General features: G+C 27.8%; 41 protein-coding genes. 39 read left to right on the top strand and 2 right to left on the bottom strand.

The window, feature by feature from the left end:
- Positions 1-122, bottom strand: a 122-nt coding sequence (locus tag HUJ77_RS04980) for a CoA transferase (protein WP_291707486.1), incomplete at its 3' end; no start/stop codon positions are given.
- A 49-nt stretch (positions 123-171) separates the two neighbouring features.
- On the opposite strand from HUJ77_RS04980, the gene HUJ77_RS04975 reads away from it, so the two are divergent.
- From HUJ77_RS04975 to HUJ77_RS04875, 21 genes are all read left to right on the top strand, one after another.
- Positions 172-1,380, top strand: a complete 1,209-nt coding sequence (locus HUJ77_RS04975; RefSeq protein WP_366032820.1) for a DUF5906 domain-containing protein — start codon at positions 172-174, stop codon at positions 1,378-1,380.
- A 110-nt stretch (positions 1,381-1,490) separates the two neighbouring features.
- On the top strand, positions 1,491-2,390 hold the full coding sequence (locus HUJ77_RS04970; RefSeq protein WP_291707479.1) for a nucleotidyltransferase domain-containing protein: 900 nt from the start codon (positions 1,491-1,493) through the stop codon (positions 2,388-2,390).
- A 15-nt stretch (positions 2,391-2,405) separates the two neighbouring features.
- On the top strand, positions 2,406-3,809 hold the full coding sequence (locus HUJ77_RS04965; RefSeq protein WP_291707478.1) for a PLP-dependent aminotransferase family protein: 1,404 nt from the start codon (positions 2,406-2,408) through the stop codon (positions 3,807-3,809).
- Positions 3,806-4,453 (top strand): YigZ family protein, encoded by a 648-nt coding sequence (locus tag HUJ77_RS04960; protein WP_291707477.1) that lies wholly within the window; start codon positions 3,806-3,808, stop codon positions 4,451-4,453. Before HUJ77_RS04965 ends, HUJ77_RS04960 begins: the two co-directional genes overlap by 4 nt.
- A gap of 78 nt (positions 4,454-4,531) precedes the next feature.
- Positions 4,532-5,269, top strand: a complete 738-nt coding sequence (locus HUJ77_RS04955) for a YebC/PmpR family DNA-binding transcriptional regulator (RefSeq protein ID WP_291707476.1) — start codon at positions 4,532-4,534, stop codon at positions 5,267-5,269.
- Positions 5,270-5,970: 701 nt separating this feature from the next.
- Complete coding sequence (locus tag HUJ77_RS04950; protein ID WP_291707475.1) at positions 5,971-7,263, top strand: potassium transporter TrkG; 1,293 nt, start codon at positions 5,971-5,973, stop codon at positions 7,261-7,263.
- A 10-nt stretch (positions 7,264-7,273) separates the two neighbouring features.
- Positions 7,274-7,948, top strand: coding sequence for a TrkA family potassium uptake protein (locus tag HUJ77_RS04945; RefSeq protein WP_291707474.1), 675 nt, complete (start codon positions 7,274-7,276; stop codon positions 7,946-7,948).
- Between the two features lie 334 nt (positions 7,949-8,282).
- Positions 8,283-8,420: a six-cysteine ranthipeptide SCIFF gene (gene scfA, locus HUJ77_RS04940; RefSeq protein ID WP_016208429.1), complete on the top strand. Its 138-nt coding sequence runs from the start codon at positions 8,283-8,285 to the stop codon at positions 8,418-8,420.
- A gap of 68 nt (positions 8,421-8,488) precedes the next feature.
- Entirely contained in the window at positions 8,489-9,844 is a 1,356-nt protein-coding gene (gene scfB, locus HUJ77_RS04935) for a thioether cross-link-forming SCIFF peptide maturase (RefSeq protein ID WP_291707473.1), read from the top strand.
- Positions 9,845-9,931: 87 nt separating this feature from the next.
- Positions 9,932-11,149 carry a pitrilysin family protein gene (locus HUJ77_RS04930; protein WP_291707472.1) on the top strand — a complete coding sequence of 406 codons (1,218 nt, stop codon included), beginning with the start codon at positions 9,932-9,934 and terminating at the stop codon, positions 11,147-11,149.
- Positions 11,150-11,186: 37 nt separating this feature from the next.
- Positions 11,187-12,599 carry an aminotransferase class I/II-fold pyridoxal phosphate-dependent enzyme gene (locus tag HUJ77_RS04925; protein WP_291707471.1) on the top strand — a complete coding sequence of 471 codons (1,413 nt, stop codon included), beginning with the start codon at positions 11,187-11,189 and terminating at the stop codon, positions 12,597-12,599.
- Between the two features lie 137 nt (positions 12,600-12,736).
- Positions 12,737-14,593, top strand: a complete 1,857-nt coding sequence (gene htpG / locus HUJ77_RS04920) for a molecular chaperone HtpG (protein WP_291707470.1) — start codon at positions 12,737-12,739, stop codon at positions 14,591-14,593.
- Between the two features lie 140 nt (positions 14,594-14,733).
- Positions 14,734-15,573 (top strand): pyridoxamine kinase, encoded by an 840-nt coding sequence (locus HUJ77_RS04915; RefSeq protein ID WP_291707469.1) that lies wholly within the window; start codon positions 14,734-14,736, stop codon positions 15,571-15,573.
- Positions 15,560-16,081 (top strand): TIGR04002 family protein, encoded by a 522-nt coding sequence (locus HUJ77_RS04910; RefSeq protein ID WP_291707468.1) that lies wholly within the window; start codon positions 15,560-15,562, stop codon positions 16,079-16,081. Before HUJ77_RS04915 ends, HUJ77_RS04910 begins: the two co-directional genes overlap by 14 nt.
- 28 nt (positions 16,082-16,109) lie before the next feature.
- On the top strand, positions 16,110-16,898 hold the full coding sequence (locus HUJ77_RS04905) for an endonuclease/exonuclease/phosphatase family protein (RefSeq protein WP_291707467.1): 789 nt from the start codon (positions 16,110-16,112) through the stop codon (positions 16,896-16,898).
- 107 nt (positions 16,899-17,005) lie between these two features.
- Positions 17,006-17,167, top strand: a complete 162-nt coding sequence (locus tag HUJ77_RS04900; protein ID WP_291707466.1) for a hypothetical protein — start codon at positions 17,006-17,008, stop codon at positions 17,165-17,167.
- Between the two features lie 19 nt (positions 17,168-17,186).
- On the top strand, positions 17,187-17,738 hold the full coding sequence (locus HUJ77_RS04895; protein WP_291707465.1) for an ECF-type riboflavin transporter substrate-binding protein: 552 nt from the start codon (positions 17,187-17,189) through the stop codon (positions 17,736-17,738).
- Between the two features lie 187 nt (positions 17,739-17,925).
- On the top strand, positions 17,926-19,632 hold the full coding sequence (locus HUJ77_RS04890) for an ABC transporter ATP-binding protein (protein ID WP_291707464.1): 1,707 nt from the start codon (positions 17,926-17,928) through the stop codon (positions 19,630-19,632).
- Complete coding sequence (locus HUJ77_RS04885) at positions 19,629-20,456, top strand: energy-coupling factor transporter transmembrane component T (protein ID WP_291707463.1); 828 nt, start codon at positions 19,629-19,631, stop codon at positions 20,454-20,456. Before HUJ77_RS04890 ends, HUJ77_RS04885 begins: the two co-directional genes overlap by 4 nt.
- A gap of 173 nt (positions 20,457-20,629) precedes the next feature.
- A complete protein-coding gene (lexA, locus tag HUJ77_RS04880; protein ID WP_291707462.1) occupies positions 20,630-22,054 on the top strand; it encodes a transcriptional repressor LexA in 1,425 nt (474 codons plus the stop codon).
- Between the two features lie 103 nt (positions 22,055-22,157).
- Positions 22,158-22,364, top strand: a complete 207-nt coding sequence (locus HUJ77_RS04875; protein WP_291707461.1) for a hypothetical protein — start codon at positions 22,158-22,160, stop codon at positions 22,362-22,364.
- Positions 22,365-22,504: 140 nt separating this feature from the next.
- On the opposite strand, the gene HUJ77_RS04870 is transcribed toward HUJ77_RS04875, so the two are convergent.
- On the bottom strand, positions 22,505-22,858 hold the full coding sequence (locus HUJ77_RS04870; protein ID WP_291707460.1) for a DUF1622 domain-containing protein: 354 nt from the start codon (positions 22,856-22,858) through the stop codon (positions 22,505-22,507).
- 145 nt (positions 22,859-23,003) lie between these two features.
- Between HUJ77_RS04870 and HUJ77_RS04865 the strand changes: the two genes are divergently transcribed.
- The 18 genes from HUJ77_RS04865 to HUJ77_RS04780 all read left to right on the top strand — a co-directional run.
- On the top strand, positions 23,004-23,615 hold the full coding sequence (locus HUJ77_RS04865; protein WP_291707459.1) for a DNA-3-methyladenine glycosylase: 612 nt from the start codon (positions 23,004-23,006) through the stop codon (positions 23,613-23,615).
- Between the two features lie 56 nt (positions 23,616-23,671).
- Entirely contained in the window at positions 23,672-24,055 is a 384-nt protein-coding gene (locus HUJ77_RS04860; protein WP_291707458.1) for a hypothetical protein, read from the top strand.
- Positions 24,056-24,100: 45 nt separating this feature from the next.
- Entirely contained in the window at positions 24,101-24,541 is a 441-nt protein-coding gene (msrB, locus tag HUJ77_RS04855) for a peptide-methionine (R)-S-oxide reductase MsrB (RefSeq protein ID WP_291707457.1), read from the top strand.
- Positions 24,542-24,708: 167 nt separating this feature from the next.
- Complete coding sequence (locus HUJ77_RS04850) at positions 24,709-26,895, top strand: stage V sporulation protein D (RefSeq protein WP_291707456.1); 2,187 nt, start codon at positions 24,709-24,711, stop codon at positions 26,893-26,895.
- A 15-nt stretch (positions 26,896-26,910) separates the two neighbouring features.
- Positions 26,911-28,074, top strand: a complete 1,164-nt coding sequence (gene spoVE / locus HUJ77_RS04845) for a stage V sporulation protein E (protein WP_291707455.1) — start codon at positions 26,911-26,913, stop codon at positions 28,072-28,074.
- A gap of 74 nt (positions 28,075-28,148) precedes the next feature.
- Positions 28,149-29,015 (top strand): DegV family protein, encoded by an 867-nt coding sequence (locus HUJ77_RS04840; RefSeq protein WP_291707454.1) that lies wholly within the window; start codon positions 28,149-28,151, stop codon positions 29,013-29,015.
- 217 nt (positions 29,016-29,232) lie between these two features.
- On the top strand, positions 29,233-29,838 hold the full coding sequence (gene ruvA, locus HUJ77_RS04835; RefSeq protein ID WP_291707453.1) for a Holliday junction branch migration protein RuvA: 606 nt from the start codon (positions 29,233-29,235) through the stop codon (positions 29,836-29,838).
- A 10-nt stretch (positions 29,839-29,848) separates the two neighbouring features.
- Positions 29,849-30,874, top strand: coding sequence for a Holliday junction branch migration DNA helicase RuvB (ruvB, locus tag HUJ77_RS04830; protein ID WP_291707452.1), 1,026 nt, complete (start codon positions 29,849-29,851; stop codon positions 30,872-30,874).
- A gap of 32 nt (positions 30,875-30,906) precedes the next feature.
- Positions 30,907-31,935, top strand: a complete 1,029-nt coding sequence (gene queA / locus HUJ77_RS04825) for a tRNA preQ1(34) S-adenosylmethionine ribosyltransferase-isomerase QueA (RefSeq protein ID WP_291707451.1) — start codon at positions 30,907-30,909, stop codon at positions 31,933-31,935.
- Between the two features lie 21 nt (positions 31,936-31,956).
- Positions 31,957-33,099, top strand: a complete 1,143-nt coding sequence (tgt, locus tag HUJ77_RS04820; RefSeq protein WP_291707450.1) for a tRNA guanosine(34) transglycosylase Tgt — start codon at positions 31,957-31,959, stop codon at positions 33,097-33,099.
- A gap of 99 nt (positions 33,100-33,198) precedes the next feature.
- The gene (gene yajC / locus HUJ77_RS04815) at positions 33,199-33,474 is read left to right on the top strand and encodes a preprotein translocase subunit YajC (RefSeq protein WP_291707449.1); all 276 of its coding nucleotides are present in this window, start codon (positions 33,199-33,201) and stop codon (positions 33,472-33,474) included.
- 51 nt (positions 33,475-33,525) lie between these two features.
- Positions 33,526-33,894, top strand: coding sequence for a TIGR04086 family membrane protein (locus HUJ77_RS04810; protein ID WP_291707448.1), 369 nt, complete (start codon positions 33,526-33,528; stop codon positions 33,892-33,894).
- A gap of 156 nt (positions 33,895-34,050) precedes the next feature.
- A complete protein-coding gene (gene secD, locus HUJ77_RS04805) occupies positions 34,051-36,180 on the top strand; it encodes a protein translocase subunit SecD (RefSeq protein ID WP_291707447.1) in 2,130 nt (709 codons plus the stop codon).
- Between the two features lie 128 nt (positions 36,181-36,308).
- Positions 36,309-37,160: a DHH family phosphoesterase gene (locus tag HUJ77_RS04800; protein WP_291707446.1), complete on the top strand. Its 852-nt coding sequence runs from the start codon at positions 36,309-36,311 to the stop codon at positions 37,158-37,160.
- A 101-nt stretch (positions 37,161-37,261) separates the two neighbouring features.
- Positions 37,262-37,780 (top strand): adenine phosphoribosyltransferase, encoded by a 519-nt coding sequence (locus HUJ77_RS04795; RefSeq protein ID WP_291707445.1) that lies wholly within the window; start codon positions 37,262-37,264, stop codon positions 37,778-37,780.
- Positions 37,781-37,880: 100 nt separating this feature from the next.
- The gene (locus HUJ77_RS04790; RefSeq protein ID WP_291707444.1) at positions 37,881-40,070 is read left to right on the top strand and encodes a bifunctional (p)ppGpp synthetase/guanosine-3',5'-bis(diphosphate) 3'-pyrophosphohydrolase; all 2,190 of its coding nucleotides are present in this window, start codon (positions 37,881-37,883) and stop codon (positions 40,068-40,070) included.
- A 12-nt stretch (positions 40,071-40,082) separates the two neighbouring features.
- On the top strand, positions 40,083-40,532 hold the full coding sequence (dtd, locus tag HUJ77_RS04785; protein WP_291707443.1) for a D-aminoacyl-tRNA deacylase: 450 nt from the start codon (positions 40,083-40,085) through the stop codon (positions 40,530-40,532).
- Between the two features lie 19 nt (positions 40,533-40,551).
- Positions 40,552-41,017: MBL fold metallo-hydrolase (locus tag HUJ77_RS04780; protein ID WP_291707442.1), on the top strand; the 466-nt coding region annotated here is incomplete at its 3' end.

Genomic DNA, 41,017 nt, shown 5'->3' with positions numbered 1-41,017 from the left:
GTGAATCTTAAAGGATCGCCTTTCGGAGACTCTACTTTAATAACTTCTGCGCCTAAGTCCGCCAGATATCTGGCACAGCACGGTCCTGCAATAAAGGTTGCAAGCTTCTTTTTTAAGAACATTGTTTATTGTTATGGGAACAAAGGGCATAATGCTATCAAGTTAATAGCAATGATGAATAGAATCAAGAGAGAGATTAAAGGTTTGAATTCTTATTATGGGAATAGAGACAATACAAGTAATCATCTCTGGTGGTTTTGGTCAAGGAAAGGAGGAATAGGCAAGACAGAACTTTTACAATCACTTCAGAGGGTTGTTGATAATTTAACTTTTGGAAATACATTTTCAAACTTATTAGGAAAGAATTTTAACGCATCAGTTTTGAACTTTGGCTTAATCTTCAGGATGGATGAAGTAGGAAGTTTTGACAAATTTACAGATTATTACGAGAAAATCAAGAATACAATCACGAATAATGAATTTATCATAGAAAGAAAAGGAGTTGATGAGCAGAAGATAGAGAACAGATTTATCTTTATTGGCAGTGCTAATGAGCCAGCGACAGCAAGAATAATAAAGAATCCAGATGAAAGAAGACTTGTTCAATTCAATATAGAGGACAGACTTTGTGAGATTTTGAATAAATATAAAACTCCAGATAAGAATAGACTGAGAAAGTTTTATGAAGATTTCTGGAAATTGCTTTATCAGGTTACTCCTACTGAATTGTTTATTCCTTACAATAATCTTGATGATATATTGAAGTCAGGCAATAGCAATTATAAGTCAAATGCACTTGTGATGTTGTCTGAATTTATCTTAGAGCATGAACATGATTTTGATGGAGAAAGATTTACAGCTTTATCTTTGAAGAAGAAAGTAAATTCAATAGGAATAGGAGCTATTTATTTTGACAGGTCTAATTCAGTTTATGAAAACTTTCTAAAAGATAATTCTATTTGTTCATCAGCTGGTGGGAATAGATATAGAATAAGAATTTCAAAGTTAAAGAAATGGTTGGAAAAATACGACAAAGAAGAAGGTAAAGATATCACAGCAACAGATAAGATTTATAATGCTGATGAACTTTTAGAAGAATTAAGAAAAGCATGTTCTGAATATGAAGTAATTGAAATTTCAGCAAAAGAAAATATAAATTTAGATGGTATTCTAGAGCTAATTGAAGAAAAACTCCCATATAAAATGAAAAAGTGTGAGTATATAATACCTTATGATAGAAGTGATATTAATTCATTCCTTCATAGAAATGGTAGAGTTTTAGAAGAAGAATACAGAGAAGATGGAAGTTATATGTTAGTTGAAGTAGATGATGAGATATATAATAAGTCTAAAGAGTTTGTAACAATCATAATTTCCTAAATTATATAAAAAATTATAAAACTGCAATGAAGTTATACTTTATTGCAGTTTTTATTCATATTCTATATAATTATTTTAATAATGAATAGTAAATAACAGGGGGACAAGTAATGGCAAAATCAATTATAGATTATCAAAATGCCTTTAAAGAAATAACAGAAACACTTAAGAAAAATGATAATGCTCTTTCTATATTTATATTTGGAAGTATGGTTAGCGGAGACCTTTGGGAAGGATCAAATATAGACTTGTTTGTAATATATAAAGAAGATTTTGATGAAATTAGAGATATTTATTCAGAAGTATTAGATATACCAATACATATAAAATTTATAAGTAAGGAATTATTTAAAAAATATTATAATGAAGCAGGAAAAAGAGAAGTAATAAAGAATTCTTTAATTTCTTCCAAAATGATATATTCAATAGATGATGAAATAAATGATTTATATCAAAAGATTATATATATGATAGATTCTGATAAAGGAAGATTAAACTTAGTATATCTGGGTAACTTTTTTAAGGAAATTGGAATTTGTAAAAAATATATAAGTAAAGGTAGTATATATACTGCCCATGAACTTTTATTAAGAGCATTAAATAATTTTTCAATGCTTTTTTTAAGTGTAAATGGATATACAGTAAGTAAGGATTCATTAACTATGGCATGTAATTTAAACGATGTATTAAATGAAAAGGTAAAAAATTTACTATCTAAAGATGTTAACCATAAAACTATTAAAGATATATTAGATTATATGGAAAATTACTTAGAATATAATATAGAAAAAGCTTCTAAGGATTTAATTGATTTTATAAAAAATGAAAATAGACCTTTAAGCTTTTATGATATTAAAATAAATCCATATTTTAAAAATTTTAAAATAAAATTTGAAGAAGTATTAAATGTATTATGTGAGAATAATATTATTCTTAAGGAAAGAAGAGAATTTAGAGATTCTAAAGGTAACTTCCTAGCTATGGAAAACGTATATAGTTATAAAAACTAATAAGCTGGAGGCTTTATGGAGGAAATATATAATATAAAATTTAAAGAGGATATTCCTAAATATATTCAAGTAGCAGGTAATATAAAAAAATTAATAGAGAGTAGACAAATAAAAGATGGAGAAAAACTACCAACTATTAGAGAACTTTCTAATACTTTAAAGGTAAATAAAGTTACAATAGTTAATGCATATAAAAAATTAAAGGTTGACGGTTATGCATATCAAAAGGTAGGCTCAGGAACTTACGCTAAAAGAAAAGAAACTATTTCATCCTTTAATAGAGAATATTCCAAGAGTTTTAAGGAATTATCTTCAAAGGATTTAAAAGATATAATAGATTTTACTGGAGAAACAAATTCAGATGTCTACTTTCCTATAGAAGATTTTAAACATGTAATTAATGAAGTTTTAGATAGAGATGGAGCTAATGCTTTAATAGCTAAGGAATCTCTTGGATATGAAAATCTAAGAAATACTATTAATAAAGCTTTTTGGAATGATGAATTAGATTTAAATAATATATTAATAGTTTCAGGAGCACAGCAAGGGATAGATATTGCTTCTAAGGCAATAGTAAATATAAATGATAATGTAGTAGTAGAAAAACCTACATATGGAGGGGCTATTTCAGTATTTAAATGGAGAAGAGCTAATATATTTGAACTTAACTTAGAAAATGATGGAGCTAACTTGCAAGAATTAGAAGAGATATTAAAAAAGAATAATATAAGCTGTTTTTATACAATGAGTTATTTTCATAACCCTACAGGGATAAGCTATAGTTTAGAGAAGAAAATAAAATTACTAGAGCTTGCAAAAAAATATGACTTTTATATTATAGAAGATGATTATTTATCAGAACTTATATATGACAATGATGTACAGCATCAACCATTAAAAAGTTTAGATAAGTATGAAAGAGTAATATATATTAAAAGTTTTTCTAAGATTTTTTTGCCTGGAATAAGACTTGGATATATGATAGCTCCATCTTCATTTAATGAAAGTATTCAAAGTTCTAAGATTAATACTGATATATCAACCTCTAGTCTAATGCAAAGAGCTTTAGAGTTATATATTAATGAAGGTCTTTGGAAAAAGAGCATAGATTATCAACAAAAGATGTATAAAGAAAAATATTTATTAATGAAAGAATTAATAAATAAAGAGCTTTCTAATAAGGTTTCATATATAGATCCAAAGGGAGGTTTATATTTTTATTTAGAAATTAAAAATAAAAGTATAAATTCAAAGGAATTATTTTATAGATTAAAAAAGAAAAATTTATTTATTACACCAGGAGCTATACTATTTAAAGATTCAAGTAATGGAGATTATTATTTTAGAATTAGTTTCTCCCAAGCAAGCAAAGAGAAAATAGTTGAAGGAATAAATTTAATAAAGGAGGAGCTTAAATGAGTTACGTTACTATAAGAGATTTTGGAGAAGATAGATTTTTAGAAAAGAAATCAGAATTTATAGGTTATGCAAAAAGATGTGAAACTGAAGAAGAAGCAAAAGCATTTGTAGCAGAAATAAAAAACATGCATAAACAAGCTACTCATAATTGTTATGCTTATGTAATTGGTGAAAATATGGGAATTCAAAGATATAGTGATGATGGAGAACCTCAAGGAACTGCTGGAATACCTATATTAGAAGTAATGAAAAAAAGTAATATTACCGATTGTGCAGTAGTAGTTACAAGATATTTTGGAGGTATACTACTTGGAGCTGGAGGTCTTACAAGAGCTTATACAAAGGGAGCCTCTGTAGCTTTAAAGGCTGGAGGTATAGTAGAGAAGGTAAAAGGAATTAGATTATTGCTTTGTATGGATTATGATATGTTGGGAAAAATACAATATAAATGTAACGAAAATAATTGGCATATCGAAGAAGTAGAGTATACAGATAAAGTAGTAGTTCATATATTAGCAGATATTGAATTATCAAAAATAATAGAAAAAACTGTAATAGAAATTTCTAATGGTAAAATAATAATAAGCAAAACTGATGAAGATATATATTTTAAGGAAGAAAATAGGTTATTTAAGGTAATTTAGAAGTTTGTCATAATAAATTAATTGTGATATAATTCCACTGTATTTATAAAATATTTATTAGTGTTGGGAGGAATAAAAATGTCAGGACATTCAAAATGGCATAATATACAAAACAAAAAAGGAAAAGCAGACGCAAAAAGAGGAAAAATCTTTACAAAATTAGGTAAAGAAATTGTTATAGCAGTTAAAAATGGTGGTCCTGTTCCCGACAATAATCCAAGATTAAGAGACGTAATTGCTAAAGCAAAGGCTGCAAATATGCCTAATGATACAATATCTAGATCAATTAAAAAAGCTTCAGGAGAACTTTCAGGAGTAGACTATGAAAAGATAGTTTATGAAGGTTATGGTCCATCAGGAGTTGCTGTAATTGTAGAAACATTAACAGATAATAAAAATAGATCAGCAGGAAACGTAAGAAGCGCCTTTACAAAAGGTGGTGGAAACATGGGAGCTACAGGATGTGTAAGCTTTATGTTCCAAGAAAAAGGTGAAATTGTTATTGAAAAAGAAGATAAAGATGAAGATGAAATAATGATGCTTGCATTAGATGCTGGAGCAGAAGATTTCCAAGCAGAAGAAGAAGTATTTATAGTAACAACTACTCCAGAAGATTTTGGAACAGTAAGAGAAGCATTAGAAGCTGAAGGAATAGAATTCTTAGAAGCAGATGTTAAGATGATACCAGACACATATACTGAAATTAACGAAGATGATGCTAAAAAATTCCAAAAGATGTTAGACTTACTTGAAGATGATGATGATGTTCAAGCAGTTTACCACAATGCTGAATTCCCTGAAGGATGGGATGAATAATACTGTTAGAAACAGTGATATCAATAGATTCAAAGAATTTAATAAGTATAATATCAGCTTATAATTTAGTGTAAAACAGCTTGATTAAGATATACATATTAATTTAGCTATTTAAAATTTAAGAGATATAAACAAGGATTAAGATATATATAACACCTCCTTGATTACTTTATATATTAGTTAATAATATCTATAAAGTAGTCAGGGAGGTGTTTTTGCTTATCTAAAAAGTTACATTAATTAATATAAATTAGAATATTTTATTTAATAAAAAAGAGCTAGTATTACTAGATCAAAAAGTTAGAAATATTTATATACACAAAACAGAGATTAGAGAGTAATAACTAAATTAAATTTATTATTACTTCACAATGTAAAATGACTAATGGCATTTATTTTAACATATTAATTAGTATATTTATAAGTATTACTATAGGTAATAGAGAATATAGTAATAGATTTATTTACTTATTGAAAATAAATAAAATTCTAATAAAAGTTAATAAAAATAGATGTATTTTGAATGTTTTATGATAAAAAGAAGTATAAATGAATTTATTTACAGTTTTCAGCTAAATTCTAGCAATTTAAATAAAAATAAGGAAATTGACAGTGTAAATTATGGAATATATAATGAGTTGAATAAAGATAAATTGTGGCATAAGACTTATTTATTTACATAACTTAAAGGAGAAAGGAATATGAACTTTTTTAAAAAATTAAGCCCTGGCAGAATAATTGTTTTGGGATTTTTTTCTGTAATTGTTATTGGAACTATATTATTAAAGTTACCTATATCAATTCGTGATGGGGTAAGTGTCTCTTGGGTTGATGCTTTATTTACATCAACTAGTGCAGTTTGTGTAACAGGATTAATTGCAATTGATACTGCTGACACCTTTACTGTTTTTGGACGAGCTATAGTAGCTTTATTAATTCAAATAGGTGGACTTGGAGTTACATCAGTAGGTGTTGGATTTATTTTGCTGATGAGAAAAAAAGTTGGAATAAAAGAAAGAGTACTAATTAAAGAATCAATGAACTTAGATACAATGAAAGGTCTTGTAAAACTAGTTAAATCTGTATTATTAGTTACTTTAAGTTTTGAAGTAATTGGAGTAATTTTAAGCTATCTAGTCTTTTCTAAGGATTACAATCCATTAGATGCATTAGGAATAAGTGTGTTCCACTCTATAGCAGCTTTTAATAACTCAGGATTTGATATTTTAGGGGGACTTCATAATTTAATACCATATCAAAATAATGTATTGTTAAATTTAACTACATGTGGACTAATTATTTTTGGTGGGTTAGGATTCTTAGTTATTAAAGAAATAATAATAATTAAAAAGTTTAAAAAATTCAGTCTACATGCAAAGGTAGTTATAACTGTAACTGCTATTCTACTTGTAGCAGGTACTTTATTATTAAAAGCAACAGAAAACATATCATGGCTTGGAGCATTTTTCTTTAGTACTTCTGCAAGAACAGCTGGATTTAGTACTTATAATCTTGGAAATTTTACAAATGCAGGATTATTTACATTAATTGTTTTAATGTTTATTGGTGCATCACCTGGTTCAACAGGGGGAGGTATAAAGACTACAACAATCTTTACTTTGGTTAAAAGTATATATAGTACATCTACAAATAAGAATTGTGTAGCATATAAAAGAAAAATACCGTCATCTGTTATATTTAAAGCATTTAATATTTTTGTACTAGCTATTATGGTAGTTTGTTTTGGAGTGTTTTTATTAAGCATATTAGAGCCTAATCGTACATTTATTCAATTGTTATTTGAGGTTACTAGTGCTTTTGGAACTGTAGGATTATCAACTGGAATTACTCCAGACCTTAGAGATTTAAGTAAAATAATAATATCTATAATTATGTTTATAGGTAGACTAGGACCAATGACTATGGCAAGTATATGGCTAGTGAAAGAGCCGTCAAATGCTTGTTATTCAGAAGAAGCAGTTATAATTGGATAGGAGGATAAATATGTTTAATCATAAAGTATCTATAGAATTTGGAATAATAGGAATAGGAAGATTTGGTTTCGCATTAGCAAAAACTTTAATTGAAGCAGGTAAGGAAGTTATAGTTATAGATAGCGATGAAGATAAGATAAAGCAAATAAGAAACTTAACTGACAATGCTTTTGTAGTAAATAATTTAGGAAAAGAAGCCCTTGAGGAAACTGGTATTCAGAATTGTGAAACAGTATTTGTATGTATTGGTGAAAAGATAGATGTTAGTATTTTAACCACATTAAATGTAATAAATATGGGGGTTAAAAGAGTTATAGCTAAAGCTAATACATATGAGCAAGGTTGTGTATTAAAGAAAATAGGTGCTGAAATTGTATATCCAGAGAACGATATGGCAATTAGAATTGCAAATAGATTATTAAACGAAGAAGCTTTCGAATTTATTGAGTTAAACAATGATATTCATATAGAAGAGCTTAGAGTTACTAAAGTAATAGATGGTAAATCAATATTGAAATCTAAAGTGCGTAATGAATTTGGATTAAATATCATAGCCTTAGAAAGAGATGATGAAACTATAATTGAATTAGATCCTAATTTTATATTAAAGGAAAATGATTTTATAGTGGTTATAGGAAAAAAGAATTCTATTAGAAAATTTGAGGAATATTTAAATCATAAATAAAAAAGAGTGATTTGCCAAAATCACTCTCCAGAATTCCTCTGTAAACTACCTTTTCACTCCACTTGGAAGATACTTAAGTATAAATATATAATAACAGAATTTAAAATTTTATCAATAAGAAATTAAAGTAATAATAGGTAATATGTACTATAAAATAGGGGGTAAAATAGTATATTTATAGAATTTATAAGATAGAATATATATTGTTTTAAGTTATATTACCTTATAATGGATTTATACTTATAATTGTGGAAAATCAGATAAATATATCTTTTATTGAGATATATTTTATGATATAATCTTTGAGTATTTTTAGTTATGGGGGAGTATAATCATGAAGCATATTAAGACAATTAATAAGACAAATATCAAAAACAGCTTAGTTAAACCAGGTTGTAAGGAATGTGCTAACTCATGTCAATCAGCTTGCAAGACATCTTGTACAGTTGCAAACTTAGAGTGTGAAAACTAATTAAAGAAAGCGGCAACAAGACAGTTGCTGCTTACTTTTTGTTTGAAAAAGCTTTTGGAGGGATGTAAATGTCTTTAATACACAAATTTAAACAAGGGGAAAATTACTTTGTATTAGATGTAAATACAGGAGCAGTTCATATAGTAGATGAGTTAGTATATGATTTAGTTCATGATAATGGAATGAAAGATAAAGATGAAACAGTTAAGCTTTTAGCTAATAAGTATGATAAGGAAACTATTATAGAAGCTTACGATGAAATATTACAACTTATAGATGATGGAATGTTATATTCTGAAGATAAGTATGAGGATATAGCTCATGGATCTATGGAAGATAGAGATTATATAAAGGCAGTTTGCTTAAATATAATTCATGGGTGTAATTTAAGATGTAAATATTGTTTTGCAGATGAAGGAGAATATAATGGCCATAAAGGTGTTATGTCTTTAGAAACTGCAAAAAAAGCAATAGATTATGTTGTAAAAAGAAGTGGTCCAAGAAGAAATATAGAAATAGATTTATTTGGTGGAGAGCCTACTATGATTATGGATACTGTAAAGGAAATAATACAGTATGCTAGAGATAATGAGAAAGAGTGGAAGAAAAACATTAGATTTACTATGACAACAAATGCTACTCTTTTAAATGATGATATGATGGATTTTATGGATAAGGAAATGGGAAACATCATATTATCACTAGATGGTAGAAAATGCATCAATGATAATGTAAGAATAAAAGTTGATGGAAGTGGATCATATGATGACATAATTCCAAATATAAAGAAAATGATTGAAAGAAGAACACCAGGTAAGATGTACTATGTTAGAGGAACATTTACAAGAGCAAATACTGACTTTTTTGAAGATGTAATGGCTATGGTAAATGAAGGCTTTGATGAAGTATCTATAGAACCTGTAGTCTTAGAAAATGGACATCCTCTTGCTTTAAGAGAAGAAGATTTACCTGAAATAATGAAAAACTATGATAAGCTATATGAAGATATGGCAAAAAGAAAAAGAGAAAAAAATGGAGAGTATAACTTCTATCACTTTAATGTAGATTTAAATGGTGGACCATGTGTTTATAAAAGAATTTCAGGTTGTGGAGCAGGTTTTGAGTATGTTGCAATTACTCCACAAGGAGATGTATACCCATGTCATCAATTTGTAGGAAAAGAAGAATTTAAACTTGGAAGCATATATGATGATACATACAATAAAGATCTTGGTAAAGAGTTTAAAAAGGCTCATATATATAATAAACCTAAATGTAGAGACTGTTGGGCAAGATTCTATTGCAGTGGAGGATGCCAAGCAAATAACTTTAGCTTTAATGGGGATATGAAAATTCCTTATGAAATTGGTTGTAAAATGCAAAAGAAGAGAATTGAATGTGCTATAGCTTTAAAAGCAGAGTAATATAAATATAAGGGTTGGTATTTGCTTATGTTCAGATACCAGCCTTTTATATTACAATAATAAGAAGAATAAGTTTTGGAGGTTAAAATGAAATTTACATTAAAAAATAAAATAAAACTTATATATAAGAAAACAACATCTAACTTAACTTCAATATCAATATCTTTAGATGCAGGAGCTTGCAGGGAAAAAGATTTATTAGGAGTTGCTCATGCCACAGAACATATGGTATATAAGGGTACAAAAAACAGAACAGAGCAGGAGATAAATAAAGATTTAAGCAAAATTTTTGGCTTTCAAAATGCTATGACTAATTTTCCTTATGTTATTTACTATGGAACTATGTTAAATGAAGATTTTGAAAGAGCAACAGAAATTTTTTGTGATATAATTTTAAACCCTACTTTCTCAAGTGAAGGCTTTCAAGAGGAAATGAAGGTTATAAGTGAAGAATTAAAGGAATGGGATGAGGAATTAGAGCAATTTTGTGAAGATAAGCTGTTTTTAAATAGTTTCAAAAAAAGAAGGATAAAATATCCTATTATAGGTACAACTAAAGATTTGCAACAAATTAATTTAGAGCATATTAAGAAATTTTATAAAGAAAATTATTTGCCCAATAAAACCTCTATTGCAGTTGTTTCCTCATTAGAGTTTGAAGAGGTTAAAGGTATAATTGAAAGGTATTTTGAAGCTTGGGAAAATTCCTCTTATGAAGGAAAAAATGAAGAAATTATTTATGATAAAGATACTTTTGGAGTATATAAAAATAATAGAGATGGAATTAATAGCTGTAAAGTTCAAATGATTTTTCCTATAGATGAATTGAATTATGAAGAAATAAAAGCATTAAGAATATTTAATGAATACTTTGGTGAAGGAGTTAATTCATTATTGTTTGATACATTAAGAACTAAAAATGGACTTGTATATGATGTTTTAACAAAGATTTCTTATGAAAAGTATATAAAGCTTTATAAAATAACCTATAGTACCTCAAAGGAGAATTTAGACAAATCCTTAGAATTAATAAACAAATGTATAAAAGAGATAGATAAGTTTGAAAATGTAGTAACTGAAGAAGATATAAGAGATTTTATAAAGTCTATGAAGCTAAGAAGATGGTTTAGAGAAGAACAAAATATAATTTTGGCAAAGGAATTATCTACATATAATACAATGTTTGGTGATTATAAATTATATTCTGAAGAGTTTAATAATCTTATAAATATGGATAAGAAGTATATTTTAGAGGTAGTTAAGAAAGTCTTTAAATATAAATCTATAGAAGTAATAAGTAATTAAAATATTAGAGCGTATTAATATGAAAAGGAAGATAGTAATGAATAAAGCACCTTTATTGGAAGAATTATTAAAATACCATAAAGAAGAGAACTTAATTTTATCAATGCCAGGAAATAAAAGTGGTAAAGGCTTTTTAAGAGATTCCTTAGGAAAAAGTTTTAAAGAAGCTTTAGGAGATTTAGATATTACAGAGGTTGGTAACCTAGATAATTTACATTGCCCAGAGGGAGTAATAAAAGATGCACAGGAGCTTTTAGCTAAGACTTATGGAGTAAAAAAAGCATACTTTCTTGTAAATGGAAGCACCAGTGGGAATTTAGCATCAATTTTTTCTGCTTTTAATGAGGGGGATGAGGTATTAGTAGAGAGAAATTGCCATAAATCAATTTATAATGCTCTTATTTTAAGAAAATTAAAAGTAGTTTATATTGAGGCTGTTATAGAGAAAGAATTAGGTATATTTTTACCTTCTAGGAAAGAAGAAATAATTAAAGCTCTTAATAAATCTAAAAATCCAAAGGGAATTATATTAACTAATCCTAATTATTTTGGTGTTTATTATGAAATAGATGAAATAATAGGAGAACTTAAGAAAAAGGGACTAAAGGTAATAATAGATAGTGCTCATGGAGCTCATTTTGGAGTAAGTAAAGAATTACCTAAATCTTTAGCTAAACTAGGTGATTATGTAGTGTTAAGTGCACATAAAACCTTGCCAAGTCTTACTCAAGGAGGATTTTTATTAGTAAATAGCGATGATAAAAACATTGACTTTTATATAAAAGCATTTATGACTACATCACCATCATATTTAATTATGGCATCATTAGATTATGGCAGATATTACTTAGATAATTATGGTGAAGAGGATTATGATAAGCTTATTGAAAGAGCGGAGTTTTGGAAGGATAGAATAAATTCTCTTAATAAAATTAATATAGTAAGTAATATTAAAATAGATGATAATTATAAAATAGATAAAAGTAGATATTTAATTACTTTAGAGGATGGATATAGTGGTCATAAGCTTTTAGATTATTTAAAAGAAAAAAAGATTCAATCAGAAATGAGCTTTTCTAAGGGATTAGTATTAATTTTATCACCTTGTAATAATAATAGTGATCTTGAAAAACTATATTGTGTAATAAAGGAACTAGATATGAATAATATAGCTTCAGTAGAAGAAATTTATATATATAAAAGTATATTACCAAATAAAGTTTTAGAACCTTTTGAAGTATTAAATTTAAACTATAATAAAGTTTCAATTAATGAGTCCATAGGTAAAATATCTAAAAGCTTTATAATACCATATCCACCAGGAATTCCAATAGTTTGTCCAGGAGAAATTATTACTATAGAAGTAAAGGCGTTAATAGAAGAATATCTAAAAAATAATTTAACTGTAATTGGAATAGAAAATGAAAATATTGAAATAATAGAGATTTAAAGCTTTACTTTAATATGTTGAAATTTGTTTATTTATTTTAAGATAAAAACTAAAATAAGGATAAAATGAATTATAGTAAATATTGACATATAATATTTATTTAAATAAAATATTTTGTTGTAAGAGGAGGGATTTTTATGGAGAGAAATAAAGGAAATATATCAATTCATACTGAAAATATTTTCCCTATTATAAAGAAATGGTTATATTCTGATAAAGATATTTTTATTAGGGAGCTTATTAGTAATGGATGTGATGCAATAAGTAAATTAAAAAGATTAAGTACCTTAGGGGAAGCAAAAGTAAATGAAGATGAGCAATATAAAATCTTAGTTTCAGTTAATAAGGAAAATGGAACATTAAAGTTTATTGACAATGGTATTGGAATGACTGAGGAAGAAGTAAAAAAATATATCAACCAAGTTGCCTTTTCTGGAGCTGAAGACTTTATAAGCAAATACAAAGATAAAATAAATGAAGATAAGGATATAATAGGACACTTTGGTTTAGGTTTTTATTCTGCTTTTATGGTAGCAAAAAGAGTTCAAATTGATACACTGTCATATTTAGAAGGAGCAGAAGCTGTAACTTGGATTTGTGATGGTGGAACTGAATATGAAATATACCCATCTGAAGATAGAAAAGTAAGAGGAACTACTATAACTCTATTTATAGATGAAGATAGTAAAGAATTTTTAGAAGTATATAAGGTTAGAGAAATTATAGAAAAATACTGTTCTTTCTTACCAACAGAAATATATTTAGAAGAAGAGGGTAAAGAGGTAAAAGAAGAGGATAGGAAACCATTAAATGATACAACACCACTTTGGATGAAATCTCCAAAGGATTGTACAGATGAGGAATACAAAGATTTTTATAAAAAAGTGTTCTTAGATTTTAATGATCCTTTATTTTGGATTCATTTAAATGTAGATTATCCATTTAATTTAAAAGGAATATTATATTTCCCTAAATTAAAGCATGAATTAGAAGCTACAGAAGGTCAAGTTAAGTTATATAATAATCAAGTTTTTGTAGCTGATAATATAAAAGAAGTTATACCAGAATTTTTACTTTTATTAAAGGGTACAATAGATTGCCCAGATTTACCTTTAAATGTTTCTAGAAGCTTCCTTCAAAAAGATAAGGATGTTATTAAAATTTCTAAACATATAGTAAAAAAAGTAGCAGATAAATTGGTAAGTCTTTATAAAAATGAAAGAGATAACTTTAATGGTTTCTGGAAGGACATCCAAATATTTGTTAAATATGGTTGCCTAAGAGATGAAAGTTTTTATGAAAAAATAAAAGATATTATTATATTTAAAAGATTAAATGGTGAATATATAACTTTAAAGGAATACCTTGAAGAAAATAAAGAAAAACATGAAAATAAAGTATTTTATGTAACTGATGAGAAGCAACAATCTCAATATATTAAAATGTTTAAAGAAGCAAACTTAGATGCTTTAGTGCTAGATTGTTCATTAGACAATCATTTTATAAGCTTTTTAGAAGCTAAGGAAACAGGGGTTACCTTTGCAAGAATAGACTCTGATATATCTGAAACATTAAAGAATAATGATACAGAAGACTTAAAGGATTTAAATGAAAAAATAAAGAATCTATTTAATGAAGTTATTTCTAATGGAGTAAAAGAAGTTAAAGTAGAAAGCTTAAAAAATACTGAAACACCAGCTATGATATTAGTTTCAGAACAGTCAAGAAGAATGATTGAAATGAGTAAGATGTTTGGTGGCATGGATATGCCAGATATGTTTAAAGAAGAAAGAACTTTAGTTATTAATAATAATAACCCAATTATTAAGAAAATAGCTTCAATTGATTTAGAAGGAAAAGAAGAAAAAGTAAATTTAATTTGTAATTATATACTTGATCTTGCTTTATTATCTAACAAAGAATTATCTTCGGAAGAAATGGATAACTTCATAGATAGAAGCAATAAATTATTGAATATAGTTATTGGATTATAAATTATATTATTTATAATATCTTGAATAAAAAAACTCCGAAAGGAGTTTTTTTAATGCTTTAATAATTGTACCGATACAATGGACAAAATGAAAATCTTGGATTATTATAAAGTAAATAACTTTTAGAAGTAGGTGCACTTATGAATGAAGTTAAAAAAGTAGCAACAATAAATGATTTATCAGGAATAGGAAGGTGCTCCTTAACAGTAGCAATACCGATTTTATCAGCATTAGGAGTGCAATGCTGTCCTTTTCCAACAGCAGTATTATCTTCTCAAACAGAATTTGAAAAATTTACTTTTCTAGATATTACTGATGAAATGATTAAATACAAAGAGACTTGGAAGGAACTAGGGTTTAATTTTGATTGTATTTATAGTGGATTTTTAGGGTCAGAAAGACAAATAGATATAGTATTAGATTTTGTTAAAGAAAAGAAAGATGCGTTAATTATTGTTGATCCCGTTATGGGTGATAATGGAAGTATATATGATACCTTTACAGAGGGAATGTGTAGAAAAATGAAAAAGTTAGTTTCTGTAGCAGACCTAGTTACACCTAATTTAACAGAAGCTTGTATTTTAACAGATGAAGTATATGATAAATATAAAACTAGCAGTGAAAAAGTAAAGAAAATAGCTAGAAAGATATCTAGTATGGGGCCTAAGCAAGTAATAATAACAGGTATTATTAGAGAAAATAAAATTTATAATTATGCTTACAATAGGGATGAAGATAAAGATTTTATTATAGAAGCAGAATTTAATAATGAATCTTATAGTGGAACTGGTGATATTTTTACTTCAATAATTACAGGTTTACTTTTAAATGGTCATGATTTAAATTATTCAGTTAAACATGCAACTGAATTTATATGTAATGCTATAAATTTTACATCTAAGTTTAATACTAATCCAAAAGAGGGAATTATGTTTGAGCTGTTTTTAAAGGAGTTGATTTTAATAAATGAACACAAGTAATAAAACAAGGAATATTGTATTAACAGCAATTTTTGCGGCAATGATATGTATAACAATTGCCTTTTTTCATATACCAACAGGTTTTAATGGTGGATACATTCATTTAGGAGATACACTTATATATTTAGCTGCAGTACTTTTACCTACACCATATGCAATGGTAGCAGCAGGACTTGGTGGTGCTCTTGCAGACACTTTAACAGGTGGTATCCTTTGGGCTATACCAACCATAATTATTAAACCTACAATGGTATTATTTTTTACATCTAAAGCAGATAATATAATTTGTAGACGAAATATTTTAGCTGTATTTATTGCAGGAATTGTAGGATGCCTTGGATATTATTTAGCAGGAGCTATTATTTCAGGAAACTTTATTGCTCCACTTATAACTTTATATTTAGAATTAATACAACCTTTAGTAAGTGGTATAATATTTGTAGTAGTTGGTTACTCTTTAAATAAGATAAAAATTAGAGAGAAAATTTCACATGTTTCTGTAAAATAAAATGCAATTATAAAAAGAGGGAATATTTATGAAGGTAATGACCTTTAATTTAAGGACAGATTTTCCATTGGACATTAATAATAGATGGAATAAGAGAAAAGAAATAGTATATGAAGTTATAAATAATAATGATTTTGATATAATTGGAGTTCAAGAATTAAATAATAAAATGTATAAAGATCTTACTTCAGAAATATCTAATTATAATTTTGTAGGAAATCCAAGAAGTGAAAAGTACTTTATAGAAAGAAATGATATTTTAGTTTCTACAAGACATAGAATTCTTGACTACAATACTTTTTGGTTATCGGATAAACCAGATAAAATAGGAAGTTCTATATGGTATTCTGTATATCCTAGAATTTGTACTACAGCTTTAATAGAATTAGAGGATGGAAATATTATTAGAGTATACAATACTCATTTAGATTTTTTATTGGCCAAAGCAAGAGAATATGGATTAAGAAAAATATGTGAGTATATGGAAAGTAAACATGAAAAAGATGATTATCCAGCCATATTAATGGGAGATTTTAATGCTAGTCCAAATAGTAAGGCTATTAAAGAGTTCTGTGAAGGCAAATATGGTGCAAAAAAATTTATAACTGTCCAAGCAAACAAGAAAGAAATTTATTCTATGTCTACTTTAAGTAAGTTTAAAGGAAATCAAAAAGGACTTCATATTGATTATATTTTTGTTACAGAAGAATTTAATGTTAAAAAAAGTGAAATAATATATTATAACAAGAAGGGGAAATATCCTTCTGATCATTATCCTGTAAGTGCTGAATTAGAAATTATAGATTCAAAAGGATAGTAAATTATCTGATTTTTATTAGATAATTTACTATCCTTTATTTATGGTTATAATAAATTGAATTAATAATAGTATAAATATAGTAATATTTACGGGTGTAAAATGTATTGACTTTATCACTATTCGAATTATATACTTTTAATGTATTTGTACTAAGGAAGAGACTAAATGAAGTAACAAAGGAAAATGATTATGTAACGGGTACAATTGATACTTTAGACATTAGATTTGGTAGCTTATGGACTAATGTCGGTAGAAAAAGCACCTAAGATATAGGGAGGAATTAAAATGAAAAAGGATTTATCTATTAAAACTATAGTTGCAATAGGAATAGGAGCAGCAGTATTTATGATATTGGGACGTTTTGGTTCTATTCCATCAGGAATACCAAATACCAATATTGAAACAAGTTATGCATTCTTAGCTTTAATGGCAGTTTTATATGGACCAATAGCAGGTTTATCTATAGGATTTATAGGTCACGCATTAAAGGATTTAGTATTCTATGGATCACCTTGGTTTAGTTGGGTTATAGCTTCTGCTGGAGTAGGTTTAATACTAGGATTAGGTTGGAATAAGCTAAAGGTTAATGATGGTGAATTTCAAAAGAAGGAAATTATTATATTTAATATTTATCAAGTAGCTGCTAACATACTTGCATGGATTATAATTGCACCTACATTAGATGTTATTATTTATGCAGAACCAATTAATAAGGTTTACTTACAAGGTATAATAGCTGCTATTTCTAATTCTATTACAGTTGGAATTCTAGGAACTTTTCTAATTAATACTTATTCAAAAACTAGAGTTAAAAAGGGAAGTTTAGATAGAGAATAAAATACAATTAAAATACTGGAGACTTTAGGTTTCTGGTATTTTTTATTTTTACATATATAAATATAATGTATTAATTATATGTAATATATATTATTTTTTTGTATACATATTGAAGGAAATATAGTAATATTTAAAGTCGGAGATAAAATCTTTAATATTATATTTAAATTGTAAAGGGAGATTTTCTATGAAAAAACCTGTTATTGAGTTCAAAAATTTTACTTTCCAATACAGAGCTCAAGCAAAGCCAACATTAAATAATATAAACTTAACTATATATGAAGGTGAAAAAGTTCTTATTGTTGGACCATCTGGATCAGGAAAAAGCACAATTTCAAATTGCATAAACGGATTAATACCATTTTCATATAAAGGAAATATCTTAGGTAGCTTAAAAATAAATGGAAAAGAAACAAAAAATATGAGTATTTTTGAATTATCTAATTCAGTTGGTACAGTTCTTCAAGATCCAGATAGTCAATTTATTGGATTAACTGTAGCAGAGGATATTGCTTTTAAGCTAGAAAATGATTGTATTGAACAAGATAAAATGAAGGAAAAAGTAAAGATAACTTCTAAAATTGTTGATATAGATAATCATTTGGACTTAGCACCCCATAGTATTTCAGGTGGACAAAAACAGCGTGTAACTTTAGCAGGAGTTATGGTTGGGGATGTGGATATTTTATTATTTGATGAGCCACTTGCAAGTTTAGATCCATCAACGGGGAAAAATGCTATTGAATTAATTGATGAAATAAAAACAAAGACAAATAAAACAATAATAATTATAGAGCATAGACTAGAAGATGTATTACATTGTGATGTAGATAGAATAATTGTTGTAGATAAAGGTGAAATAGTAGCAGATATGGCACCAAAAGAACTTTTAGCCTCAAATATACTTTCAGAGGTTGGCATTCGTGAACCTCTTTACATTACAGCTTTAAAGTATGCTAATTGTGACGTGAATTCCAATATTAATCCACAACATATAAATACATTAAATTTAGAGCAATGTAAAGATAAGTTAAAAGGTTGGTATAATGATGCTTTTGATGAAAGTACAGAAATATCAGATGAAGTTTTATTGGAATTAAAAAATGTTAAATTTGGATATGAAAAAAATAGAGAAATATTAAAAGGTATTTCTTTTAAAATTAATAAAGGTGAAATGCTTAGTATAGTTGGAAGAAATGGTGCTGGGAAATCTACAATATCAAAGCTAATTTGTGGTTTTTATAAGCCAACTGAGGGAGAGATATTATTTAATGGTAAGAACATACTTAATGAAACCATTAAAGAACGTGCTGAAAAAATTGGTATTGTACTGCAAAATCCAAACCAAATGATATCTAAAACAATGATATTTGATGAAGTTGCATTAGGTCTTAGAGTAAGAGGAATAAAGGAAGAAGAAATTAAAGAAAGAGTATTTAATACTTTAAAAATTTGTGGGTTATATGAATTCCGTAATTGGCCAATTTCAGCCCTGAGCTTTGGACAGAAAAAACGTGTAACAATAGCATCTATATTAGTATTAAATCCAGAAGTAATTATATTAGATGAGCCAACAGCAGGTCAAGATTTTAAGCATTACACTGAAATTATGGAGTTCTTAAAGGAATTAAACCAAAAAGGTGTAACAATTATAATGATTACTCATGACATGCATTTAATGCTTGAATATACTAATAGAGCAATAGTATTTTCAAATGGTTTAAAGTTAGCAGATGATATTGCTGCCAATGTTATAACAGACAAAAATGTTATATCAGAGGCTAATTTAAAAGAAACTTCTTTATATGAATTAGCTATAAAAGCTAACTTAGAAAATCCAAGAGATTTTGTTAAAAAGTTTATTAATTATGATAGGAGGATTAGAGCCATATGAGCAAAATGTTAGAGTATTCAAATATAGATTCCCCTATTCATAGATTAACTGGTGCAGCTAAGTTAATTGCTTTTATAATATGGGCAGTGGCATCAATGATTACTTATGATACTAGAGTTCTTATTTTAATGTTTATTGTAAGTATAGTAGTATTTAAAATATCAAAAGTAGAATTTAAACAAGTTTCCTTTGTACTATATTTTATATTAGTATTTTTATTACTAAATAATTTAGCAATTTTTATTTTTTCACCCTATGAAGGAGTGAAAATATATGGAAGTAGAACTGATTTATTTAAAATTGTAGGACCATATACATTAACATTAGAACAAATATTTTATCAATTTAATATAACAATAAAATATTTTTCTATAATACCAATGGCACTATTATTTATGGTAGCAACTAATCCAAGTGAATTTGCTGCCTCATTAAATAGAATTGGTGTTAATTATAAAATAGCTTATTCTGTTTCAATTGCTTTAAGATATATTCCAGATGTTCAAAGAGATTATCAAGATATATCCTTTGCACAACAAGCAAGAGGAATAGATATGTCTAAAAAAGAAAAGATAACAAAAAGAATTAAAAATTCAGCTTCAATATTAATGCCATTAATATTTTCAAGCTTAGATAGAATAGAAAGCATTAGTTCAGCTATGGAGCTAAGAGCCTTTGGAAAAAATAAAAAACGTACTTGGTATAATGGAAGAAAATTTGAAAAAGGTGATTATATTACAATAGCTTTAGCTATAGCCTTGTTAATTATAGCTATAATATCTGTTAAAGTTAACAACGGAAGATTTTATAATCCCTTTATATAAAATAAAAAATATAGACTTAATTAAACTTTAATAAGGATAGTAAAGTAGTCTATGGGTTATAGTCTAATTTACTATCCTTTAATTATAATTTGTTTTATTGTTTGACAGAAATCTAGATAAAATATATTATAAAAATACATAAATAATTGGACATGTATTAAGGCGGTGAAATCATGGAATTAACTAAAGCACAAAATAAGTTTATAAGACATAAATCATCCGGGTATCAAGTATTAAAGGGTAAGGAAGGTACAGGTAAAAGTACAGCTTCAATTTATAAAGCTTTAAACTTAGAAAATAACTATTGCCTTTATGAAGATGATAAAATACTATTTGTTACTTCTAATTATAGTAAAAATACTGATGTTTATAATCTATATAATAAAGAAAATAATCAAGAACATTTCTATTCATTATTTTCATTAGAAACCAATAGAGTAAATATAATGACTTTTGAGGAACTAATTAATACATATTATAATGCTTATATAAGAGAAAAGGGACAAGTATTTAAAATAGTAGACAAAAAAGAAGCATTAAGTATATTAGAAGGCTTAAAAGATGAAATAGAGAAGTTTTATAAAAAATCTAAGTTTATTGAAAAGGCTACATTAGATTTTTTACTAGATGAAATATTATGGATTAAAGCTAGTAATCTAACCTTAGAGGAATATTTAAGTGTAGATAGAAAGGGCAGAAAAAATAGAATTAAGAAATCATCATATACAAGAGAATCAATTTATAGTATTAAAGATATGTATAATAATAAACTATATATGAATTCACTTATTGATAAATATGATCATATTCTATTTGCTCTTGAGTATGTAAAAAAATACAATGGTATATACAGCCATGTATTTTTAGATGATATTGAAAGATTAACTAAAGCTGAAATAGATTTTATAAAGGCTATTTATAAAGAAAAGTCATATTCATCTTTTATCTTTATACTTAATAGTGAACTAAATAATAAAGAAAACTCATGGATGATAAAAGGAAGAAAATTTAATAGTCTAGGTGTTGATGTTAAAGGAAAAAGCTTTAGCTTCAAGTTAAAGTTTGAAAAGAAAAAGAAGGTAATTAATACTATAGAGAAATTCAAATATATAAATTTAAAAAATAAAGATATAGTAGAGTTTAACATAGATACAGCATCTAATGATAAAGAAATATTTGATAATGATAATACGATATATAATAAAGAGGAATTAGTAGACTTACCTATGTTTAGCAATATAGCTGCAGGTAATCCTATTGAAATGAATGATAATATAGAAGGTACATTTTATTTACCTAAGTACTGGCTTGAAAGAGGAAAGGATACCTTTATATTAAGAGTAAAGGGTGACTCCATGGTAGATAAGAATATCTGTAACGGAGATTTGGTTGTAATCAAAAAGCAAGCAAATGCAAATCATAATGATATAGTAGCTGCTAATTTAGATGGTGAAGCTACATTAAAAACATTAAATTTAAATGATGAAAATCCTAAATTGATGCCAGCCAATTCATTATACTCACCAATTGATTTAGCTAATAGAAATGTAAGTATACTAGGTGTTGCCATAGGAGTAATTAAAGAAGATATAAATTAAAAATATCTCTTCTTTAATTTATAAATGTAAATATTTCCCAGAAAATAATTAACATAATATTATATTTATAGGAATATTATAGGTTATGGAAGGGGAGATATTTATGGTTGACCATTTAATATTAAATCAAAAAAGAAAAATTTTAGATCATATTAATTATGCAAAAGAAAGGAATTTAAATAAGATTTCTGCTTTAATAGTTTGTAATAATGAAGAAATGCAAAAGGAACTTTTAACTTGGCTTATTTTTAATGGATACAAGGTATCTTTAACAAAAGATGAGGTTAGTGTTCTTGTAATAGAATGGTAAGAAATATATTTTAAAGTTATTGACAATATGACGAAAAGAGCTATAATAAACTATATAGTTTATGAGTTTAAAATATTTTATATAATAAAAGAACCATAAAGTCATTAAATAATTTAAAATAGCGAAGATATGGGAGCTTGTTAAGCTCCTTTATCTTTGCTATTTTTTTCTTTGTTTGGGTTTTCTGATTTCATTTCCCAATGGATTATTAGTGTTAAAAATCCTCTTATTAGAGTTATTGAACCTAAGATAATTAATTCATTAATATTTCGAATAATAACTGTTTTAAGAATTTCTGCTGCAAGTTTAAATTCAAGAGCTGTTGCCATTGAATTTGCATATTCCCATTTTAATGGATAATGAGTACCTTTAATTAGTGACATTATATAGTGATAAAAGGCTTTAGAAGAACCTACGCATATAACAAAAATACCTATTAGTTCTAGTATATTTATTAATGGGGGAAGAATAATCTTTATAAAGTTTTCTAACATAAGTAGCACCACCTTGTTTTTATAATATTTATTATTTCAATAAAAGAGAAAAAAATAAGTGAAATGAAAAATTAAGGAATAAATAATAAAGAAAAATAAAAAATAATATATAATTATAAATATAAAAATAGTTTGGAGAAGAAATATGATGATAGATAAGGAATTTTATCAAAAGGGAGCAATAGACATAGCTAAAAATATATTAGGTGATTTTCTTATAAGAGAAGTTAATGGCAAAAAGATTAAAACTATGATTGTTGAAACTGAAAGTTATATTGGAGCTACTGATAAGGCTTGCCATGCTTACAATTATAAAAAGACTGAAAGGACAAAACCTCTTTTTGAGGATGGAGGTATAGCTTACGTTTACTTCATTTATGGATTATATTATTGCCTTAATATTGTAACTAATAAAAAAGATGAGCCAGAAGCTGTTTTAATAAGGGCAGTTGAACCATTAGATAACTTTGATTACCTTGCTAACATTAGATTTAATAAGAATTATGAAGAACTAACTAAAGCTCAAAAAAAGAATCTTACTAATGGACCTGCAAAGCTGTGTAGTGCCCTTAGTATAACAAAAAGTGATAATTATAAAAAATTATACTTACAAGGTGATTTATATTTAGAACATAATCCAAATAAAAATTTTGAAATAATTGAGACAAAAAGAATAGGAATTGATTATGCTGAAGAAGCTAAGGATTTTTTATGGAGATTTTATATTAAAGATAATAGTTATATATCAAAAAAATGAATATTTATATAGATTTGCTTAAAACTAATAATGATTTTAATTCAAGGAGGTTTATTATGAAATTAAAAAAATCATTACTAGTAATTTGCTCATTATTAATATTTTCTTCTATACTAATTGGTGCTGCAGAGCCAGATAAAACAATAAATGCTAAAAGCCCAATTATTATTGGTGAAATATTAAACGTAGAAAAAAGTGAAGATAGTAAATCTATTAGAATAACAGTTGAAGGTTATATCAAAGATAAAGAGGTAAACAAAATAAAAGTTGTAGGTATAATTGATGATACAACTAAAGTTATGAACTCTTCAAACGATAAAAAAGAAAAGATAGAATTTCAAAAGGGGGATTTAGTTTATATGAGAGTAAGTGAAGCTATGACTAAAACTAATCCACCACAAACTATAGTAAAAAGAATATTTATCACAAAAAATAAATAAAAAATTATTGTAATAATTACATATAAATAAATGGAGGGTGAAAAAATGAATAAATATGATAAAGATGAATTAAAAAATAGATTAACAGAATTACAATATAAGGTTACTCAAGAAAATGCTACTGAAGCACCTTATTCAAATGAATATTGCGATAACTTTGAAGAAGGAATATATGTAGATATAGTTTCTTTAGAACCTTTATTTGTATCAGATGCAAAGTTTGAATCAGGATGTGGCTGGCCTGCTTTTTCAAAGCCTATAGATAGAAAGCTAATAAATGAAAAAGTAGATAGAAGCCATGGAATGGTAAGAACAGAAGTAAGAAGTAAATCTTCAGATTCTCATTTAGGACATGTTTTTTGTGATGGACCAGAGGAGTTAGGAGGACTTAGATATTGTATAAATTCAGCAGCGTTGAAATTTATACCTAAAGACAAAATGAAAGAAGAAGGCTATGAAGAATATTTAAGTTTATTTGATAAATAATATAAGGTGGTTTCCACCTTTTTTATTTTGTGAGTTTGTACAAATATAGGGTTATTAACTTAATTATTTAGGTTTAAGAGCATGTAGTAATTTACATAATTATTTAATGTTTGTTATAATAGATAATAAAACCTATGAAAATACAAGTACAACCATGGGGGTCGAGGATGAGTAAAAGTAGTAAACGTAATAAAAAAAACAATCGAGAAAGAGCTTTATATGTAATCATATGCGTTTGTTTAGTTTTCATATTATTAATTGGGAAACTAACATATATAATGGTTTATAAAAGTAAGGAATATAGACATATGGCTCAAGGACAATGGAATTCTCATGTAATAGTAAAAGCAACAAGAGGAGACATAGTTGATAGAAGTGGTGCTATTCTGGCAACATCAATAGATGTTTATACTGTGGATTTAGATTTAGAAGCCATAGATATACACATTCAAGATGAAAAGACAACAAAAGAAGAAGTAGCAAAACAATTGGCAGAGGCATCAGGTCTAAGTATAGCAGAGGTAAATAGAAAGTTAAATCCAACTAATGAAGATGGTGTAAAAATAACTACCAGTACATTAGTTAAAGGAATAGATAAGGAAACTTCTGATAGAATTAAAGCTTTAAATATATATGGTGTAGTAACATCTATTAGCCAAAAAAGATATTATCCTAATAATAATTTCTTATCTCATGTTCTAGGAAGTGTAAATTCTGACAACATAGGTCTAAATGGAATTGAATTAGAATATGATTATGAACTTACTGGAATAGCAGGAAATAAAATTTCAGAAATAGATGGAAGCTTAAGAGAATTACCTTATCAAACAGTTAAATATTCAAATCCTGTAGATGGTAAAAATATTGAATTAACTATAGATGAAAATATACAATTAATAGCTGAAAAAGCTGCAGAACAAGGATATAAAGATAATAAGGCTAAAGAAGTTACTATAATTGTTATGAATCCTCATACTGGTGAAATATTAGGAATGGTAAACAAACCAGATTTTAACCCTAATACACCTTATGAAGATTATGAAAAATTTGCTGGAGAAGATGATTTTGAAAAGCTTCAAAATATGTTCAGAGACAGTGCAATTAGTGATACCTTTGAGCCGGGATCAACATTTAAAAATATTACTATGGCGGCTACTTTAGAAGAAGGTACAGCTAGTGAAAATGATACTTTTTATTGTGATGGTGGAGTAAGATTTGGTTCTACAATAATAAAATGTTGGAATACATCAGGACATGGAACTCAAACTCTTCCTGAAATATTACAAAATTCTTGTAATGTAGGATTTATGGAATTAGGAGCAAGGCTTGGTAGTGAAAAACTTAAAGAATATATTGATAAATTTGGCTTTGGTGAAATAACTAATATAGACTTACCAGGAGAATCAGAAGGAATTGTTAAGTCAGTTAGTGATATGAGTGAAATGGACTTAGCAACTATTGCTTTTGGACAAACTAATACAGTAAATAGTGTTCAATTGTTAACTGCTTTTAATGCTATAGCTAATGGAGGAGATTTAATTCAACCTCATATAATGAAAAAAATAAGTTATGAAACTACTAGTGGAACAAAGGTAATTGATAAAGTTTTTGAACCTTCTATTAAAAAGGGAATAATATCTGAAGGAACAGCGTCTACTTTAAGAGATTATTTAGAAAGAACAATTAATCAAGGACAAGAAATTGGAAGCTTTATGGGTAAGGATAGGAGAGTAGGAGGAAAAACAGGAACTGCTCAAACTATAGATTCTATAAATGGTGGTTATTCTTCAGATAAATATATATCATCTGTATTAGCATTATATCCAGTAGAGGATCCTCAAATTACGATTTATATAAAAGTTAATGAGCCAAGTGCAGGTCAATATTATGGGGGACCAGTTACTACTCCAATATTAAAATCATTGCTTACAGAGTTATTTAATTATATGGATTCACAAGTATATAAAGAAAAATATATAGAAAAAGCACCGGTAGTAGTACCAGAAATAAGAGGGAAAAGTCTTTCAGAGGCTAAAAAGATATTAGAAGAATATAATTTATCTATGAGAATAGAGGGTTCTACTTCTAAGGTTACTAATATGGAGCCTTATCCAGGAGCATTGGTAGAAGGGGGATCAACTATTAGTGTTAATTTATCAGGGGATAAAATAGATTCAAACAAAATTATAATGCCTGATTTAAAAGGGAAAACTTTGGAAGAAGCTACTAAAATATTAAATAGTTTGAACTTGAAGTTTACAACTAATGGAGTGGGATTAGTTGCTGGACAAAATGTTATTGAAGGAAAGGTTATTGAGAAAGGAACGAAGATTTCTTTAGATTTAAAAGAATAGTTAATAGGAGATAAGATGAATAAAGTTAATAATGTAAATTCAAGAAGCAGAACTAAAAAAAGAAAATTAAAAAAAAGTAATATGAAAAGCATAGATTATGCATTATTATGTGGTTTATTATTATTACTTTTTATTGGAGTTGTAATGGTATATTCATCAAGTTCATACTATGCCTTGTATCAAAAAGATGTTTATAATACAGAATACTATTTTATAAAAGAAATAACCTGGGTATTGGTTGGTATAATTGGTATGGCTGCTACTATGTCTATAGATTATCATTTTTATAGAAAAATTACTCCTTGGTTAGTTATAATTACTATAGTGCTTTTAGTATTAGTATTATTTATTGGTGCTGATATAAATGGAGCTGTAAGATGGATAAGATTAGGACCCTTATCCTTTCAACCATCTGAGCTTGCAAAGTATGTAATGGTTCTTTATTTAGCTTTACTTATTGATAAAAGAAAGGGTAAGATTAAGAAGTTTGGCGAAGGTACAATATTTTATTTATGTATAGCAGCTGTTTTTGCAGGTCTTATATTACTTGAAAAAAATCTAAGTATTACAGCTATAATTATGATGGTTGCCTTTATAATGATTTTGGTTGGGGGAGCAAAACTTAGTCATTTACTTTCTTTAATACCAGTTGGCTTTGCAGCAGGTTTAGCTTTAATATTTTCTCAAAGCTATAGATTAGATAGACTTACAAGTTTTTTAAATCCTTGGGCAGATCCATCTGGAGATAGTTATCAATTAATTCAATCCTTTTATGCATTAGGGTCAGGTGGAATATTTGGAGTTGGTCTTGGTAATTCAAGACAAAAGGCTTTATTTATGCCAGAGCCTCATAATGACTTTATATTTTCAATTATAGGTGAGGAGCTTGGATTAATTGGATGTGTTTTTGTTATATTACTATTTGTGTTTATAGTAATTAGAGGAGCCACAATAGCTGTAAAAGCAAGAGACAACTATGGGTTTTTATTAGCTATAGGAATAATTTCAGTTATTGCATTGCAAGCTATAATTAATATAGCAGTTGTAAGTGGTTCAATGCCAGTAACAGGGGTTCCTATGCCATTTATTAGTTATGGTGGAACATCCTTGGTATTTAACTTAGGAGCAATGGGAATACTACTTAATATATCTAGACAGTGTAAAAATGAAGAAATATAATAAAAAAGGACTAAATATAAAAGAATAAAATATTATTATAATGAAGATATTTTTTGCAATATAGGAGGAATGTAATGAAGACAATACTTTTCACGGACTCTTGTTGTGATTTACCTATAAGCTTTGTTAAAGACAATAATATTCAAGTTATGTCAATACGAGTAAATATTAATGGAGAAGATATTCCAGACGATTTAGGTAAAAGTATTTCACATAAGGATTTTTATGCTCTTATAAGAAATGGTAAGTTACCTACAACATCACAAGTAAATGTTGATACTTTTGAAAAGAATTTTAGAAAGTATGTTAGTGAAGGATATTCAATAATTTATATTGGGTTTTCATCAGCTTTAAGTGGATGTGTGAACAGTGCAAGATTAGCAAAAGAACTTATAGATGAAGAAATAAAAGATGCAGATATTACTATAATAGATTCCAAAAGTGCATCTATGGGATTAGGGTTACTTGTATATTATGCAGCTAATATGCTAAGGGATGGAAGAAGTAAGGAAGATATAATTAATTGGCTTGAAGAAAATAAACTTAAATTAAATCATTGGTTTACCGTTGATGATTTAAACCATTTAAAAAGAGGCGGTAGAGTATCAAGTACAGTAGCAATAGTAGGTACAATGTTAAGCATAAAACCTATTATGCACGTTGATAATGAAGGAAGATTAATTCCAGTATCAAAGGTAAAGGGCAGAAAAAAATCTATTAAAGCTTTGTTTGACAAACTTAAAGAGAAAATTGTAGATTCTGAAAATCAAACTATATTTATTAGTCATGGAGACTGTATAGAAGAGGCAGAAAGTTTAAAGGAATTAATATTAAGTGAAATAAAAGTAAAAGAAATTATAATTAATAATATAGGACCTGCAGTAGGTAGCCATTCAGGCCCAGGTACAGTGGCATTATTTTTTGTTGGAAATAGCAGATAGTATTAAAATTTAAAATAAATCTATAAAAAACTCCGAAAGGAGTTTTTTTGTTTGATTTTAATAATACAATTTGCTATAAGCTGTAAATATTGGCAACTAGAATTATTAATGCTCTTTCTTTTGCCTTGAATTATTCTAGCTATAATGATAAAGTATAGTGTAGATTAAAAATTGAATTAAAATAATTTTAGTATTGGCATAAAGAAAGGGTAGTTGTATGTACGAATATATAATAGGTAGATATAAAGGAATAAATAAGGATTATATAATTGTTGAAAATAATGGAATAGGATATAAAATTTTTACTTCAGGAGCAACTATGTCAGCTATGCCTAAAATAGACGAAGAAGTAATGCTTTATCTTGAACAAATAGTTAGAGAAGATTTCTTGGGATTATATGGATTTGATACTAAAGAAGAACTTGAGATGTTCAAACTTTTAATTTCCATAAATGGAGTTGGTTCTAAAGCTGCATTATCATTGCTTTCTATAAGTAGAATTAATAATCTACGTTATGCAATTATGATGGGTGATGACAAACACTTATGTAAGGCACCTGGAATAGGTAAAAAAACAGCAGGTAGAATCATTTTAGAATTAAAAGATAAGATTAAGAAGGAAGACTTAGCAGAAGGTATTGAAAATATAGGAGATTTTGAAGATATAGTACCTGAAAATGCTAATAATATAGCTGAAGCATTAGGAGCACTTTTAGCATTAGGATATTCTGAAAAAGAAGCAGAATTAGCTATAAAGAAGGTAGATAAAAATGACAGCATAGAAAATATTATAAAGAATTGTTTAAAGGTTCTTATGGGTTAGGGGTGAATAAATGGAAAGAATAATAACTCCACAAGAAATTCTTGAAGATGGAAGTACTCTAAGTTTAAGACCTCAAAATTTACAAGAATATATAGGTCAAGACAAGGTTAAGGAAAGATTAAATATATTTATAAAAGCTGCACAAAACAGAAATGAGTCCTTAGATCATGTACTTTTATATGGACCACCTGGACTTGGTAAAACTACATTAGCAAATATAATAGCAAAAGAAATGAATGGTGAACTTAAGATTACATCAGGACCTGCTATAGAAAGAGCCGGTGATTTAGCAGCAATTTTAACAACTTTAAAGGATAATGATGTACTTTTCATAGATGAGATACATAGACTTAACAGAAATGTTGAAGAAATATTATATCCTGCTATGGAGGACTACGTTTTAGATATAGTTATTGGAAAGGGAGCAGCAGCAAAATCAATAAGACTTGATTTACCTAAGTTTACTTTAATAGGAGCTACAACTAGAATTGGGATGCTTACCTCTCCACTTAGAGATAGATTTGGAGTCCTTTGTGATATGCAGTATTATACTGAAGAACAATTAAAGGAAATAATTATAAGATCTGCTTTTGTTTTTAATTGTAATATAACTGAAGAGGGTGCTTATGAACTTGCAAGACGTTCAAGAGGAACTCCAAGAATAGCTAATAGATTGTTAAAGAGAGTTAGAGATTACGCTGAAGTATACTCTAATTCAGTAATAAGCTATAAGGAAGCAAGAGCAGCTTTAGAGCTATTAGAGGTTGATAGTAAGGGCTTCGATAGAGTTGATAACAAGATTTTAGAAGCTATAATTGATAACTTTAATGGTGGACCTGTGGGAATAGAAACCCTATCATACTTTATTGGAGAAGAACTTGGCACTATAGAAGATGTATATGAACCTTATCTTTTACAAACTGGGTTTATAGTTAGAACATCAAGGGGAAGAGTTGCTACAGATAAGGCTTATGAACATTTAGGAAGAAGTAAGAATAAGAGAAGCAGCACAGGGGAACAACAAAAATTATTTTAAGAAATATACAATAAAGATAAGGAGATAATAAAATGAAGGTTAGTGATTTTGACTTTGATTTACCAGAAGAATTGATAGCACAACATCCCTTAGAAAAAAGAGATGCTTCAAGATTAATGGTTTTAGATAAGAATACAGGAAATATAGAACATAGATCCTTTCATGATGTAATAGAATATTTACATGAAGGAGATACTCTAGTATTAAATAATACTAGAGTAATGCCAGCTAGATTAATAGGTGAAAAAGAGGAAACTGGTGGTAAAATTGAATTTTTACTTCTAAAAAGATTAGAAGGAGACAAGTGGGAATGTCTTGCTAAACCAGGTAAAAGAGCGAAAATAGGTCAAAGCTTTGTTTTTGGTAATGGTAAATTAAAATGTAAAGTTGTTGATATTATAGAAGAAGGTAATAGAATAATAGAGTTTTCGTATGAAGGAATATTTGAACAAGTGTTAGATGAACTTGGAGAAATGCCTCTTCCACCATATATTACAGAAAAACTTGATGATAAAGAAAGATATCAAACAGTTTATTCAAAGGAAAAGGGATCAGCAGCTGCACCAACAGCAGGTTTACATTTTACTAATGAACTATTGGAAGAAATTAAAGCTAAGGGAATTAATATTGCTTATTTAACTCTTCATGTAGGACTTGGTACATTTAGACCAGTTAAAGTTGAAGATATAAATGAGCATATAATGCATTCCGAGTTTTATCATTTAGATAAAGAAAATGCAGATTTAATTAATGAAACTAAAAAAAGAGGAAATAAGATTATAGCTGTAGGAACTACATCTACAAGAACTTTAGAAACAATTGGTGATGAAAATGGCTTTGTAAGAGAACAAAGTGGATGGACTGATATTTTCCTTTATCCAGGATATAAATATAAAGTTATAGATGAGCTTATTACAAATTTCCATTTACCAGAATCAACATTAATTATGTTAGTATCTGCCTTAGCAGGTAAGGAAAATGTAATGAATGCATATAATACAGCTGTAAAAGAAAGATATAGATTCTTCTCATTTGGAGATTCAATGCTTATCAAAGAATAACATGAAAGAGGAAGTGAAATATTGAGTACAAAAAAATATACTTTATTAAAAAAAGATGGAAAAGCTAGAAGAGGTAGATTTGAAACTATCCATGGAACCATTGAAACACCAGTATTTATGAATGTTGGAACTTTAGCAGCAATAAAAGGTGCTGTTTCATCTATGGATTTAAAAGAAATAGGATGCCAAGTTGAATTATCAAACACTTATCATCTTCATTTAAGACCATCTGATAAAGTTGTAGCCAATTTAGGTGGATTACATGAGTTTATGAATTGGGATAGACCTATATTAACTGATTCAGGTGGATTCCAAGTATTCTCTTTATCAGGAATGAGAAAGATTAAGGAAGAAGGAGTATATTTTTCTTCACATATAGATGGTAGAAAGATTTTTATGGGACCAGAAGAATCAATGCAAATACAAAGTAATCTTGGCTCTACAATTGCTATGGCTTTTGATGAATGTATCCCTAATCCATCAACTAGAGAATATGTAGAAAAGTCAGTAGCAAGAACTACTAGATGGCTTGAAAGATGTAAAGTTGAAATGGATAGATTAAATTCACTGCCAGAAACTATAAATAAAGATCAAATGCTATTTGGTATTAATCAAGGTGGTTGCTACGAAGATATAAGAATAGAACATGCTAAGACTATTACTAAAATGGATTTAGATGGATATGCTATAGGCGGTTTGGCTGTTGGTGAAACTCATGAAGAAATGTATAGAATTATAGATGCAGTTGTGCCTTATTTACCAGAAGATAAGCCAATTTACTTAATGGGTGTTGGTATTCCTAGTAATATTTTAGAAGCTGTAGATAGAGGTGTTGACTTCTTTGATTGCGTACTTCCAGCAAGAAATGGAAGACATGGTCATGTATTTACGAAAGAAGGAAAAATAAATCTAATGAATGCTAAGTTTGAGCTAGACACTAGACCAATTGATGAAGGATGTGAATGTCCAGCTTGTAAAAGCTATACGAGAGCATATATAAGACACTTGTTTAAGGCTAAAGAAATGTTAGCTATGAGACTTTGCGTTTTACATAACCTTTATTTCTATAATAAACTTATGGAAGATATAAGAGCAGCTATAGATGGAGGATACTTTAAGGAATTTAAAGAGCAAAAGCTTAAAGAGTGGAATGGAAGAGCTTAAAGTATTAAATATCTGTTAATAAGATTGACAGTACTATATAAATGTTATATATTTTTTATTATGGAACAGTAAAAAGTTTACATGGAAGGAATGAACTAAATGGAAGCTATATTATCTCTAGTAGTACCTTTTGCTTTAATGTTTGCATTAATGTACTTCTTATTAATTTTACCAGAGAAAAAGAGAACAAAGAAATATAACGAAATGGTTTCAGCTTTAGAAAAAAATGATGAAATAGTTACAAGAGGCGGAATTATGGGTAAAATCATAATAGTTGAAGATGACTATGTAGTAATTGAAACTAGTGCTGAAAGAACTAAATTAAGAATAACTAAAAACGGAATTGCAAGCAAAATAAATAAAACTGAAGAATAAGAATAATGCCCCCTAGTAAATCATAAAATGTTTACTAGGGGGTGAAATTTTATGGAGTGGATAAATTATTTTAAAAGTGTATTAAGAGGTATAGTTTGGGCACTTGTAATTACCATAATGATATCAATAATCTTCTCTTTTGTAATGAATAATATGCCTATAGGAGAAAATGTATTTAATATTATTTATGTTGTAATTTCATGCTTAGCATTAGTATTAGGTTCTATAATTGCTGTAAAATCTTATGGAAGTAAAGGCTGGATTGTTGGATTAGCTGTAGGTTGTATATTTTACATAGTACTGTATTTAATTGGGATACTATTTGGAGCAGAAGCTACTTTAACAATATATGATTTTATAAAATTTGTATTATGTCTTTTCATAGGACTTTTTTCAGGAATGCTTGGAATTAATCTTTAGCATTTAAGAGAAAGGGTGTTGTTATTACAACGCCTTTTTTATTAGTATAAATAAAAGAAAAATATGGTAATAATATACCAAATAAAGAAAAAGTTGTTGATATTACTTAACATAAGTAATATAATTTATATGAAAATGAGCTAGAGGGGGAAGAACATGAAAGGGAAAAGCAAAAGTAAGAGCAAAAGTTCAATATTATTTGTACTTTCTGTAGTTGTAATTATATTACTAGCTTTTGTTGGTTTCAAAGGATTTGAAATAGCAGGCTGGGAAGTGAAATCATTTAATAATGCAATTACAAAGGGCCTTGATCTTCAAGGTGGAGTTTCCGTTTTAATGGAGATACAAGAAGATGATGTTTCATCTGACGTACGCCAAAGAACTAAACAGTTATTAGAACTGAGAGTTAATAAGATAGGAGTAGCTGAAACAGTAGTTACTGAAGAGGGAGAAAAGAGAATAAGAATTGATGTCCCTGGAGCTTTTGACTCTAATGAAATAGTTGAAGGATTAAGTCAAACTGGTAACTTAGAATTCAAAGATTCAGAGGGAAATGTAGTCTTAACAGGAAAAGACGTAAAAGAGGCAACAGCCATTTTAGATGATACATCAATGCCTGTAGTATCATTAGAATTAAATAGTGAAGGTCAAGAAAAGTTTGCTGAAGTAACAGCAAATAATATTGGTAAAGCTATTAGCATATATATGGACGATGAGGTAGTTTCATCTCCTGTAGTTCAAAGTGCAATTACTAATGGTAAAGCAGTAATTAATGGTATGGCATCAATGGAAGAAGCAACAAAGCTATCTGGAATCATAAGCTCAGGTGCACTACCAGTTACAGTTAAGGCTGTTTCAATTACAAATATTGGAGCGCAACTAGGTTCAGAAGCCTTACCAAATGCAATGAAGGCTGGTGCTATTGGTATAGGAATAATATTCTTATTTATGATAGTTTACTATAGAGTACCAGGAATATTTGCAAGTATTGCATTAACATTATACATTACATTAGTTTTATTAGTATTTACTGAAATGAAAGTTGCGTTAACATTACCTGGAATAGCAGCATTTCTTTTAACTATTGGTATGGCAGTAGATGCAAATGTATTAATATTTGAAAGAATTAGAGAAGAATTAAATAATGGAATATCAATAAGAAGTGCAGTAAAGGCAGGATTTGAAAATGCTATGTCATCAATTGTTGATTCAAACTCAACAACATTTATTGCTGCGTTAATATTATATTTCATAGGTTCTGGATCTGTAAAAGGATTTGCAGTTACTTTAATGCTAGGTATTATTTTAAGTTTATTTACAGCTTTAATAGTTACAAAGATTTTAATGAACTTATCAATTGATATAGGATTATTAAAGAAAAAATGGCAATTTGGTAATAAGAAAGAAATTAAGCCGTTTAAAATAATTCAAAAAACTAAGCTTTGGATTGTATTATCATTAATAGTTATATTAGTGGGACTAGGTTTTACAGTTTCAAAGGGATTAAACTTTGGAATAGACTTCCTAGGTGGTACTAAAATGGTAGTAGAGCTTGGAGAAGGCTTTAATAAGCCGGAAGCTGATGAAATTGTAAAATCATTAGTACCAGATGCTGTTACTAATGAAGCAGAAGATACACAATATGAGATAAAATCAAGAGATTTAGATAGTACTAAGGTAACTGAAGTATTTAAAGCTCTACAAGATAAATATAATTTAGAAGAGGAAGCTTTATTATCTCAAGATGAAATAGGAGCTTCAGTAGGTAAGGAACTTACTAGAAATTCTGTAATTGCTTTAGTAGTAGCTTGCTTAGCAATGTTAGCTTATATCGCTATAAGATTTAAGATGGACTATGGTGTTGCTGCTATAATTGCACTTGTACATGACATATTAATTACTATAAGTGTATTTGCTATTTTTAATATACCTGTAAATACACCGTTTATTGCAGCAATATTAACTATTGTTGGTTATTCAATAAATGATACAATAGTAATATTTGATAGAATAAGAGAAAATGAAAAAAATATGAGAAGAGCTTCAGCTACGGAAATAGCTAATAAGAGCATAACTCAAACTATGTCAAGATCTATAAATACAACAATAACAACATTAATAACAATTACTGCTGTTAATATATTTGTACCTACAGTTAGGGAGTTTTCTTTCCCATTAATTATAGGAATAGCTGCTGGTGCATATTCTTCAATATTTATAGCATCACCAGTATGGGTTTTATTAAGACATAGAGAAGAAAAAAAATCTAATAAAAAATTAGTTTAATTCCAAAAATATAAAAAATAAACCTCCTAAAGTGAATGGAGGTTCATTTTTTTTAGAAAACATTTGTATTATTTATAAATATACATTATAATATATGTGTTTTCTTAAGTTTTATGGAGGAGTTTATAATGCGTAAGTTTTGGGAGAGTATTTATAGTCCAAATTATATTACTGGATATAATCCCTTTATACTTAAAAATATGAGCAAAGCTATTGAACATATGGTAGAAGCTGTTAATAATAGAAAAAAGATAGTTATATACGGGGTACCAAATGTTGATGGATTATGTGCCATATCTTCTTTACATTTAGTTTTAAAGTATTTAAATGCAGATATAGAATATGTAATCTGTGATGAGGATTCTAATTCTGGAATTACTTCTGAAGAAATAATAAATAATGTTAGTTTTTTAGGAGGACAACTGTTAATAACTCTGGGATTAGATTTAAAGTCAGATGAAGAGGAAAAGCTTTGTGGGGATCTTGGGATAGATTTGATAGTATTGGAAAATAAAGAAGTAGATAGTGGAAGAAATTATATATACATAAATCCAAATCAAAAAGGATGTAATTACAGATATAAGAATTTATCTATAAGTGGAATTACTTTTAAATTAATGCAAGCAATTGCAATATATTATAATATAAAAAGTATAAATAAATATCTAGATTTAATTCTTATAGGAGAACAGTGGGCAGAAGTTCCTTTAAAGGGTGAAAATGGTGTGATTTTAAAGGAAGGTAGAAAGTTCTTAATTAATACAAATAACTACGGTTTAAGAGCAATAATGGATTATTATGATATGGTTGAAATGGATGATGAATGCATATTAAAGATTATTAATCTTATTACACCAACTATAAATGCTGTAACCATGATGGATAACGCACGCATTATTATAGAGTTATTGACAACAACTAAAAAAGATAGGGCAGAACAAATAACAAAATATTTAAATAAATCCAAAATGACTATATAATTTTTATAAATTACTTTGGAATAAGAATATATATGGTATTTTTTTTCGAAAGTACTTATAATAATTATATGGCTATAATTATTAGTGATGGAGGAGTTATCATGGATCTAAAGGAAAGAATAAGAGTAATTGAAAATTTTCCAAAGGAAGGAATTAGTTTTAAAGACATTACTACAGTTATTGGTGATGGTGAAGCTTTAAAGTACTCAATAGACAAAATTGTGGAGCACTTAAAGGATAAAAAAATAGATGTAATAGTTGGTCCAGAAGCAAGAGGATTTATTTACGGAGTACCAGTTGCTTATGCTATGGGAATAGGATTTGTTCCTGTTAGAAAGCCAGGCAAATTACCAGGAGAAACAATATCAATAACTTATGATTTAGAATATGGTAGCGATACATTACAAATTCATAAAGATGCTATTAAAAAGGGACAGAGAGTAGCTATAGTAGATGATTTATTAGCAACTGGCGGAACAATAGAGGCTGTAGCAGAACTTGTAGAATTAGCAGGTGGAGAAGTAGTTTGTTTAGATTTTGCTATTGAACTTACAGGTCTTAATGGAAGAGATAAGCTTAAAAATTATGAAGTTATGTCATTAGTTGATTATGAGTTCTAATTTTGTTGAAATAAAAAGATAAATATTATATAATAATAGAAAATGGCTGGTTGTTAAAACCAGCCAATTATTTTAGACTAAATCAAAGGAGATTACCCATATGTATGAAAGCCTATTGCAGAAAATTAAAGAAAATTGTAATAATGTTGATATAAATATAATAAAAAAAGCGTATGATTTAGCTTGTGATGCTCATAAAAGCCAAAAAAGGGAATCAGGGGAACCTTATATAACTCACCCTATTGATGTAGCTATAATTTTGGCGGAAATGGGTATGGATACAAGTACTATTGCTGCTGGCCTTCTACATGATGTAATAGAAGATACAGATTATACTTATGATGATATTAAAAATATATTTAATCAAGAAATAGCAGACTTAGTTCAAGGGGTAACTAAACTTGGTAAAATAGAATATAAAACAAAAGAGGAGCAACAAGCTGATAATGTAAGAAAAATGCTTTTAGCAATGGCAAAGGACATTAGAGTAATAATTATAAAGCTTGCAGATAGACTTCATAATTTAAGAACATTAAAGTTTATGCCAAAGGAAAAGCAAAAACAAAAAGCTAAAGAAACTCTAGATATTTATGCACCTTTAGCTCATAGATTAGGTATTTCTAAAATAAAATGGGAACTTGAAGATTTATCTTTTAGATATTTACACGAAGAAGAATATTATGATTTAGTTAAAGAAATAGCTGAAAAGAGAGTAGAAAGAGAAACATATATATCAGAAATTAAAGGAGATTTATATAAAAAATTAGATGAATCAGAAATAGATTGCGATATTGATGGAAGACCAAAGCATTTTTATAGTATTTATAAAAAAATGGTTACTAAAAATAAGAGTATTGAACAAATATTTGATTTAACAGCAATTAGAATTCTAGTTAATACTGTAAAAGATTGTTATGGAGTATTAGGAATAGTTCATACCATATATAAGCCTATTCCAGGAAGATTTAAAGACTATATAGCTATGCCTAAGCCTAATATGTACCAATCTCTTCATACCACAGTTATAGGGCCTCAAGGGAAAACCTTTGAGATTCAAATTAGAACATTTGAAATGCATAGAACTGCTGAATATGGTATAGCAGCTCACTGGAAATATAAAGAAGGTGATACTCAAGAAGAAAGAGAAAATACCTTCGAAAATAAGTTAGCATGGCTAAGAGATATGCTAGAATGGCAAAAAGAAACATCAGATGCAGAAGAATTTATTGAAGGTTTCAAGATAGATTTATTTACTGATGAAATCTTTGTATTTACACCAAAGGGAGTAGTAATAAACTTACCAAGTAAAGCAACACCAATAGATTTTGCTTATAGAATCCATACTGATGTTGGTAATAGATGTGTTGGTGCAAAAGTAAATGGTAAGATAGTTCCTCTTGATTATAATTTAAAGACAGGGGAAATAGTAGAGGTTTTAACATCTAACAATGCAAAGGGACCTAATATAGATTGGCTAAATATTGCTAAGAGTAATCAAGCTAAGAGTAAGATTAGACAATGGTTTAAGAAAATTAAAAAAGAAGAAAATATAGATAAGGGTAAGGAAGCTTTTGAAAAGGAGCTTAAAAAGCAAGGTGTTAATTATTCAGAAATAGCAAAAGGTGATAGCTATGAAAAGGCAATTAAGAGATATAATATCCACAATATGGAGGATTTATATGCTGCTATAGGTATAGGACAAATATCAGCATCTTCATTCATTTCAAAGCTTAAAGAAGAAAATAATATTGAAAAGCATACTATAGAGAATATTAATAAAGCTATTGATGAGCATATAAATAAAACGGATAAAAATAATTCTAATTCTATACAAGCCAATTCATATGGCGTAACTGTTAAAGGTGTTAGTAATCTTATGGTTAGATTTGCTAGGTGCTGTAACCCAGTGCCAGGAGATGATATACAAGGATATATAACAAAGGGAAGAGGCGTATCTATCCATAGAAGTGATTGTAATAATTTAAAATCTTTAATAAGCTTTGATCCTAGTAAAGTAGTTGAAGTTTCTTGGGGATTATCAAAGGGAGCTGCTTATGTTGCAGAAATCCAAGTAAGAGCAGAAGACAGAGTAGGAATATTATCAGATATTATGACAGTAATAACTGAAGCTAAGCTTCCATTAAATGCTTTAAATGCTAAATCAGCTAAAGGTAATATAGCAATGATAAATATAAAAGTAAAAATAGATTCCATTGAACAATTAAAAGAACTTATGAGAAAAATAAGAAGGCTTAAGGGTGTAATGGATGTTTATAGAATGAACAATTAGTGAGGAATAATTATGCGTGTTGTAGTTCAGAAAGTAGCTTCATCCAAGGTAATTGTAAATGATATTGTTGTAGGTTCAATAGATAAAGGGCTTAATTTATTAATTGGATTTTCAAAGTCAGATACAGAGGAAGATTTATTATATTTAAAAGATAAAATAGTGAATTTAAGAATATTTCAAGATGAAAATGATAAGATGAATCTTTCGCTTTTAGATGTTAAAGGTGATATTTTAGCTATCTCTCAATTTACTCTATATGGAGATTGCAGAAAAGGGAGAAGACCTAACTTTATGGAGGCAGAAGGCGGAGATAGAGCTAATGCATTATATGAAAGATTTATTGAATTATTAAGAGAAACTAATTTAAAGGTAGAAACTGGAAAATTTGGCGCTCATATGAAGGTTGATATTCAAAATGATGGGCCAGTGACAATAATTTTAGATAGTAAAAAGAATTTTTAGTTTAAAAGGAGGAAAGTTTATGATAATAAAAACATATCCTCTTGGATCCCTTCAAACTAATTGCTATATAGCAATAGATGAAGAAACCAATAAAGCTGCTATTATAGATCCAGGAGCAAGTGCAAATTATCTTATTAAAGAAATTGAAGCTTTAGGAATTGATATAGATGTAATACTTTTAACTCATTGCCATTTTGATCATAATGGAGCAGTTGAGGAGTTAAAGGATAAATATAAAGTAGATGTATATTTAAATGAAGCTGAAGAAGAATATATGAATATAGATACAACTGGAATATTTGGTAAACTACCAAAGTTTTATAAATATTTAAATGAAGGTCAAGAAATAAAGGTAGGTAATCTAACTTTTAAAACTATTTTTACTCCAGGACATACAAAGGGTGGCACATGCTTTTTAGTAGAAGATAATATATTTACAGGTGATACCCTATTTAATACTTCTATAGGAAGAACAGATTTTCCTG

This window comes from Clostridium sp., assembly GCF_021443865.1.
In the GTDB taxonomy this organism is placed as follows: domain Bacteria; phylum Bacillota; class Clostridia; order Clostridiales; family Clostridiaceae; genus Clostridium.
This window is presented reverse-complemented; position numbering and strand designations above follow the sequence as displayed.

Excerpts from the sequence above, each read along its gene's own strand:
- HUJ77_RS04975 (WP_366032820.1), top strand. The coding sequence starts at position 172 with ATGATGAATAGAATCAAGAGAGAGATTAAAGGTTTGAATTCTTATTAT.
- HUJ77_RS04970 (WP_291707479.1), top strand. The coding sequence starts at position 1,491 with ATGGCAAAATCAATTATAGATTATCAAAATGCCTTTAAAGAAATAACA.
- HUJ77_RS04965 (WP_291707478.1), top strand. The coding sequence starts at position 2,406 with ATGGAGGAAATATATAATATAAAATTTAAAGAGGATATTCCTAAATAT.
- HUJ77_RS04960 (WP_291707477.1), top strand. The coding sequence starts at position 3,806 with ATGAGTTACGTTACTATAAGAGATTTTGGAGAAGATAGATTTTTAGAA.
- HUJ77_RS04955 (WP_291707476.1), top strand. The coding sequence starts at position 4,532 with ATGTCAGGACATTCAAAATGGCATAATATACAAAACAAAAAAGGAAAA.
- HUJ77_RS04950 (WP_291707475.1), top strand. The coding sequence starts at position 5,971 with ATGAACTTTTTTAAAAAATTAAGCCCTGGCAGAATAATTGTTTTGGGA.
- HUJ77_RS04945 (WP_291707474.1), top strand. The coding sequence starts at position 7,274 with ATGTTTAATCATAAAGTATCTATAGAATTTGGAATAATAGGAATAGGA.
- scfA (WP_016208429.1), top strand. The coding sequence starts at position 8,283 with ATGAAGCATATTAAGACAATTAATAAGACAAATATCAAAAACAGCTTA.
- scfB (WP_291707473.1), top strand. The coding sequence starts at position 8,489 with ATGTCTTTAATACACAAATTTAAACAAGGGGAAAATTACTTTGTATTA.
- HUJ77_RS04930 (WP_291707472.1), top strand. The coding sequence starts at position 9,932 with ATGAAATTTACATTAAAAAATAAAATAAAACTTATATATAAGAAAACA.
- HUJ77_RS04925 (WP_291707471.1), top strand. The coding sequence starts at position 11,187 with ATGAATAAAGCACCTTTATTGGAAGAATTATTAAAATACCATAAAGAA.
- htpG (WP_291707470.1), top strand. The coding sequence starts at position 12,737 with ATGGAGAGAAATAAAGGAAATATATCAATTCATACTGAAAATATTTTC.
- HUJ77_RS04915 (WP_291707469.1), top strand. The coding sequence starts at position 14,734 with ATGAATGAAGTTAAAAAAGTAGCAACAATAAATGATTTATCAGGAATA.
- HUJ77_RS04910 (WP_291707468.1), top strand. The coding sequence starts at position 15,560 with ATGAACACAAGTAATAAAACAAGGAATATTGTATTAACAGCAATTTTT.
- HUJ77_RS04905 (WP_291707467.1), top strand. The coding sequence starts at position 16,110 with ATGAAGGTAATGACCTTTAATTTAAGGACAGATTTTCCATTGGACATT.
- HUJ77_RS04895 (WP_291707465.1), top strand. The coding sequence starts at position 17,187 with ATGAAAAAGGATTTATCTATTAAAACTATAGTTGCAATAGGAATAGGA.
- HUJ77_RS04890 (WP_291707464.1), top strand. The coding sequence starts at position 17,926 with ATGAAAAAACCTGTTATTGAGTTCAAAAATTTTACTTTCCAATACAGA.
- HUJ77_RS04885 (WP_291707463.1), top strand. The coding sequence starts at position 19,629 with ATGAGCAAAATGTTAGAGTATTCAAATATAGATTCCCCTATTCATAGA.
- lexA (WP_291707462.1), top strand. The coding sequence starts at position 20,630 with ATGGAATTAACTAAAGCACAAAATAAGTTTATAAGACATAAATCATCC.
- HUJ77_RS04875 (WP_291707461.1), top strand. The coding sequence starts at position 22,158 with ATGGTTGACCATTTAATATTAAATCAAAAAAGAAAAATTTTAGATCAT.
- HUJ77_RS04870 (WP_291707460.1), bottom strand. The coding sequence starts at position 22,858 with ATGTTAGAAAACTTTATAAAGATTATTCTTCCCCCATTAATAAATATA.
- HUJ77_RS04865 (WP_291707459.1), top strand. The coding sequence starts at position 23,004 with ATGATGATAGATAAGGAATTTTATCAAAAGGGAGCAATAGACATAGCT.
- HUJ77_RS04860 (WP_291707458.1), top strand. The coding sequence starts at position 23,672 with ATGAAATTAAAAAAATCATTACTAGTAATTTGCTCATTATTAATATTT.
- msrB (WP_291707457.1), top strand. The coding sequence starts at position 24,101 with ATGAATAAATATGATAAAGATGAATTAAAAAATAGATTAACAGAATTA.
- HUJ77_RS04850 (WP_291707456.1), top strand. The coding sequence starts at position 24,709 with ATGAGTAAAAGTAGTAAACGTAATAAAAAAAACAATCGAGAAAGAGCT.
- spoVE (WP_291707455.1), top strand. The coding sequence starts at position 26,911 with ATGAATAAAGTTAATAATGTAAATTCAAGAAGCAGAACTAAAAAAAGA.
- HUJ77_RS04840 (WP_291707454.1), top strand. The coding sequence starts at position 28,149 with ATGAAGACAATACTTTTCACGGACTCTTGTTGTGATTTACCTATAAGC.
- ruvA (WP_291707453.1), top strand. The coding sequence starts at position 29,233 with ATGTACGAATATATAATAGGTAGATATAAAGGAATAAATAAGGATTAT.
- ruvB (WP_291707452.1), top strand. The coding sequence starts at position 29,849 with ATGGAAAGAATAATAACTCCACAAGAAATTCTTGAAGATGGAAGTACT.
- queA (WP_291707451.1), top strand. The coding sequence starts at position 30,907 with ATGAAGGTTAGTGATTTTGACTTTGATTTACCAGAAGAATTGATAGCA.
- yajC (WP_291707449.1), top strand. The coding sequence starts at position 33,199 with ATGGAAGCTATATTATCTCTAGTAGTACCTTTTGCTTTAATGTTTGCA.
- HUJ77_RS04810 (WP_291707448.1), top strand. The coding sequence starts at position 33,526 with ATGGAGTGGATAAATTATTTTAAAAGTGTATTAAGAGGTATAGTTTGG.
- secD (WP_291707447.1), top strand. The coding sequence starts at position 34,051 with ATGAAAGGGAAAAGCAAAAGTAAGAGCAAAAGTTCAATATTATTTGTA.
- HUJ77_RS04800 (WP_291707446.1), top strand. The coding sequence starts at position 36,309 with ATGCGTAAGTTTTGGGAGAGTATTTATAGTCCAAATTATATTACTGGA.
- HUJ77_RS04795 (WP_291707445.1), top strand. The coding sequence starts at position 37,262 with ATGGATCTAAAGGAAAGAATAAGAGTAATTGAAAATTTTCCAAAGGAA.
- HUJ77_RS04790 (WP_291707444.1), top strand. The coding sequence starts at position 37,881 with ATGTATGAAAGCCTATTGCAGAAAATTAAAGAAAATTGTAATAATGTT.
- dtd (WP_291707443.1), top strand. The coding sequence starts at position 40,083 with ATGCGTGTTGTAGTTCAGAAAGTAGCTTCATCCAAGGTAATTGTAAAT.